Genomic DNA, 56,414 nt, shown 5'->3' on the forward strand with positions numbered 1-56,414 from the left:
CGACCCCGACCCCCTCCGCGCCGAGTTGAATGCCCACTACGAGCTGCGGCTGGATGCGGTGCTCGCTTTCACCGCCGCCCGTGACCTGATCGCCCGGCCGGAGTTCCGCTTCGTGCCGCTGGTGCCCGGACTCTCCGAGTTGCCCGCCGACCTGCCCCTCCGCGCCCGCCGTATGGGCCGTGACGAGGTGCACGTGCTGGTGCAGCGGGCGTGTGGGCTGGCGTAGGGGGTTCCGCCTACCCGTCGCTGTCGGTCCGCTTTTTCGGCTTGCTCGCCGCGAACTTCGCCAGCCGCGCCGTGACTGCTGGGGGCGTGTTCGTCAGCAGGTGGCGGGAGGCGGGATTGCGACCTGCGAAGACCCCGACCCGGCCCAGCATGGTGAAAAAGAGGTCTTCGGGCATGTCCAGCGCCGGGGTCAGCCGCACCGTGCGCTTGGAGCTGAGGCTAAGGTTCGCCATGACCTCCGCCGCGTGCAGCTCGCGCAGGGCCAGGATGGCGGTCGCCTCGAAGACGATCTCCCGGAGGGGGCCGGGTAGGGGAACCCCCACCATCGGCCGGAACTGCATCGCCAGCAGCAGGCCCTGGCCGCGCACACTCTCGAACAGGCGGGGGTACTCCTCCTGCAAGGCCCGCAGCCGCGCCAGCCCCATCTCGCCGAGGCGGGCGCTGCGGGCGGGCAGGTCCTGCTCGACGAGGTACTCCAGCGACTTCAGACCCACCGCCATCGCCAGCGCGTTCCCGCCGAAGGTATTGGAGTGCCGCTTGCTGCTCAAGCCGCCCAGCATCTTCTTGTAGATGGTGTGGCGTACGATGGTCGCGCCCACCGCCGTCATGCCGCCGCCCAGCGGTTTGGCGAGGGTCACGATGTCGGGGTCGAGGCCCTGCGCCGCCGACTCGAACCAGTGCCCGGTGCGGCCCAGCCCGGTCTGAATCTCGTCCGCGATGCAGACGATGCCGTACCGCTGGCACAGCTCGCCCACCCCTCGCAGGAAGCCGGGCGGGGGGATGTTGACGCCGCCCTCGCCCTGGATCGGCTCGACCACCACTGCGACCACGTTGTCCGGCCCCAGCCGCCGCACCAGTTGTGCCAGCGCGTCGAGGTCGCCGTAGGGACTCGTGACTGCCCCCGGTACCAGCGGCCGGAAGATGTCCTGATACTCCGGGTTGGGCGTCAGCGACAGGCTTCCCAGCGTCTTGCCGTGGTAGCCGCTGGAAAAGGAGATGTAATGCTTGGCCTTGGGTCGCCACGCCTTGGCGAACTTCAGCGCCCCCTCGATGGCCTCGGTGCCGCTGGAGCAGAAGAAGACCTGCGAGTCGGCGTGCGAGGGCAACTCGCGCGAGAGCAGCCGCACGAGGTTGGTCTGGAGCGCCGCCCGCCACGGCGAACTGGACTGCTGCGGCAGGCTCATCGCCCGGTTCTTGTCCAGAAACTCGTGCAGGAAGCTGGTAATGACGGGTGGCATGTCCCCGAACGGCACCGCCGCGTAGCCGGACGCATTGATACGCCGCGTGCCGTGCTCGTCCTCCAGCTCCCAGGGCGAGAAACGGTAAAACGGCCCGGAGAGGTCCAGCAGCCCGAGGCCGTACAGGAGTTCCTCGTTGCCGTACCGCATGTCCAGCGTCCGCACTTGCGCGGGGCTCAGGCGTTCATCGAGCACGTCCCCGGCGCGGATGAAGCCCGGTGGGAGTGGGGCGGGGGGAAGGGAGGTCACGCGGGGCAGTCTAGCGCCGCTGCCCCAGGCTTCCGAGGCGGGCGGTGAGGTCCCGCGCCAGCCCCGGACTCGCCCCCCGCACTCCCGGCACCTGCTCGGCGAGTTCCTGCGTCCATTCCCACGCCTCGGCGTACAGCGTTGCCAGCTCGTCCAGCCGCCCGGTCAGGTGGGCATAGCGGTCCAGCGTGGCTGCGCTCAACTCCCACTCCGCCCGGCGCGAGGCCGTGAGCCAATGGTCTGTGTTCCCCTCGGCCAGCCGTGCCAACCGCAGCAGCCCGCCACGCACCCACCCCAGCAACTCCAGCGCCCGCACCCGCTCGCCGCGCTTTAGCACGTTCACACCGAAGACCAGCCAGTTCAGCAGGCGGTCATGGAGGAGTTGTGCCTCCGCTCGCGGTTGCAGCCTCTCCTTCGCCACCAGCGCCGTGAGGTGGGCAGCGAGGCGCCCATCCCGGTCCTTGAGCAGCATGACGGCGGGGTTAATGTTCTCGTTGGGCCAACCTTCCACCTGCGAGAGCGCGGTGTCCGGCTCGGCGTGCAGCTCCACCCGGATCAGGCCGTCCATCACGGCATTCGGCGTCCCGAAGTCGTTGAGCACGAAATGCCGCACCGGGGCCACCCCCTCCAGCCAGGCCCGCACGTCGAAGCTGGGTAGATCGGCGGGTGAGAGAAATACGTAGTACTCCAGGTCGCTGAAGGCGTCAGCGGTGCCCTGGGTGAAGCTGCCGTAGGCGAGGGCGTGCCCGATGCGCCCGTCCGCCCGGATCGCGGCGCGGATGGCCCGGTCCAGCTCGCGCTGCGTGGGGGTCACCGGACGGTGGGGAGGCATGGCGCGAGTGTAGCCGCCCCTCAATCCACATCCACCCCCAGCCCCGGCTCCTGCCACAGCACCACCATCCGCCGCACCTGCTGGGGCAGGTTGCGCCCGAGGCTGAGGGGTGGCAGGTCGTCCGGCGAGAACCAGCCGCTCTCCAGCGTCTCAGTGTTGTCGGGGTGCGCGGCCACGTCCTCCAGCAACTCGCAGGCGATGAAGACCTTGTAGACGGCCCACAGGTCGGGCGGGTGAGGATGCTTTTGCTTGTCGAGCAGCGCAAGGAGCCGCACCGCCTGCACCTCACGTCCCGTCTCCTCCCGAACTTCGCGCACGGCGACCTCGCGGGGGCTGTCACCGGGGTCAGCCCAGCCGCCGGGCAGGCTCCACAGCCCGTCGGCCCGCTCACGCGTGAGCAGCACCTCGCCTGCCCCGTTCAGCACGACGGCCCGCACGTCCACCTTGGGCGTGAGGTAGCCGCGCTCGACGCTCAGCAGACCGTGAACCTCCCCCGGCGTCTGCCCGGTGCCTTCGGCCAGCAATCCAGCAGTGAGGGCGAGCAGGCGCTCGAAGCGCTCTCGGTCGTAGGGGTCGCGGGTGTAGGTCAGCCCGGCCTGGGCGATGGACTGGAGTTCGCGGAGCTGGGCGAGGGAAGGCATGGCCGAGCGTATATCCTCGCCCCATGCGTCTGGTCCGAATCGAATATGGGGGCGCCCCGCAGTGGGGTCAGGTTGCAGGAGACACGGTCCATCTCACACGCGGCATGGGCGGCGAGCGGACGGGGGAGACCGCGCCGCTGTCCGGTACCCGCCTGCTTGCCCCCGCCGAGCCGAGCAAGATCGTCTGCGTGGGCCGCAACTACGTCAACCACATCAAGGAACTCGGTAACGACACGGGCGAGCTGCCGAAGGAGCCCGGCATCTTCCTCAAGGGGCCGAACGCCCTGGCCGCCGAGGGCGAGACGGTGGCCTATCCGGAGTGGACCGAGAACTTCCACTTCGAGGGCGAACTCGCGCTGGTGATCGGGCAGCAGGCCCGCGACCTGACCCCGGAGAACGCGCTGGAACACGTCGCGGGCTACACCTGCGGCCTGGATCTCACTGCCCGCGACCGCCAGAAGACCGACCTGCAATGGTTCCGCGCCAAGGCCGCCGACCGATTCTGCCCACTGGGACCGTGGCTGGAAACCGCGTTGGACCCGTCCGACGTGCGCGTCGTGACCCGCGTGAACGGCGAGACGCGGCAGGACGGGCGCACGAGCCACATGATCTTCGACGTGCCCACCATCCTGACCTACCTCACCCGCTACGTGACTCTGGAACCCGGCGACGTGGTGCTCACCGGCACCCCCGAGGGCGTCGGGCCCCTCTCGCGGGGGGACGCGGTGGAGGTCGAGGTGGAGGGCGTCGGGGTGCTGACCACGCGGATCGGCTGAGGCGTGGGGCACAGCATGCTGACTCCCCTCAAGGAGGGCTGCCCGCGAGGCTGCTGGAGAGGCCCGCACGCAGCGTGACCGCTCCCCCCACCCGCCCCCCAGCATCGGAGGGCCAGCCACGATTTCCCCTCCCGCCCCCGCGCTAGCCTGAGCCCGTGCCCCACAACCTGCCCCTTTCCCGCGCGGCGGCGCTGCTGGCCCTGTCCCTGGGGCTGGCGGGCGCGAGTCCGGCGACCGACCTGTACGACTCCGCGACCCAGGCCCTGGAGACGCGCTATTTCGGCTGGGCGACCGCCGACCGCTCCGAACTCGCCCGGCGTTATGCCGATGTGCTCGCCGAGCGCTGCGCCCCCCAGGGTGACGCCTGCGACTACGCCACCGCCCGCACGGTGCTGGGCGAACTCCTGACCGAACTCGGCGACCCCCACACCAACGTCCGCGACCCGGAAGGCGCCGAGCGGCTGCGCGAGGTCAGCGAGAACCTCGCCGTGCCCCGAACGGGCGTGCGGACCGCGCGGGTGGTAGGGGGCCTCCTCGTCGTCTCGGTGACTCCCGGCAGCCCCGCCGACCTCGCGGGCGTGCGGAAGTTTGACCTGCTCACCCGCGTCAACGGCGAGGTGCCCGGCAAGGACGCTGCGGGCAAGAACCTCCCGCTGGGGCCGAACGAGTTCGTCACGCTGGAGCGCCGCGCCGCCCCCCTCTCCGTGACCGTGCGCCGCGCCGGGGTGCCCGACCGCGACCTCACCCTGACGACCGCCCCGCTGCAAGCCCGCGACGAGCCGACCCTCGGCTGGGTGGAGTCAGAGGGTAGCGGACGGGTCGCCGTCATCGACTTTCCCAGCTTTCTGCCGCAGGACAGCTCCGAACTCTTCCTGAAGCGGCTGACCGAGGCGCAGGCGGGCGGGGCCTCGGCCCTCGTCGTGGACCTGCGCTACAACGGCGGCGGCTCGCTGGGGGAGTGCGTGGCGGCGGCGAGTGTGTTCGCGCCCGTGGTCTACCAGTCGCGCTGGCAGGGGGGCACCTCCAGCTACGGCGGCGTGCGTGGGGAGGAGGTTCGGGCGGCGGTAGCGAGGACAGCGGCCCCGACCCTGAACGTGTGGCGCGGCCCGGCGGCGGTGCTGGTCGGGCCAGGCACGGCGTCCTGTGCGGAGGTCTTCTCGCACTTCGCGCGGGGAGCGGGGGCGGTCGTCGTCGGGGAGGCCACGCGCGGCGTTGGCAACAGCGGGGTGCAGTTCCTGCCACTGCCGGGCGGGAATCTCCTCTCGCTGACGGTGCTGCGGGCCTTTGACGCGGCGGGAGAGCCCCTGCCCGCGGCCCTCACGCCCGATGTGGCGGCCCCGACCGACCTCACCGCGCTAACCACCCGGGGCGAGGACACTACGCTCGCGGCAGCGCTGCGGCGGCTCGCGGCGGTGGACGGCGGGCCATGAGGAAGCGTGTCCGGCCCAGCGAGATGGTGACCCTTCGCCGCGTTTCCCGCCTTCGGCGGCCCATAGACTAGACTTCAGGCAGGAAGTCCCACCTCACGCCGCCCTGCCCGGCCCTCCTTCTCTGCATCCCGGACCCCGCACGACTTCGCCCCGTCCCACTCTCGGACACCGACACAGGGGGGAGCCTCCATGAACCGATACGACGACCGCGCCCGCCTCGTGTTTCACTACGCCCGCGAAGAGGGCAACCGCCTCGGGCACGCGATGGTGGGTCCCGAACACCTGCTGCTCGGCCTGATGCGCGAGGGCGGCACCGCCGCGACCATCCTGACTGAGTTCGGCGCTTCCCTGGACGGCCTGCGCCGCCGCGTCGAGGAGATCATCGGCCGGGGCGAGGGCAACCGCCTCAACGACGCCCCCTCCATCACGCCCCGCGCCCGTCGGGTGATGGAACTCGCCTCCTCGGAGGCCCGCAACCTCGGCGCCCAGGTAACCTCCACCGAACACATCCTCCTCGGCATCATTCGCGAGGGGGACGGGGTGGCCTTCCGTATCCTCCAGGAACTCACCAAGGACGTGGACACCATCCGCTGGCGGGTGCTCGCGCAGGGCGAGGGTGGCGCGTCCGGCAAGGCGGCCAAGCCTGTCGCCACCCCGTTCCTCGACGAGTACGGCCGCGACCTCACGCAGCAGGCCCGCGAGGGCAAGCTCGACCCCGTGATCGGCCGCTCGGAGGAAATCCGGCGCGTTACCCAGATTCTCACCCGGCGCACCAAGAACAACCCGGTGTTGATCGGGGACCCCGGCGTGGGCAAGACCGCCATCGTGGAGGGGCTCGCGCTCGCCATCCATGAGAAGCGCACGCCGCCCAACCTGCACGGCGTCCGGCTGGTCAGCCTCGACCTTTCGGGCGTCGTCGCCGGGACCAAGTACCGCGGCGAGTTCGAGGAGCGGCTGCGCCAGATTATCGAGGAACTTCGCAACGCCAAGGTGATGGCCTTTATCGACGAGCTGCACACCCTGGTTGGGGCGGGCGGCGCGGAGGGCACGCTGGACGCGGCCAACATCCTCAAGCCCGCGCTCAGCCGGGGCGAGATTCAGGTCATCGGCGCGACCACGACGGGCGAGTACCACCGCTACATCGAGAAGGACGCCGCGCTCGAACGCCGCTTCCAGCCCGTCATCGTGCTGGAGCCCAGCCCCGCCGAAACCCTCCAGATTCTGCGCGGCCTGCGCCCCCGCTATGAGGAGCACCACGGGGTCCAGATTCCCGAGCAGGCGCTTGAACTCGCCGTCCGCATCGGCGAACGCTCGCTGCCGGGCCGCAACTTCCCCGACAAGGCGATCGACCTGATCGACGAGGCCGCCAGCCGCGTCCGCCTGAACATGAGCGTGGGCCTCCCGGTCGCGGAAACCGAGGACGGCGAGCCCTACGTCACCCGCGAAGACATCGAGAGCGTCATCAACTCGATGGGCGGCGTGTACTCCGAGGAGTCGGCGGCGCAGCTCACCGACCTCGAAACCCAGCTGACCGATCAGGTGTACGGCCAGCCCGACGCGATCAAGGCGCTTTCCAGCGCCCTGCGCCGCGCCCGCGTGGGCCTGGGCGGGCGCACCCGTGTGGCGGCCAGCTTCCTGTTCGTCGGTCCCAGCGGTGTGGGCAAGACCCACCTCGCTAAGGCGCTCGCGCGGACGCTGTTCGGCTCCGAACGGTCGCTGATCCGGGTCGACATGAGCGAGTTTCAGGAGTCGCATTCCATCTCCAAGCTGATCGGCTCGCCTCCCGGCTACGTGGGCTTCGAGCAGGGCGGGCGCCTCACCGAGGCCGTGCGCCGCCAGCCCTTCTCGGTGATCCTGCTCGACGAGATCGAGAAGGCGCACCCCGACGTGTACAACACCTTCCTTCAGGTGCTGGACGACGGCCGCCTCACCGACGGGTTGGGCCGCACGGTGGATTTCCGCCGCACCATCATCATCATGACCAGCAACACGGGCTTCAACGTCAACCCGACGGTAGGCTTCAGCCCGGTCACGCAGGATTCCAACACCCCGCTGCGGCATATCTTCACGCCGGAATTTCTGGACCGCCTCGACGACGTGATCCGTTTCCGGCCGCTGGGCGAGGAGGAACTGGTGCGGGTCGCGCAGCAACTCCTCGGCGAGATGCGCGAGGAACTCGCCAGCCGTGAGCTGAACGTGACCTTCGACCCCGCCATTGCCGCGTGGCTGGTGGGCAAGCTCAAGGCCCGCAGTCCCAAGCACGCGGTCGGCAGCAGCCGCCAGCTCCGCACCCTGGTCCGTGAGGAACTCGAAGACCCGCTCGCGCTGGAGCTGCTGGGGCACGCGGGCGAGGAACTGCGCGTCGTGCTGGGCGAGGACGGCATCCAGTTCGAGCGCGGGATGACGGCGCCGCCGCAGATTCTGGCCTGAGGGTCATTCTCACGGGGCGGGGGCTTGGGCCTCCGCCTCTTTCCTGTGGCCTCACTCTGGGCACGGTGCTGTCCGGGCTGAACCGCTAGCATGCCCCTCTATGACCAAGAGCATCGCCGCTTTTCAAGACGAACACGGCCGCATCACCGGCTGGCCCTCCGACCGCCGCCGGGCGCACCAGCTCGCCATCCTCGACCACCTCACCGGGCTGTTCGAGCCGGGCCGCCGCTACTCGGCCGAGGAAGTCTCGGCGCTGCTGCACGACCACAGCACCCTGGAGGACCCCTCCGTGCTGCTGACCGAACTGGTGGACGGCGACTACCTCGCCGCTGGGGACGGGAGCTACTGGCGGGCGGACGCCAGGCCCAACGGGTAAGCCCGGTGGCGAGAGTCACGACCAAGTACGTCTGCACGTCCTGCGGCTACCAGTCGGCCAAACCGCTGGGCCGCTGCCCGAACTGTCAGGCCTGGAACTCCTTCGAGGAGGAGGTGCCCACCGTCGCTGCCGGGAAAGCCCGCACGGGCGGCGCAGGGGGCTACGGCGGCGTCACCGGCGGCAAGCTGACGGCCCTCTCGACCGTCGGGCGGCGCGAGGAACCCCGCACGCCCACCGGCATTCCCGAACTCGACCGGGTGCTGGGGGGCGGCCTCGTCGCGGGCGGCGTCACCCTGATCGGCGGCGAACCCGGCATCGGCAAAAGCACGCTGCTCTTGCAAGTGGCCGACCGGCTGGCGCGAACCGGCCAGACCGTGCTGTACGTCGCGGGCGAGGAATCGCTGGAGCAGATTCGCCTGCGGGCCGACCGCCTGGGCGTCACCGCCGAGATTCAGCTCACCCGCGACACCCGCGCCGAGCACGTGGCCGCGCTGATGGCCGAGCACAGGCCCGCCCTGTGCATCGTGGATTCGATCCAGACCGTCACCGTGGAGGGCGACGGCACCCCCGGCGGCGTGGCGCAGGTCCGCGAGGGCACCGCCCTGCTCACCCGCGCCGCCAAGGAGACGGGCACCGCCACCGTCCTCGTGGGGCACGTCACCAAGGAGGGCACCGTCGCCGGGCCGAAAGTGATGGAGCACATCGTGGACACGACCGTCTTTCTGGAGACGGTGGGCGCCTTCCGGCTGCTGCGCTCGGTGAAAAACCGCTTCGGGCAGGCCGGAGAACTCGGCGTCTTCGAGATGCGGGGGGAGGGGCTGGTCGCGGTGGAGAACCCCAGCGCCGCCTTTCTCGCTGAGCGGCCCGTCGGCGTGCCCGGCAGCGTCGTCGCGGCGACCATCGACGGTCAGCGGCCCATGCTGCTGGAGGTGCAGGCTCTCGCCAGCAAAACGCCCTATCCCAATGCCCGCCGGGTGGTCGTGGGCCTCGACCCCCGCCGGGTGGATGTGGTCCTCGCAGTGCTGGAGCGGCGGCTGGAACTGACCCTGGGCGGTCTGGACGTGTACGTCAACCTCGCGGGCGGCCTCAAGGTGCCCGACCCCGGCCTGGACCTCGCGGTCGCACTCGCCGTGTACTCGGCGGTCGTGGGGCGGGCACTGCCAGGCAACGTGGCGGTCTTCGGCGAGGTCGGGCTGGCGGGCGAGGTCCGCTCGACCCAGGGCGCCCTGCGCCGCGCCGAGGAAGCGACCCGCGCGGGCTACCGCCAGCTCATTGTGCCGCCGGGCCTGGACGGGCGCGAGGGGGTCCGCAGCGTGGAGGAGGCGGTAGGCGTGGTCTGGAAAGCGGGCACCTGAACGCCCCTGCCCCGCGCACATACAGGTTTGCTCAAGGGCGGGTCATCTCTCCCTTCTGGGCGATGCGTCACACTGCTCCTCATGAAGAAGAACGTGCTCAAGACCCTGACCCTGGCGGCCGTGCTGGCCTTTCCCGTGAGTGCTTATGCCCAGACCGACGGCAGCGAGGGCGAGACGGTCGGCACCGAGGCGCCTGCCGAGGCCACCGATTCCGCCACCGACTGGGGCTGGCTGGGCCTCGCGGGGCTGCTCGGCCTCGCTGGCCTGACCGGCAAGCGCTACACCCAGACTGTGGTGAACAGCACCAACACCACCCGCCGCTAAGACGCGCCAACAGAGCCGCCGCCCCACATGGGGCGGCGGCTTTGTCATGCGTTCAGTCGTTCAGTTCAGCACACCCGTCTCGAACCGGAATCCCTGCCCGTCGTAGTCCACCGTCAGCGTGCTGCCGTCGGTGACGTGGCCGGAGAGAATCTCGCGGGCGAGCGGCGTCTCGATCTCGCGGGCGATGGCCCGCTTGAGGGGCCGGGCGCCGAAGGCGGGGTCGTACCCGATCTGCGCGAGGCGGTCCTTGGCGGCGTCGGTGAGGTGCAGGGCCACCCGGCGTTCGGCCAGCCGCCTCCGCAGGCCCTGGGTCTGGATGTCCACGATGCGGTGCAGGTCGGCCGGGGTCAGCGCGTCGAACACGATGATGTCGTCCACCCGGTTGAGGAACTCGGGCCGGAACTCGCCACGCAACTCCTCCATCACGGCCTCGCGGATCGCCTCGGCGCTCTCGCCCCGGTGCTGCATCTCCAGAATCAGCGGCGAGCCGATGTTGCTGGTCAGGATGATCAGCGTGTTGCGGAAGTCCACCGTGCGGCCCTGACCGTCGGTGAGGCGGCCGTCGTCGAGCACCTGAAGCAGCACGTTGAACACGTCGGGATGCGCCTTTTCAATCTCGTCGAGCAGGATCACCGCGTAGGGTCGGCGGCGCACGGCCTCCGTAAGCTGGCCGCCTTCCTCGTAGCCGACGTAGCCGGGAGGCGCCCCGATCAACCGGGCCACCGTGTGCTTTTCCATGTACTCGGACATGTCGAGGCGGACCATCGCGTCCTGCGAGTCGAACAGGAACTCGGCCAGCGCCTTGGCCAGCTCGGTCTTGCCCACCCCGGTCGGCCCCAGGAACATGAAACTGCCCAGCGGCCGGTTGGGGTCGTTCAGGCCCGCGCGGGCGCGGCGAATCGCGTCGGACACGCTCACGATGGCGCGGTCCTGGCCGATCACGCGGGTGTGCAGTTGCTCTTCGAGGCGCAGCAGCTTCTCGCGCTCGCCCTCCATCAGCTTGCTGACCGGGATACCCGTCCAGCGGCTCACGACGGCGGCGATGTCCTCCTCGGTGACTTCCATGTGCGCGAACTCGGCGTCCTTGAGCTTCCGTTCGAGCTCCTGCACCTCGCGTTCGAGTTGCGGCAGGGTGCCGTATTCCAGCTCGGCGGCCTTCTGGAGGTCGTACTCGCGCCGCGCCTTCTCGATCTCGGTGCGGACCCCGTCGAGCGCCTCGCGCTTCTCGCGCAGGGCCTGAACCTCACCGCGCTCGGCCTCCCAGCGGCTGCGGACCTCGCTCAGCTCGTCGGTGACGGCCTTAAGGGACTCCTCGATGTCCAGCAGGCGGTTTTGCGAGTCCTGATCCTTTTCCCGCCGCAGCGCCTCGCGCTCGATCTCCAGTTGCAGCTTGCGGCGCTGAAGCTGGTCGATGCGCTCGGGGCTGGATTCCAGCGCCATCCGCAACCGGGCGGCCGACTCGTCGATCAGGTCGATGGCCTTGTCGGGCAGTTGGCGGTCGGTGATGTAGCGGTGCGAGAGCTGCGCCGCGGCGACCAGCGCGGGGTCGGTGATCTCCACGTTATGGTGAACCTGATAGCGCTCCTTGATTCCACGCAGGATCGAGATGGTGTCCTCCACGCTGGGCTCGTCCACGAAGACGGGCTGGAAACGGCGCTCCAGCGCGGCGTCCTTTTCGATCTCGCGGTACTCGTCGAGGGTGGTCGCGCCGATCAGGTGCAGCTCGCCCCTCGCCAGCGCGGGCTTGAGCATGTTGCCCGCGTCGGGGCTGCCCTCGGTCTTGCCCGCCCCCACGATGGTGTGAATCTCGTCGACAAAGAGGATGACCTCGCCCGCCGACTGCACGACCTCGTCGATGACGGCCTTGAGGCGTTCTTCGAACTCGCCCCGGAACTTGGCCCCGGCGAGCAGGCTGCCCATCTCCAGCGAGACGATGCGCTTGTCCTTGAGGCCCTCGGGCACGTCGCCCTTCACGACCCGGATGGCGAGCCCCTCGGCAATGGCAGTCTTGCCCACGCCGGGCTCGCCGATCAGCACGGGGTTGTTCTTGGTGCGGCGCAGCAGAATCTGCATCACGCGGCGAATCTCCTCGTCGCGGCCGATCACGGGGTCGAATTTGCCGTCGCGGGCACGCTGGGTCAGGTCGGTCCCGTACTTTTCCAGCGCATCGAATTGCTGTTCAGCGGTCTTGGTCGTCACGGTCTTTCCTTTCCGGGCCTCGGTCACGGCCTGACGCAGCGCGGCCTCGGCGGGCAGGCCCGCAGTGCGGCTTTCTCCCCGCAACGCGAGCAGCAGCGTGTCAGCGGCGACAAAGGCGTCGCCCAGCGTCTGCGCTTCCTTTTCAGCGGCTTGCAGGGCGCGGTTCAGCGCGGGATCGAGGTACAGGTTCTCGCCGCCACCCTGCACGCGGGGAAGTTTGGCGAGTTCGGCGTCCAGCGCGGAGCGAATGGCCGAGAGGTCACCCCCCGCCGAGGTCACGGCGCGGGCGGCGGTGTCGTTGTCGAGCAGCGTCCGCAGCACGTGCGCGACGGTCAGGGTCTGTTGATGGTTGGATTGTGCGAGTTGTTGGGCGGCGGCCACGGCTTGCAGCGCCGCTTCGGTGAAGCGTTCGGGATTCAAGAGAACCTCCTCAAGTACCCCTATTTTGCAACTTGAGTGTGGTCATGTCAAGTTTCCAGAGTCGAGGATGGGGTGACGGGTGTCCCGTCTAGCGCCCGGAAGGAACGAAGCGCCCTCCCTCGGCCCGTGTGAGCAATCCGCCCACGAGTTCCCCCATGCCCTCGGCGGTGACCGGCTGCCCGGCGAGCGTCCCCGTGCCGCGCACCGGCCCCTCCCAGTACGCGACCGAGGTATTGCGCGAGAGGAGTTCCTGTTCGTCGCGCAGGGGTTCCAGCGTCAGCGCCAGATCGGGTGCCGTGACCTGCCAGGTCAGCACGTAGTCGCGCCTGCTGGGACTGCGCCAGGTGCGGCCCGGCGTCATCGTGACGCCCGGCACCTCCCGCGCCACCCCGGCCGCGTCCACCCGCGAGGCGGCGACCTGCACGACCTGGCCCGCCGCATTCCGCACCCGGTAGAGCATCAGGTCCGAGCCGTCCGAGAGGTGCAGCCCGAACCAGTCCCATCGAGCCTGGGCGCCGGGTTGCTGGTCGCCCCACTGGTGGTCGAGCCAGGCCTGCCCGGTCGCCGTCCTCGCCCCGGCCCCCGACACCAGCACCGTCCCCGCCACGTCCATCCGGGTGATGCTCTGGTAGTACAGCCGCCCGACCTCCGGCGTGCCCGAGTACCCCGGCGGATGGACCACCGGCCCCTTGCGCGGCGTGAGCGTGAGGTTCAGCGGCCCGGCCCGCAGCGTATAGACCTCGCCCTCCTGGCGCAGCCGCCACTCGCCCTGCTCGACCCTCAGCGGCGGAAAACCGAAGCGGGCCTGCTGCACCTCGTTCTCGTAGAAGTTGAGCTGCCCGGTTCGCAGGTCCGTCACCGCCACGTGCCCCGCGTGATACGGAATTCCCCGGTAGTTCACCTTGAACTGCGCCCAGTGGAAGGCCAGCCCCGACTCCGGCAGGTAGCCCGAGACGTACCACCACTCCATCGGGAAATTCTTCGCGCCCAGGTCAGCGGGAGCCGGGAGCCGCGCCGGGTCGAACGCCTGCGGCGCGGGCAGGCACGCTGAGAGCAGAGCTGGAAGGAGGACCGCCGCGCCGACGTGGAGGAGTCGCATGGTTGACCTTACCCGGTCTGGACAAGGCAGAGACGTGGCAAGGGCCATGAACCGGGTGCAAAGAAGGAGGGCCGCCTTCCCATCTGGGGGCGACCCTTTCCGTCTTGACTTCCCGACGTGCAGAAAACGCCGGGGGATGGTTCCCAAGCACGTCACTCCTTTGAAGGAGTGACCTCACCCCCAGGAGTACCGAGCTGTCAGGACGGACTGCTGCGGTGTTGACGACGCGACCCAGTCTGTCCGGGTGAAGAGCTCACGCCCTGTACCCGACCCATCCTCGGAAGGTGAAGCCCGCATAGAAGAGGGCTACATCGCTAAAGCCTGCCTCACGCAAGATGGCCTCGTCCTGCTCTGGTGAAAGGAGGGGGAGACGGTCGCTGATGGCCGTCACCGCGTTCTGCGCCTTCGGTGCGGGGACCCCGGCCGCGACCGCGAAGGCGGCGTAACGGGCAAGCCATTTCGCCTTTTCCCCGTCCTGCTGCGGAAAGCTGTGGTGGGCGATGACAAAGGGGGCGCCGGGCTTCAACCGCTGATGGACCTCGGCCACTGTTCGCCGCCGCTCTTCCTCCGGGAGGAAATGCAGGGTGAGCAGGCATGTGGCGCCATCAAAAGGACCCGCCGGGGCGCTGCCGATATACCCCTGGTGGAAGTCGACGCGGGGAGCCAGAGGCCCCAGCGTGCGCTCGGCCAGCCCAAGCATCTCGGCCGAGGGGTCCACACCGCACAAGCGCCAGCCGGGATGGGCCTCAGCAAAGACCTTGAGTTCCAACCCGCCGCCCGCGCCGAGGACGAGCACATGCCCCTCGTCGGGCACGCGCTCGGCAAGCAGGAGCCCAGTCATCTGTTGCAGGCTCTGGAAGCCCGGCACCTGCCGCGCAGGTCCTTCGGCATACCGGGCGACCGTTTCAGAATCGGAAAATGGGAACAAGGGCGACTCCCTCCTGCGGCGAAAGGGCTTCAAGCACGGCCGGACCTCTCCGCCCCCTTGCCCTCACTCGTCGCCCAGATACGCCTTGCGGACCGTCTCATCGCGGGCGAGTTCGGCCGCCGCGCGGCTGAGGCGAATCTCACCGGTCTGGAGGACGTAGCCGTGGTGGGCGATGCCCAATGCCATGCTCGCGTTTTGCTCAACGAGCAGGATGGTGGTGCCGCGCTCGCGGTTGAGCATCTGCACGATGTCGAAGATCGCTTCGACAAAGAGGGGCGACAGACCCATGCTGGGCTCGTCCAGCAGCAGCAACCTGGGGTTGACCATCAGGGCGCGGGCAATCGCCAGCATCTGCTGCTCACCGCCCGACATGGTGCCGCCGAGCTGGTTCTCACGCTCCTTCAAGCGGGGGAACAGCGCGAAGCCTTCCTGAATCCGCTGCTCGATCAACCCCCGGTCGGTCACCGAGTAGGCCCCTACCTCCAGGTTCTCGCGCACGCTGAGCTGCGGAAAGATGCGGCGGCCTTCCGGCACGTGGCTCATGCCCCGGCCCAGCAGGGTGTGGGCGGGCACGCCGGTCACGTCCTGCCCCGCGTAGAGTACCTGCCCGGCCCGCGGCTTCATCATCCCGCTGACCGTGCGTAGGGTGGTCGTCTTGCCCGCCCCGTTGCCGCCGATCAGGGCGACGATCTCGCCTTCCTTTACGGTCATGTCCAGCCCCTTGAGGGCGTGAATCTGGCCGTAGTAGGTGTGGACTCCGCGCAGCTCCAGCAGCGGCGCCGTGCCCGTGCCCGTCTCCTGCGCGGTCATCTGGCCTCCTTGCCGTAGTCCCCGGCTGCCGCGCCGCGCCCCAGGTAGGCTTCCATCACGGCGGGGTCGTTGCGAACCTGATGGGGCAGGCCCTCGCTGATCTTGGTGCCGTAGTCCAGCACCGTGATGTTCTCGGACAGTGTCATCACCAGCCGCATGTCGTGTTCGATCAAGACCACCGTCACGCCCAGGTCGTCGCGGATGCAGCGGATCAATGCCTTGAGGTCCTCGGTCTCGCGGGGGTTCATGCCCGCCGCCGGTTCGTCCAGCAGGATCAGCTTGGGCGTGGTCGCCAGCGCCCGGGCGATTTCCAGCTTGCGCTGGTCGCCGTAGGGCAGGTTGGTCGCCAGTTCGCCCCGCCACTTGCTCAACCCCACGAAGTCCAGCATGATCCGCGCGGTCTCGCGGGCCTCGCGCTCGGAGTCGTGGAAGCCGCGGGTGTGCAGCACGGCGTCGAGGAAGGTGGCCTTCAGGCGGCTGTGGCGCCCCACCATGATGTTTTCCTCGGCGGTCATGGAGGAGAAGAGCCGGATGTTCTGGAAGGTGCGGGCGATCCCGGCCGCCGCCACCTGGTCGGGCCGCAGGCCGATCAGCTCGCGCCCCGCCAGCCGGACGCTGCCCCGGTCGGGCGCGTAGATGCCCGTGATCAGGTTAAAAAAGGTCGTCTTACCCGCTCCGTTCGGCCCGATCACCGAGATGATTCCGCCCTGAGGAACCCCGAAGGTCACGTCGTTGACGGCGGTGAGCCCCCCGAAGGTCTTGGTGAGGTGCTGCACGTCCAGAATGAGGGGCGTGCTTCCCTGGTAGGCCGTCACTTGGCTCCTCCCGCCGGTTCGTCTTCCTTGCGCGTCTCCAGGCCAGGGCTGAACACGTCGCCCCCGCCGCCCGTGAGCGCGGGGCCGGTGCCCTTGGCGCTGTCGTCTTCTTGGTTGTCCTCGTGGTGCAGCTCCAGCGTGCGGCGGCGGCTGGGCAGAAGTCCCTCGGGGCGCAGCAGCATCATGGCAACCAGAATCGCCCCGAAGATCAGGCGCTGGAGTTGTCCCGGATTGGCCTGCTGCGGGATCCAGCTCAGGCCCGCCGTCGCCTCGCCCAGCCCCGGCAGGATGCGCAGGTTGAGCAGCGTCACCACCGTCGCCCCCAGAATGACGCCGGGGAACGAGCCCATGCCGCCCAGAATCACCATCGCCAGCACACCGATGGACTGAAACAGGTTGAAGCTCTCGGGGCTGACGAAGGTCTGCTTGGCCGCGAAGATCATGCCCATCACGCCCGCGAAACTCGCGCCCGTGGCAAAGGCGATCAGCTTGGTCTGCACCAGCGGCACGCCCATCGCCTGCGCCGCGACCTCGTCGTCGCGGATGGCGATCCAGGCCCGCCCGATGCGCGAGCGGTCGAGCCGCACGTTCACCAGCAGGATCAGCGCCACCATCAGCAGGCACAGCACGTACAGGAACAGCAGGCCGTACTGGTCTTCCGCGAAGCCCAGCCGCGCCGCCAGCGTGTCGAACCAGCCCACCGACGCGCTCTTGATGGGCGTGATGCCCTGCGACCCCGCCGAGTACAGGTCGAGGTTGTTCGCCAGCACCCGGATGACTTCCCCCAGCCCCAGCGTGATGATGGCGAGGTAATCGCCCTTGAGCCGCAGTACGGGCAGGCCGATCAGGACACCCACGACCGCCGCTGCAAAGACGCTCAGCGCGAGAAACAGCCAGAAGAAGCTGGGATCGATGCCGGTGGTCAGCCCCGTGATGCCGTCGGCCGTGAGCAGCAGGATGCTCCGCGCCACCAGCACCATCCCGACCACGCCCGCCAGCGCGAGCAGCACCCGGCTCAGGCTCAGCAGGGCGCCCCGTGCGTCCCGGCCCCGGCTCTCGCTGTAGGCCAGATACAGCAGCCCCAGTCCGGTTGGAACCAGCCCGATCCACAGCGCGGCGGTGCTCCAGGGACGGTCCCCCAGCGTGAACAGGCCCCGTCCCGCGAAGAACCAGGCCACCCACCCGGCGACGAGCAGCAGCACCAGTCCCCAGGCCCCCGCTCCCGACAGGTCATCGGCCCGGCGGCGTTGCAGTGCCAGATAGCCGCCCAGCCCGGCGAGCAGGGTCACGGCCCCCAGCACGGCGGTCGCCGCCGCACTCGCTCCCGGATTCTCGGCGAAGTAGCGCCCGATCTCCGCGAAGCGCGGGCTGGCGAAGATGCCCCAGGTATACGCGCCCACTGCAAAGAACGCCACGTACCCCAGGTCCAGCAGCCCCGCGAGGCCCACCACGATGTTCAGTCCCAGCGCCAGCGCCGCAAAAATCATGATCTGGATGCTCAGGTCGAGCAGCGAGGTGTCTTCCTGCCCGGCCCACGGCAGGATCAGGAGCAGGCTGCCCAGCCCGACGAGCGCCTTGGCCCAGGGGGCAGCCCGCCACAGGTACGCGAACAGCACGTTCGCCAGGAAGAGCGAAACGACAATCGCTTCCACGATGGGATTGCGCAGCACCGCTCCCAGCCCGCCCAGGGTATCCAGCAGGTCGCGGTTGTGCGAGACGAGCAGCAGCGCACTCGTCACCACGAAGATCAAGAGCAGCAGCCCGGTGCGGTCGGGAGCCGGAGCCGCGCGCCGGGGGGCCATCGGATTCGCTGCCGTCATACCTTCTCCACATTGCTCTTGCCGAGCAGCCCGGTCGGTTTGAAAATCAGGATCAGCACCAGGACGATAAAGGCCCCGATGCGCTGGTAGGAGGCGTCAATCGACTCCAGGTTGGCGATCCCCAGCAGCCCGCCGAAGATATTTGTCACCCCGATCAGGTTTTGAATCACGCCCAGGGTCAGGCCGCCCAGCACCGCGCCGGGAATCGAGCCGATTCCCCCCAGCACGGCCGCCGTAAAGGCAATGATGCCGGGATCGAAGCCCGAGTACGCGTTGACCGTGCCGAACTTCAAGCCGAACAGCACGCCACTGATGCCGCCCAGTGCCCCGCCGATCAGGAAGGTCGCGCTGATCATGCGGTTCGAGTCGATGCCCATCAGTCCGGCGGTCACCCGGTCCTGCGCCACGGCGCGAATGGCCTTGCCCAGCCGGGTGCGGTTGACAAGGTAATTCAGCACCGCCAGGCTCAGCAGCGACACCACGATCAGGATCACGTCCTTGAGCTGCAGGTCCAGGCCGATCGTCCGCAGGGCGTTGCCCAGAGCCACGCAACTGCTGCCCTCGCCGCAGAACTTCCCGGAAAAGCCCTCGGGCAGCGTGTAGGTCAGGTCGAAGCGGCCCTGGAAACCCTCGATCAGCCGCAGCACGTCCTGCAAGACCAGGGACACGCCGATGGCCGTGATCAGCGGCACCAGCTTGGGCGCGTTTCTCAGCGGGCGGTAGGCCAGGCGCTCGATCAGCACGTTGAGCAGCCCCGAGATCACCATCGCCGCCAGCAGGGCGATCAGCAGCTTGAGGTAGCCGTTCATGGGGCTGGGGGTCAGCACCCGGAACACCTCGAAGCCCACGACCGCGCCCGTCACGAACACCTCCGAGTGGGCGAAATTGATCAGTTGCAGCACGCCGTACACCATGGTGTAGCCCAGCGCAATGATCGCGTACACGAAGCCCAGCACGAGGCCGCCCGCGATCACGTTCACGAGAAACGGCAGCAGTGTGGCGAGATCCAAGGTCCTTGCTCCTTTCGGGGAGGGGGGTGCCCCATCGGGGCGAGAGAAAACGGAAAACCGGACCCCGCGGAGGGAGCCGTCCGAACATTAGCGCGTCAGGTCACATTCTGTTCTGGGCCACAGAGAGGGGGCCGGGCATCTGCGGCCCAGCCCCCGGTGCAGCGATTCCCTGCGTCCGCCCGGTCTTACTGGCGGGCGGGACGAACGGGCAGGCGGGCCGAGAGCTGGTACTTGCCGCCCTGCACGTTCATCACGTAGAGGGTGGCACTCCTGCGGTCACCCACGCTGTTAAAGCTGACGTTGCCCGAGAGCAGCCCGGTAAAGGTGCCCTTGCGGATGGCGGACTCGACCTGCGTGCGGCTGGGCACCTTGTTGCCATTGGCCTTGTGCGCGGCCAGGATGCCCTGCAGCACGACCTTGGCGGCGTCGTAGCCAAAGGCTGCGAAGCCCTGGGCCTGATCCTTGAAGGTCTTCTGGAAGTTGGCGGCAAAGGTCTTGGCTGCCGGAAGCGCGTCGATGGGCGCGGCCACGGTCGTGAAGTAGATGTTGGTCGCGCCCCTGCCCGCGATGGTCGCGAGTTCGGAGCTGTCCATGCCGTCGCCGCCCATCACCGGGGTGGTGATCCCGGCTTCCCGGAGTTGCTTGATAAAGACGCCGATCTGGTTGTAGATGCCGCCGAAGTAGATCGCGTCGGGGCGCTGCAGGCGGATCTTGGCGATGATGGAGGAAAAGTCGCTCTTCTCCTCGGTGCCCTCGTTGCCCACGACCTGCACGCTCTTGGCCTTCAGCGCCTTTTCCACTTCCTTGGTCAGGCCCTCGCCGTAGGCGGTCTTGTCGTTGAGCAGGTAGACCCGCTTGGCCTTGAGGTTGTCGGTCAGGAAGTTCGCGCCCGCCGGACCCTGCGCGTCGTCACGGGCCACGATGCGGTTCATGTTGCTCAGGGCGCGGTCGGTCACGTTGTTCGCAGTGTTCGCGGGGCTGACCATCGCCACGCGGCTGGAGACGAGCGCCTGGCTGCTGGGAATCGCCACGCCCGAGTTCAGGGTGCCGACGACTGCGAGGATGGAGCGGTCCGCAGCGATCTTGCGGGCCTGCGCGGTCCCGGTCGCGGGATCGGCCTGATCGTCATAGGCGACGAGTTGCAGGTTCATCCCCAGTTTCTGGAACTGCGCCTTGTACTCGTTCACGGCAAGCTGGGCGCCGTTGCGAATCTGGGTCCCAAGGTCGCTCTGCCCGCCGGAGAGCGGCGAGAGGGTGGCGATCTTGACGGTGGTCTGGGCGCTGGCGCTTCCCAGGGCGAGGGCGGCCAACACGGACAGGCTCAGGGCGGTGCTCTTCATGGTTCCTCCAAGGGTATTTGCGCTTTGGGCGCTGTTGTCGGGTGGCCTGATTGTAGGGACACCTAAAGGGGAAGTCAACGCGCCGCTCATCATCGGCTGAGCAAGAAAGGAAGTCATTTGGAGAGGGCTGACCACCACAATTGCGCTTCCTGGCCCCTGGGGATGTCCAGATTGCCCGTCTGTGCCCCAAGACCCGCCCGGAACCTATGCGGGGGGGCTCCTGACCTGTCTGGATGAGCGCCGCAGCTGCCCTAGATCAGCTCCAAGTAGCGCTCCAGTTCCCAGGCATGTACCGCCGCGTTGTACTCGGCCCACTCCGCGCGCTTGGCGGTGACATAGCGGTCCATGACGTGCTCGCCCAGCGCGGCGGCCAGCACCTCGTCGCGCTCCAGTTCGTCCACGGCCTCGCGCAGGTCGCCCGGCAGGTCGCGCACCCGGTGGTGCCGTTTTTCGCGCACGGTCATCCGGAAAATGTTCCGCGCGATGGCAGGCGGGGGTTCCAGCCCGCGCTCGATGCCGTCCAGCCCCGCCGCGAGCATCACCGCCAGCGCAAGGTAAGGGTTGCAGCTGGGGTCCGGCATCCGCACCTCGGCGCGGGTGGAGGCGCCGCGCTTGGCCGGAATGCGAATCAGCGCCGAACGGTTCCCGGTGCTCCAGGCCACGTTGACCGGGGCCTCGAAGCCGGGGACCAGCCGCTTGTAGCTGTTTACCAGCGGGTTGGTGATCGCCGCCATGCCCCCGGCGTGTTCCAGCAGCCCCGCGATGAACTGCCGCGCCGTCGGCGAGAGGCCGTCTTCGGCCCCTGCGTCGGCGAAGGCGTTCTCGCCGCCGCGCGTCAGGCTGAGGTGGCAGTGCATCCCCGAGCCGCTGACCCCCGCGATGGGCTTGGGCAAGAAGCTCGCCAGCAACCCGTGTTCCAGCGCCACCCGCTTGACCACGAACTTGAAGGTGGCGAGGCGGTCGGCGGCTTCCAGCGCGGGCGCGTAGCGAAAGTCGATCTCGTGCTGCCCCGGCGCGACCTCGTGGTGGGCGGCCTCGATCTCGAAGCCCATCCCGACGAGGTGCTGGGTGATCTCCCGCCGGATGCGCTCGCCCCGGTCCACGGGCGCGAGGTCGAAATACCCGGCCCGGTCGTGCGTGACCGTTCCCTGCCGCCCGCCGCTGCCGGGCACCGGGCGCTCAAACAGGAAGAACTCCGGCTCGGTGCCCACCAGCATCTCGAACCCCAGGGCGGCGGCCCGCTCGACCTGCTGCCGCAGCACCCGCCGGGGATCGCCCCCGAAGGGCGTGCCGTCCGGCAGCGTTACGTCGCAGATCAGCCGCGCCACCCGGCCCCCCTCGTGGTCCTCGGCGGAAAAGGGCGGGTAGATCAGGAAGGTGGAGAGGTCCGGCGCGAGCAGCATGTCGCTCTCCTCGACGCGGGTAAAGCCCTCGACCGCGCTGCCGTCGAAGGTCACGTCGCCGCGCAGGGCCTTTTCGAACTGCGAGCGCGGCACCTCCACATTCTTCGTCGCCCCCAGGATGTCGGTGAATTGCAGCCGCAGAAACTCGACCCCCTCGTCAGTCAGGCGGTCGAGCAGGTGGCGGGCAGCGGCGGACAGGACAGGGGTCATCAGCAGGGGGCCTCCGGGCGTCACGATAAGGGGTGCGGGGCAATTGCGCCATCTCTGATCGAACTTTACGAGTCATTTTGCATGAGGCGTGCCATCTCGCGGAGGCAGAGGAGCTGGTCCGTGCACCCCGTTCGACAAAAGTTGACCAATCTGCATTCCCGCCCCCATACTCCGGTCATTCACAGGCGGCGCCGGTCCCCAGCCCACCTGACTCCCCAGGAGGAATCCATGAACCACGACTTTGACGTGCTCACCGCCGCCCGCAGCTGGCGGGTCGAACGGGGCGAGGTGCCCACACCCGCTGAGGTCGTCAGCGAACTGTTCGCCCGCGACGTGCTGACGCTCGAGCAGCTCAAGGCCCGGCTCTCCAAGCCCGCCTACAAGAGCCTGCGGGCGACCGTGGAACGCGGCGAGCGGCTCGACCCCGGCATCGCGGACACGGTCGCGCTCGCCATGAAGACGTGGGCGATGGAGCGCGGCGCGACCCACTACACCCACTGGTTCCAGCCGCTGACCGGCTCGACCGCCGAGAAGCACGACGCGTTCGTCTCGCCCAACGGGGACGGCCTGGCGATCGCGGCCTTCAGCGGCAAGGAACTCATCCAGGCCGAGCCCGACGCCTCCTCCTTTCCGTCGGGCGGGCTGCGGGCCACCTTCGAGGCGCGGGGGTACACGGCCTGGGACCCCTCCAGCCCGGCCTTTATCATCCGGCACAGCAATGGGGCGACCCTGTGCATCCCGACGGCCTTCGCCTCGTGGACGGGCGAGGCGCTCGACCTCAAGACGCCGCTGCTCAGATCGGCCGAGGCGCTGAACAAGGCCGTCGCGCCCGCGCTGCACCTCTTCGGCGCATCCGAGGGCACGCGGGTGGGGAGCACGGTGGGGGCCGAGCAGGAATACTTCCTGGTGGCCGAGGAGTACTACTTCCGCCGCCCCGACCTCGTGATGACCGGGCGGACCCTGTTCGGGGCGCGGCCCCCACGCGGGCAGGAACTCGAAGACCACTACTTCGGCGCGATTCCCGACCGGGTGCTGAGCTTCATGACGGACGCCGAGCTGCAGCTTTACGCGCTGGGCATCCCGGTCAAGACCCGCCACAACGAGGTCGCGCCGGGGCAGTTCGAGATCGCGCCCATCTTCGAGCAGAGCAACGTGGCCGCCGACCACCAGCAGCTGCTGATGCAGGTGCTCAGCAACACCGCCCGCAAGTACGGCCTGGTCTGTCTGATGCACGAGAAGCCCTTCGCGGGCGTGAACGGCTCCGGCAAGCACTGCAACTGGAGCATGGGCACCGACGCAGGCGAGAACCTGCTCGAACCCGGCGACACCCCGCACGAGAACCTCCAGTTCCTGTTCTTCTGCACGGCGGTGCTCAAGGCCGTGGACGAGCATCAGGACCTGCTGCGCATCTCGGTCGCGGGCGCCAGCAACGACCACCGCCTCGGCGCGAACGAGGCCCCGCCCGCGATCCTCTCGATCTTCCTGGGCAGCGAACTCACCGACATCCTTGACCGTATCGAATCCGGCGAGGGCGGGCGCGGGCCGGAAGCCGGGCTGCTGGGCCTGGGCTCCAGCGTCCTGCCGCGCATTCCTCGCCACGCCGGGGACCGCAACCGCACCAGCCCCTTCGCCTTTACCGGCAACAAGTTCGAGTTCCGGGCAGTGGGGTCCTCCCAGAGCATCTCCTTTCCGGTGACGGTGCTGAACACCATCGTCGCCGACGCGGTGCAGACCCTGACCGCCGAGTTGCAGGCCCGCCTGACGCGCGGCCTGGAACTTGACGAGGCGGTGGGTGAACTCGTGCGCGAGACGTATGCGGCCCACAAGCGCATCGTCTTCAACGGGGACGGCTACTCCGAGGAGTGGCACCGCGAGGCCGAGGAGGAGCGCGGGCTGCTCAACCTGCGGACCAGCGTGGACGCCATCGAGCACCTGGGAGACGAGAAGAACGTGCGGCTGTTCGGGGGCTTCGGCGTCCTCACCGAGCGCGAACTCGCAGCGCGGCAGGAGATCCTCTTCGACATCTATTTCAAGACGGTGAACATCGAGGGCGAGACGACCGAATCGGTCGCCCAGACGATGATCCTGCCCGCCGCCGTGGCGTACCTCGGCGACCTCGCCCGCGCCGGGGGCAGCCGGGCGGTGCGCGAGACGACCGCCGAGGTGGAAGCCGCCGCCGACGAGCTGTACGACGCCCTGGGGACCTTGCGCGAGCAGAACCGTGCGCTGGGCGGCGACACTGTGCATGAGAAGGCCTACCACATGCGCGACCAGATTCTCCCCGCGATGGCCGGGGTGCGGCAGGCCGCCGACCGCCTGGAAAAGCTGGTGGCCGACGCGCACTGGCCGCTGCCGACCTACCGGCAGATGCTGTTCGTGAAGTAACCGTCGTCTCCCAGCGCAGAGCAGCAAAGCCCCGGCTCCGGCTGGGGCTTTTGGCTGTTCTGACTGCTGACCGCTGAGGGCTGAAAGCTCTACACTTCCCCCGTGTTGAACCTGCGCCGCAAGCCCGTCGTCACGCCCTCCGATCTCGATGAGGGGCTGGCGGCCCTGGGGCTGTCCGGCTCGCAGCATGTGATTGTCCACGCCAGCCTGCGCTCGTTCGGGCAACTGGAGGGCGGGGCGAAGGCGGTGGTGGACGCGCTGGTGGAACGGACCGCGACGGTGGTGGCCCCGGCTTTTACCTACGGCACGCTGCTGCGGCAGGCCTCCTCGCCCGTACATCAGCGCTTTCACCGCGACCTGCGGGTCAGCCGCGACATCGGCCGGGTGCCGCAGGAACTCGTGGACCGCGCCGACGCCGTGCGCTCCTTTCACCCCACCCTGTCCTTTATCGCGCTGGGGCAGGCGGCGGAGCAGGTCACGGCGGCCCAGACGCTGGACAGTCCCTATCAACCTATCGGGGCGCTGTACGACCTGAACGGCTTCGCGCTGATGATGGGCGTGGACTTCGGCAGCAACACCAGCGTCCACTACGGTGAGCACGTGGCGGGGATGCCGCTGCTCACCCGGTATGTGCCCATCGGGACCGAGGTGCGCCCCACTGCCTTTCCCAACTGCTCGGCGGCGTTCGGGCGGGTCAAGCCCCACGTCACGGGCCAGAGCGTGACGGTGGGAAGCGCGGTGCTGGAGCTGTACCGGGTGCGCGACCTGGTGGACGCCACTGTCCGCCTCGTCACGGCGAACCCCGAGGCCCTGCTATGCGACTACTCCTCGTGCCGCTGCCAGGAGGTGCGCCGCCTGGTTCGCCAAAATGGCCTGACGCCGCGCCCGCACGGGGCCGCATGACCCGTCTGCTGTATTACGACGAACCCACGCAGCTCAGCTTCGCGGCCACGGTGACGGCGGTGGAGGCGGGCCGCGTCGCCCTCGACGCCACCGCCTTTCACCCTGAGGGCGGCGGCCAGAATGCCGACACGGGGGTGCTGCGCTGGGACGGCGGCGAGGCCCGCGTCACCGACACGCAGAAGGACCGGGCGACGGGGAGCATCTGGCACACGCTGGAGGGCAGCCCGCCCCCCATGGGCACGCCCGTCACGGGCGAGGTGGACGCGGCCCGCCGCTGGCGGCAGATGGCCCGCCACAGCGGGGAACACCTGCTCGCGCAGGCGTTTTTCCGGATCAACCCGGCCTTCCGCGTCGCGGCGGTTGGGATGCGCGGCCCCGACTGCACCCTGGACCTGGAGGGCTTTCCGACCGAGGCCGACGCGCAGGCCGCCGAGGGGCTGCTGCGAGAAACTCTGGCCCGCCACGACCTCACCCTGGAAACGCGGGTAGTCCCCGAGGCCGAGCTGCCGAGTTACCCACTGCGTCGCCCCCCCCAGGTGCGCGGACAGGTTCGCCTCGTGATCTTCCGGGATGAGGCGGGCGTGCCCTTCGACGTGAGCGCCTGCGGCGGCGTCCACGTTCCCCGCGCTGGGATGGCCGCACCTGTGGCCGTCCTGCGTACCGAGCGCATCCGCTCCGGCCTGACGCGGGTGGTGTTCCGGGCGGGGGAGGAGGCGGCCGAGTTCCTGACCGCCACCTACCGGGACGCGCGAGCACTGGCCCAGGGCTTCAGCGTGGGCGTGCCCGACCTGCCCGCGCGGGTGGCGGCGCTGGTCACCGAGCGGGACGCGCTGAAGGTGGAAGCGGCGGCCCTGCGAACCCGGCTCGCGGCGGCCCTGGTCGCGGCCGCCCCGGTGGGGGAGGTCGCGGGCGTGCCGCTGCGAACCCTGAACCTGGACGACCCCACCCTCCTCCCCGATGTGCTGGCGGCTACTCCCCCCAGCGAGGTCTGCGCCGCCGTCACTCCGGGCGGGCGCTGCGGGGTGGGCAGCGGGCGGGCCGAGGTTCCCGCCGGGGCGCTGCTAGGCGAGGTCCTGAAGGGGACGGGTGGCCGGGGCGGCGGGCGGGCCGACCTCGCTCAGGGGCAGACGGCCGACCCCGCCGCGTTTCTGGACGCGGTGCGGGCGGCCCTGAACGTGCAGACCCTTTCAGCCCCCTGATCCCTCCACTGCCCGGCGGCCCGTCTTCACCATTGGCTGACCACTGGCGCTTATTCTGAGGGACGCATGAAACATAACTTCATGTTGGTCGGTGCCGCCCTCGCTCTGAGCGCGTGCACCACGGCTCCCAAGCCCTCCCCGGCGACTGACCCGGTCAATGTCACTGTTGTCGGCGTGAACGACTTCCACGGCAACCTGCTGCCCAGCACCAACTTCCGCATTCCCGATCCCGCCGACCGCACCAAGACGATCACGATTCCCGAGGTAGGCGGCATCGAGGCCATCGGCGGCCTGCTGGGGCAGATTCGCGCCGAGAACCCCAACACCGTCTTCGTGGGCGTGGGCGACATGACGGGCGCGAGTCCCCTGATCAGCGCCCTGCTGCGCGACGAGCCCACCATCAAGGCGCTGTCGCAGCTCGGGATGCAGGTCAACGTGCTGGGCAACCACGAGTTCGACTATGGGCTGACCGAACTCCAGCGCTTCCAGAAGGGCGGCTGCGCGAGCAACGACCTCACCCGCGCGTGCAAGTTCGAGAACACCTTCGCGGGGGCGGGGTTTTCCTACATCGCCGCCAACGTGGTGGACGAGAAGACCGGCGCCCGCGTCTTCCCGGCCTACAAGATGGTCAAGGTCGGCGGGGCGAACGTCGCCTTCGTGGGGGCCGTGCTGAGGGACACCCCCACCGTCGTGACGCCCTCGGGCGTGGCGGGCCTGCGCTTCGAGGACGAGGTGACGGCGATCAACCGCGTGGTGCCGCTGCTCAAGGTGGCGGGAGCCGACGCCATTGTGGCGCTGGTTCACCAGGGGGGCGCGGCGAGCGACGCCTTTGACATCGTGGACTGCAAGACCCTGACCGGCCCCATCGTGGACATCGCCAAGACCCTGGACCCCGCGATCAGCGCGGTCATGACCGGGCATACCCACAACGGCTACAACTGCCGCGTCGAAGGTCCGGACGGGCAGCCGCGCACCGTGATTCAGGGCAGCTCCAACGGCCGGTTGCTCCAGCGCCTCGACCTCAAGATCGATACCGTAGGGAACCGCGTGCTGGACATCAAGGCGCAGAACGTCCTCGTGAACGTGGCGACCGCCCCCAAGGACCCGGCCATGACCGCCATCGTGCAGAAGGCCAAGGCCCTGACCGACCCGGCCGCCGCGCAGGTCGTCGCCACCCTGGGCGTCGAGCAGATCACCCGCACCGCCAACGCGGCGGGCGAGAGTGCGCTGGGCGACGTGATCGCCGACTCGCAGCTCGCCGCCACCCGCGCTCCGGAAAAGGGCGGCGCCGTGATCGCTTTCATGAACCCCGGCGGCATCCGCGCCGACCTGCCCGTCAGGCCGAACCCCACACGCACCGTGACCTACGGCGACGTGTTCACAGTGCAGCCCTTCGGCAACACCCTGACCGTGGTGACCCTCACGGGCGCCCAGATCAAGGCCGTGCTCGAGCAGCAGTTCGACAACCCCAGCCCCGGTGGCAACCGCATCCTGCAAGTCAGCCAGGGCTTCGCCTACACCTGGGACAACAGCAAGCCCAAGGGCAGCAAGGTCGTGAGCATGACCCTGAACGGCGCGGCCATCGACCCCGCCGCGAACTACCGCGTCACCATCAACAACTTCCTCGCCGACGGCGGCGACAACTTCACCGTCTTCACCCAGGGCACCAACCGCACGGGCGGCGACGTGGACCTCGACGCCTTCCAGAACTACCTCAAGGCGAACACGGTCACGCCGGGACCGCTGAACCGCATCACCCGCCTGAACTGAGGCGCGGGAACCCAGGGAGGAGGGGCCGCCCGCGCCCCTCCTTCCCTATTTTTTCAGCAGCGCCGTGAGCTGCCGCCGCAGAGCGTCCAACACCGGCGCACTTTTCAGGCAGGCGGCCAGCGCCCGCGCCGCGTGGTGCTCGCTGCCCGTCATCCCGCCCGCGAGGTGGGCCAGCACGGTGGGATGCAGCCGCCCACGCACGAACAGGGCGTCGTCCAGCAGGTCGTCCACCGGCAGCCGGGCGCGGAGTTCGCCGTCCGGAGTCACCGTTTCCACGGTGGCCCGCCCCCGGTCATCCGCGACGAGGTGCGCGTGCAGGGGCCGCCCGGCGTGGCGCGAGACCTGCTCGATGGTGGGGATCAGGGCGCCCACCAGATTCGTCACCAGGCTCAGCCCCAGCAGGTGTGCCCGCCGCACGTCGGCCTCGCCACCGCCGAGGACCTGCGCCAGCCGCCGCGCGAGGCGCTCGCCCTCGGCGTGCAGCAGGGCCTGCTCCCCGTTCCCAGTCATGGCCGCACCCTAGCGCGGTAGGCTGCCCCCATGTCAGCCGAGGCGGTCAGTTTCCTGGGGAACTTCGAGGAACTCGTGCGGCAGGTCACCCTGACCCTCGCCACCGGGGTCGAGGCGGTGAGCGCCGTGATCGTGGGGTACGCGGTGCTGGAGTCGCTGTGGCGCCTCGCCGTGCGGCGGGTGGGCGGGCGCCAGAACATGGAGCTGCTGCGCCTGCGCCTCGGACACTGGCTCGCGCTGGTGCTGGAACTGCTGCTCGCCGCCGATATCCTCAAGACGGCGGTCGCCCCCACCTGGGACGACATCGGCAAGCTGGCCGCCATTGCGGGCATCCGCACCGCCCTGAACTACTTCCTCGACCGCGAGGTCCGCGAGGAACAGCGCATCCAGGCCGAGCACGCCGCCGCGCCTGCACATCCGCTGCCGCAAAACTCTGGCTGAGCCTGCCCCTCCCCCCGGCCCGCTTCGGATAAGCTCGGCAGGATATGAACGTTCTCGGTCAGGTCACCGTTCTCCCGGAGCTGCCGCCCGCCCTCGCCCGGCTCTCCGACCTCGCCTATAACCTCTACTGGTCGTGGACCCCGCACGCGCAGGCCCTCTACCGCGACCTCGACGCGTCGTTATGGGAGCGCTTCCAGCACAACCCGGTGCGGCTGCTGCTGGAAGTGCCCCAGGCCCGGCTGGACGAGGCCGCCGCCGACCTCGCCTACCTGGAGCGTTACCGGGCCGTGATCGCGGACTTCGACGCGTACCTGAACAAGACCGACACCTGGGCCAGCCGCCACGCCTCCGGCCTCGCGCCCGTCGCCTACTTCTCGATGGAGTACGGCTTCCACGAGTCGCTGCCCATCTACTCCGGCGGCCTCGGGGTGCTGGCGGGCGACCACTGCAAGAGTGCGTCCGACCTGGGGCTGCCCTTCACGGCGGTGGGGATGCTCTTCCACCAGGGGTACTTCCGGCAGATGCTCAACCGCGACGGCTGGCAGGAGGAAGCCTACGACGAACTGGACCTGACCACCCTGCCCCTGCGCCCGGCCCACACCCCGGCAGGCGAGGAGGCCCGCGTGTCGGTGCAGATCGCCGGGCGTGAGGTCCACGTGCGCGTCTGGGAACTTCTGATCGGGCGCATCCGCGTGCTGCTGCTGGACACCAACGTGCCCGAGAACTCGCCCGAGGACCGCAAGCTCACGGCGCGGCTGTACGGCGGCAACCAGGAACTGCGCTTCCAGCAGTACGTGCTGCTGGGCGTGGCGGGCATCCGGGCGCTGCGGGCGCTGGAAGTCCCGGCGCAGGTCTACCACATGAACGAGGGCCACGCCGCCCTGCTGGGGCTGGAGCGCGTGCGTGAACTCGTCGGCGGTGGGCTGGACTTCCGCACCGCGACCGAGGCGGTCGCCGCCTCCACCCTCTTCACCACCCACACGCCGGTTCCGGCGGGCAACGACGCCTTCGCCTACGACCTCGTAGACCGCTATCTGGGCGGGTGGCCCGAGGCGCTGGGCACCACGCGCGACGACCTCTACGCGCTGGCCCGTCACGACCAGCAGTGGGACGGCCACTGGGTGCCCACCTTCTCCATGACGGTGTTCGCGCTCGCCATGAGCCGCGCGGCGAACGGCGTCTCCGAGCTGCACGGCGAGGTCAGCCGTGACATGTGGAAGTTCCTCTACCCCGGCGCGGAAGCCGCCGAGGTGCCCATCGGCCACGTCACCAACGGGGCGCACAACCTCACCTTCACCTCGCAGGCGATGCGCGACCTGCTCTCGACCGTGCTGCCGGGCGACTGGACCGAGCACTTGGAAGACGAGGCGATGTGGGAGGCGATCGAGCGCCTCACTGACACGCAGCTCAGCGAGGTGCAGCGCGACATGAAGCGCGAGATGGTCGCTTTCGTGCGCTCGCGGGTGCGCGAGCAGGGCCTGCGGAACGGAGCGTCGGCCTCCGACCTCGCTGCCACCGACGGGCTGCTCTCGGAGGACGCCCTGACCATCGGCTTTGCCCGCCGCTTCGCCACCTACAAGCGGGCCACCTTGCTGTTCCGCGACCGTGAGCGCCTCGCGCGGATCGTGAATGACCCTGAGCGCCCGGTGCAGTTCGTCTTCGCGGGCAAGGCGCACCCTGCCGACAACCCCGGCAAGGCCTTTATCCAGGAGATCTACCGGATGTCGCAGCAGCCCGAGTTCCGGGGCAAGATCGTCATTCTGGAAAACTACGACATGAACGTCGCCCGTCACCTGGTGCAGGGGGTGGACATCTGGCTGAACAACCCCCGCCGCCCGCTGGAGGCGTCGGGCACCAGCGGCATGAAGGCCAGCTTCAACGGGGCGCCCAACTTCTCCATCCTCGACGGGTGGTGGCGCGAGGGCTACGACGGCACCAACGGCTGGCCTATCGGCGAGGAGCGCGAGTACGCCGACCTCAACGTGCAGGATGAGGCCGACGCCCACAGCCTCTACACCACGCTGGAAGATCAGATCGTCCCGAGCTATTACGGCGACCGGGCGGGCTGGGCGAGGACGGTGCGCCGGGCTATTCGCACCGTCTCGCCGCGCTTTTCCATGCAGCGGCAGGTCATCGACTACGTGCGCCAGTACTACGTGCCCCTGAGCGAGCGCGGCGCGGCCCTCTCCGCCGGAAACGCCGCCCGCGCCCGCCAGATCGCGGAGTGGAAGGCCTGGGTGCGCGGGCAGTGGCCCCACACCCGCCTGAGCGCGAGTGCCGACCTGCCCGCCACCGCCCGCCCCGGCCAGACGGTGGAGGTCCGGGCACAGGTGCAGTCTGCGGGCATCCGCCCCGAGGACCTGCGCGTGGAGGCGGTCCTCAAGCGCGGCGACGACGTGACCCGTTTCCCGCTGGAGCGCCAGGGCGACGGCAGCTACCGCGCCGCCGTGCCCCTGCCCGGCAGCGGCCTGTACACCGTGGGCGTGCGGATGGTCCCGGTGATCGAGGGCCTGAGCAACGGGCTGGAGGCTGGGCTGATCCGCTGGGCGTAACCCGTCTGGACAGGGGGGGGCGGGGCGTCGTGCTCCGGCCTCCTTTCCATTCGTCCGCCCCCTACAATGCCCCCCGTGCGCCTGCCTGCCCTGCCGCCCATTCCCTCGCTGCTCGTCGCCATGCTGAGCATTCAGGGGGGGGCGGCCTTTGCCAAGTCGCTGTTTCCCACCCTGGGGGCGGCGGGCACAACCGGGCTGCGCGTGACGCTGGCGGCGGCGATCCTGGGCCTGGTCTTCCGGCCCCGCCTGCGCGAACTGCCCTGGGCCGCGTGGCGGGCGATCCTGCCCTACGGGGCGGCGCTGGGCCTGATGAACCTGACCTTCTACCTCTCGCTGACGCGGCTGCCGCTGGGCCTGGCCGTCACGCTGGAGTTCGTGGGGCCGCTGGTGCTGTCGCTGGTCCTCTCGCGCCGGGTGCAGGATCTGGGCTGGGTGGCGCTGGCCGCGCTGGGCATCCTCCTGATCGCACCGCGTGGCGGGGTGGGGGAGGGGCTGGACCCCATCGGCGTGGCGCTGGCATTGACGGCCGGGGCTTTCTGGGCGCTGTACATCCTGGCCGGGGGCGCGGTGGGGCGGCGGGTGCCCGGCGTGACGGGGGTGGTCGCGGGCATGACGGTGGCCGCTGCCGTGACCCTGCCCTTCGGCATCGTGCAGGCGGGGACGGGTTTGCTGGCTCCCAGCGCCCTCCTCGCGGGGCTGGCGGTCGCCGTCCTCTCCAGCGCCCTGCCCTACAGCCTGGAGATGGCCGCCCTCCGAGCCATTCCCGCCCGCGTCTTCGGCGTGCTGATGAGTCTGGAGCCTGCCATCGCCGCGCTGAGCGGCCTCCTCTTTCTGGGGGAGCGCCTCACGCTGGGGCAGTGGCTGGCGATGGGCTGCGTGATTGCGGCGAGTGTAGGCATCACCCTGAGCGGGGCGCAGAAGGTGGCCGTGCCCGAGCCGGTGAACTGAAAGCGCCGCCAAGAAGAAGCCCCAGCCAAAGCCGGGGCTTTTCTCGTAGGGCAACGTTTACCCGTGGTCCGGCATGCTCGCCGTCACCGCCGGGTCCACGCCGTCCTCGAACCGCTTGAAGTTCTCGCGGAACATTCCGGCCAGCTTGCGGGCGGTGCGGTCGTAGGCGCCCTTGTCGGCCCACGCCTGACGGGGGTTGAGCACCTCGGCAGGCACGCCGGGGACCTCGGTGGGAATCTCCAGGTCGAAGAAGGGCTCGCGCTCGAAGGCCACGCTGTCCAGCTCACCGTTCAGCGCCGCGTTAATCAGGGCGCGGGTGTGCCGGATGCTCATGCGCTGGCCCACGCCGTACTGCCCGCCGCTCCAGCCGGTGTTCACCAGCCACACGCGCACGCCGTGCTCCTGCACCTTGTCGGCCAGCAGCTTGGCGTACTCGCCGGGGTGACGGGGCATGAAGGGCGCCCCGAAGCAGGTCGAGAAGGTGGGCTGCGGCTCGGTTACGCCCTGCTCGGTGCCGGGGATCTTGGCGGTAAAGCCGCTGATGAACTGGTACATCGTCTGCTCGGGGCTCAGGCGGCTGATGGGCGGCAGTACCCCGTAGGCGTCGGCGGTCAGGAACACCACGTTGCGCGGATGCCCGGCCATGCCCTCTTCCACGATGTTTGCGATCTCGGTGATGGGGTACGCCGAACGGGTGTTCTCGGTGAGGCTGCCGTCGTCGAGGTTCGGGGTGCCGTCGTCATTGAGGACCACGTTCTCCAGCACCGTGCCGTAGGTCCGGGTGGTCTGGTAGATGGCGGGCTCGGCCTCCGCGTTCAGATTGATGACCTTCGCGTAGCAGCCGCCCTCGAAGTTGAAGATTCCCCGGTCGCTCCAGCCGTGCTCGTCGTCCCCGATCAGCTTGCGGCTGGGGTCGGCCGAGAGGGTCGTCTTGCCCGTCCCGCTCAGGCCGAAGAAGAGGGCCACGTCGCCGCCCTCGCCCACGTTGGCCGAGCAGTGCATCGGCATCACGCCCCGCTCCGGCAGCAGGAAGTTCATCACGCCGAAGATGCCCTTCTTGTTCTCGCCCGCGTACTGGGTGCCGCCCACCAGAATCATCTGGCGGGTGAAGTTCACCAGAATGAAGGTGTCGCTGCGGACGCCGTCTGTCGCGGGGTCGGCCTTGAACGACGGCAGGTTCAGAATGGTCCACTGCGCCTCGAACCCCTCGCGCTCCTGCGGGGTGGGCCGCACGAACATGTTGCGCACGAACAGCGAGTGGTACGCCATCTCGGTCACGGCCCGCACGGGCAGGCGGTACTCGGGATCGGTGCCCGCGAAGACGTCCTGCACGAACAGCTCGCGGCCCTCGGCGTAGGCGGTCATCTTCTCCAGCAGCCGGTCGAAGACCTCGGGCGTGGTCGGCGTGTTGAACCCGCCCCACCACACGGCGTCCCGCGTGAGGTCGTCTTCGACGATAAAGCGGTCCTTGGGGCTGCGGCCGGTCTTGTTGGTGCGGACAGTCAGCGGGCCGGTGGCGGCCTGCACACCCTCACCGAGGCGGATGGCGGCGGCATACAGCTCGTCCACGCCGGGATTGTGGTGCACGGTGGCATTGCGAATGCCGAGGGCTTGCAGCAGGGGGGGCTGGGTCAGGCTCATGGGGTCCTCCGGGAATTCGAATGGCAGGAATGTGACCTTGTAACGAGGTTATCCTGCCGCATGAAGCGGTTCCACACCAAACCCGCCCCTGTCACATCCCCGGAAACAGCAGCTTTTCTCGCTTTCAGTCCAGCGAAGGGGGACGGCCGGAAAGGTAGACGCGACGACCCCACCCGCCGAGCGAATGGGGTCGGGGGGCAGGAGATCAGCGCGTCTGGCCGCCCGCGCCGCCGCCGAGCTGAACGGGTCGCCCGGAGCCGTCCACAAGCTGCACGCTCTGAAACACACCCGGCACCCGGACCAGCGTCCACGGACTGGTGAGGGCCTGGGTGGTGATCGCCCCCGCCCCCGGTGACCGAATCTCGACTGTGAGGGTCAGGGTGCCGCCCTGCACGCTGGCCCCGGTGACCCGGACGCCGTAGCCCCCGGTGGGCCGCTGCCCTAGGAACACGCCGACCACCGTTTCCCCGGTCCGGAGCGCCGGAACCCCGGGGGCGCCGGTCTGGTTGCCGTAGGCCACCCGATACAGGGCGTTCAGAGCGCTCTGCGAGGTGGCGAGCTGGACGGCCGGGTTGTTCTGGGCAGCGTTGGTGCCGCTGGCAAGTTCGGTGACGGTCACGCGGCCTCCGGCGGTGGGGGGCGCCGCCGGGGTGCCAGGTTGGGCGGCCAGGGTCGGCACCCCGGACTGGATGTAGAGCGCCGTGTGGCGGTACTCGGCGGGGGTCGGCTCCACCGTCAGGCGGGGGTCGGGCACTTCAGCTTCTGGCAGCACTGTCACCGCGAGCGGTCCCTGCCCGGTGAGCGCCCGTGAGAGCACGTCGGCCTCGGCGTCGGTCAGCTCGCCCGCGCCGCGCAACCCGCTCACCGGGAGGGCGGTGAGGTTGGCACCGGAGGCCCCGTTCAGCCGCAGCCACGTGCGCCCGTCGGTGAAATAGACGGTGCCCCGCGCCTCGTTGACCGGAACCGAGAAGCGCCCCAGCGTGTCCCGCGTCACGGCCAGCTTGGGCGTCACGGTCGAGGTGGGCAGGCGGTAGGTGGCCGCCCCATTCACGCTGAGGGTGCCCGGCAGCGCGAGCGGATCGCTGATCTGGGGGCGCAGGTCGAGGGGCGTGCCGTTCACCTTGACACTGCCCCGGCCGCCTTCCAGTGCTCCGTACACCCACACGATCCTCTCCTGGGTGCCGCCATACAGCGCGACCTCATGCACCCGCAGCGAGCCAGGACCGGTCATGGTGCAGCCCGCCAGCAGGCCCGTCCCCAGCAGGGCGGCGCCCATCATCGTCTTCTTCATGACGCTCAGCTTATGGGCCGCGTCTGACCGAGGACTGAAGGCCACCTTGACCAAGTCCCCACCTGCCCTTCAACCGTGCGAGAGCAGCTCGTGGGCGTGCGAAAGAGCGACTTCCGAGGTGTTTCCACTGAGCATCCGGGCGATCTCCTCCAGCCGCTCGTCTTTGGTGAGGAGGCGGACGTGGCTCACCGTGCGCCCGTTCTCCACCCGTTTCTCCACCTTGTAGTGGTGGTCGGCGCGGGCCGCGATCTGCGCGAGGTGGGTGACCACCAGCACCTGCCGCCCCCCCGCCAGCCCCGCGAGTTGCCCCGCCACCGCTAGCGCCGCCGCCCCGCCGATCCCGGCGTCCACCTCGTCGAAGACCACAGTGGGCGTGTCGGCCCCCAGCACGGTGGAGATGGCGAGCATCACCCGCGACAGCTCGCCGCCCGAGGCCACGTCCGCCAGCGGGCCGAGGTCCTCGCCGGGGTTGGCGGTGAAAGCGAGGGCCACGTCGCTTAGCCCGGACGGACCGGGCGCGGCCAGGGGCGAGAGCCGGAACTCCAGCCGGGCGTGCGGCATCCCCAGTTCTCGGATGACCGCGACCAGCCGGGCAGCAAGCGGCCCCGCCACCTCCCGCCGCGCCCGGTCCAGCGCCTCGCCCTCGCGGACGGCCTGGGCGTGGAGGCGTTCCACCTCCGCCTCCAGGCTGCCCGCATCTTGCTCGTCGCGGGTCAGGCGGTTCAGGTCAGTTTCTGCCTCGGCGTGGAAGGCCAGCACGTCCTCCAGGGTGGGGCCGTATTTGGCCCGCAGCTTGCCCAGCGCGGAGAGGCGGCCCTCCACCCGCGCGAGTTCCTCGGGGTCGGGGGCACTGTCCTCGGCCACCCCACGCAGCTCGCCCACGACCGCCTGCACGGCGTCCAGGGCTTCCCGCAGGTCGTGCTGAAGCTGCCCGCTCGCCTCGTCGTATTTCGCCCCCGCATTCAGCGCCTTGACCGCCTCCGCGATCAGTCCAGCGGCGGTCGTCTCGCCCTCTGAGAGCAGCTCCAGCGCTCCCGCCGCCCCCTGGGCGATGGTTTCCAGATTCGACAACCGGGTGAGTTCCGCCGTCAGCGGCTCCTCCTCACCGGGCTGGGGAGAGACTTCCGTGATCTCGCGCACCTGAAAGGCCAGTAGGTCGAGCTGACGCGCCCGCTCGCGCTCGCCTGCCCGCAGGGCTTCGAGTCGGGCGCGGGCCTCGGTCCAGGCCCGGTACGCCCCCGCGTAGGCCGCCGCCTCGCCGGGCACCTGGCGGTCGAGCAGCGCCCGCTGCCGCGCCGGACTGAGCAGCGTCACCGCGCTGTGCTGCCAGTGGATTGTCAGGCGCTGTCCTGACCACTCCCCCAGCTCGCGCACGCTCACGGGCTCGCCGTCCAGCCGCGCGGTGCCGCGTCCCCCGGCGGTGACCCGGCGGCTGGCGCTGAACTCGTCCCCGCCTTCTTCCCAGAAGCCCGACACCAGCAGGCTCTCCTCTCCGGTGCGAATCAGGTCCGCATTCGCCCGGGTGCCCAGCAGCAGCCCCAGCGCGTCCACGATGATGCTCTTGCCCGCGCCCGTCTCGCCGGTAAAGGCGGAAAAGCCGGGGCGCAGCTCCAGCGAGAGGTCACGGATGGTGGCAAGGTGCCGCACTTCCAGGCGGCTGAGCAGTGGCAGGGTGGGGTGGGAGGAAACAGTCGAGGCCTCCCGCGCGGCGGGCACGGGGGCAACCTGGGGGGTGCGGGCCTTGCGGGTCACGCCCCCGAGTCTAGAGCGTGGGGCCGGGGGCAGAGTGCGACCCGGTTGCCCAAGCGGGGGGCCGAACATGAAACCCGCGTTACGTTCGCCCCACACTCCCTCCCGGCGCGGCGCCGACAATGGGGCCGCAAGGTTTTCCTGCGCGGCCTTCCCGCCGCCGCCCCCGGAAGACGAAAGGAGTCCCCGATGAACAACCACACTTCGCGCCAGGACCGTGAGGCGCCCTCCTCCAAGGACCAGGGCACCCTGGGCATCCTGAATCTGCTGCTGCTAGGCGGCCTCGCCGCAGCGGCGCTGAACACGAGCGCCCGCCAGCGCGTCATGGGCGGCACCAAGGGCCTCGTCACTGCCGCTGGGCACACGCTGGAGGAGACGGTCAAGCCCGCGCTCGCCACCGCCGCCGAGCAGGTTTCGCAGGTTGCCCAGACCGCCGTCCAGAAGGGCGCGGGGGCCGTGCAGACCCTGCGCGAGGAGGCACCAGGCCGCGCCCACAGCCTGCTCGAAACCGTGCAGGAGGTCGCCGGGGCCGCTGCGAGCACCGTCGCCCACAAGGCCGCCGACCTGACCCACGCCGCCGCCGAACTCGCCGAGGAGGGCCGCGAGGGCGCCGCCCACCTGGCCCAGGGTGCCCGGCACCAGATCGCCCGCGAGGTCCATGAGGCTCAACGGAGTGGGGAGCGCGTGGTCGCCAAGGTCAGCCGTGACGCGCAGGGTGCCCGCCAGGACGCCGAACGCCGCCTCACCCGCGCCCGCCGTGAGGCCGAGCGCGAACTCAAGGCTGCCCGCCGCAACTGGGACCAGGGCCGCCTGGAACGAGAGGTGGAAAGGCGCATCGCTCCCCTGAACAAGCAGGTCAGCCGTGAACTCGCCCGCCTGGAGAAGGAAGCCAAGAAGGCCAAGGGCCGCGCCCGTCAGGACCGCCGCAAGGAAGCCGAGGCCGGGGGCGGCCTGGGGGGGACCACCCTGCTGATCGCCCTCGTCGGGGGCGCGATTGTCCTGGCCCGCGTGCCCGCCGCCCGTCAGGGAATCTTGAAGGCCGTCGAGGGCGTCAGCCCCGAGGCCGCCGAGCGCCTGCACAAGTTCAGCCGCGACGCCCGCAATGTGGTGGGCTCCATGTGGCTCGAAAGCCTCGACGAGTCCCAGCCCGCCCCGGCTCCTGCCAAGCCTGCCTCGGCACCGCCGGCCAGCGCTTCGGCGACCGACCCGGTGACCACCCAGGCTGCTGCCGGTACAGCGACCGCTCCTGCCGACGCGGGCACCAGCGGCGCGACCTGGGGCGGCTCGCCCGCGCCGGACTCGCCCGCAGCGAGCGGCGCCACCCAGGGCGACGGCTCCAAGCAGGGCGACCAGAAGCGCCAGAACTGAGCCCTTCACCTGCTGCGGCGCTGCCCCCAACTGGAGGCGGCGCCCTTGCCATACCGGGCGCTAGACTGCCCCCCGATGCGCTCTCCCAGCGACGCTCCCCTGGCCCTGATCGGGTACTCCACCGACGCCGCCCGCGCCCTGCGGGAGGCCGGACTGCTCGCCGTGCCTGTTCCCGACGACGAACCCGCCGCTGTGCTGGAGGCCTGCCGCACCCTGCGCTTCGTGGGGGCACTCGTCCACCCCTCGCGTGAGGTGGCCCTCGCCGGGCATGTGGACCCCGACCCCGACGCCCGCCGGGTGGGGCGGGTGGACGCGGTGGCTTTCGGAAGGGAAGCGCACGGCACCTATGCCCTCGCAGACGCGCTGATGGACGCGGTGGAGGGGAGCGGGTACGCCGCACGCGGCGCGGACGCCCTGCTGCTGGGCTCCGGGACCGACCTCGCCCGAGCCCTCCCGCTGCTGCGGCTGGGCTTCGGCAACGTGGGCATCGTGGCCGACTCCTACCCGGAGGCCGAGCGCTTTGCCCGCGACGTGCCTGCCGGGGTCCGCGCCTTTCCGGTGGGGCGGCGCGACTCGGCCCTCGCCTCGCTCGCCGAACGGGCGGACCTGATTGTGCTGACGGGCGGCTCCGTCCCCCCCGGCCTCCTCCAGCCGTACCACACTCTGGTGGACCTCACCGGACAGGCGAGCACCGGGAGCAGCGGCGCAGCGCGGCTCGACCTCACCCGGCTGCCCGAACTGCGGCTGGTGCGTCAACTGCTGCACGCCACCGGGCAGCGTTACCGCCCCGAGGACCTGAGCGACCTCGCGGCGGCGCTGGTCTGAACACGGAGAGGGACAGAGGGCCGGGACGCTTCCCACCCTCTGCCCCTCTCCATCGCCACTACTGGGTACTTCTGGGGTCCAGCACGTCCCGCAGGCCATCTCCGAGCAGATTGAAGCCCAGCACGGTCAGGAAGATGGCGAGGCCCGGAAAGACCATCGTCCACGGCGCGTCCACGTAGTACTGGCGCGAGTCGCTGATCATGGTGCCCCACTCGGGCAGCGGCGGCTGCGCCCCGATGCCCAGGAAGCCCAGCGCGGCAACCTCGATGGTGGCGGTGGCGATGCTCAGGGCGCCTTGCACGATCAGCGGCGAGAGGCTGTTGGGCAGCACGTGCCGGAAGACCATCCGCCCCTGCGAGGCTCCCAGCGCCCCCGCCGCCTGCACGAACTCGCGCTCGCGCACGCTCAGGACCACCGACCGGGCCAGGCGCATGTAGACGGGCACCTGCACCAGCGACACCGCCAGCATCGCCGTGACCAGCTGTGGGCTGTTCAGCGCAAAGAGGCGGTCGAGTGCCGCGATCAACACGGGCGGGTTGTCGCTGGAAAAGATGCTGGCGAACCCGATGGCAAGCAGGATGGACGGAAAGGCCAGCATCACGTCGCTGAGGTAGCCCGTCACGGAGTCCAGCCAACCGCCGAAATAGCCCGACAGCACCCCCAGCAACGTGCCCACGATCAGGGCGAGGAACGTGCTGACCACACCCACCTTGAGGCTGAGCTGCGCCCCGTGCAGCACGCGGGTGGCAACCGAGCGCCCCAGGTTGTCGGTGCCGAAGGGCGCTTTCCACACGTCCACCTGCCCGGTGACCGGGTCGCGGTACTCTTCGGCCACCTCCGGATTCCACAGCGCGGCGACCGAGGGCGGCTTGAGGTTGAGGCGGTAATCGCGGTCGGTGGTGGGATCGTAGGGCACCAGCACCGGGGCGAGCAGCGCCAGCAGCACGAAGACGGCCACGATCACCGCGCCCACCTTGCCGGGCGTGGAGCGGCGGAAGCGCCGCCAGAAGATGCTGGGGGGCCGCTTGACGGCGGCGCGGGGAGGGGAGAGGGTGGTCATAGGTACCTCATGGGGGCCGTCACCGGTATTGAATGCGGGGGTCCAGCGCCGCGTAGCTGAGGTCCACCACCAGGTTGACCACACTGACGACGAGCGCGGCAAAAATCACCCCGCCCTGAATGATGGGGTAGTCGCGCAGGCTGATCGCGTCGTAGACCCACGACCCCAGCCCAGGCCACGAGAAGATCGTCTCGGTGAGCACCGCGCCGCCCAGCAGCGCCCCCGCCTGCAACCCGATCACGGTGACCACCGGCAGCAGGGCGTTGCGCAGCGCGTGCTTGACGGTCACGTGACGGGGAGCGAGCCCCTTGGCCCGCGCGGTCCGCACGTAGTCCTGCCCCAGCACCTCCAGCAGACTCGACCGGGTGATGCGGGCGATGATCGCCAGCGGAATGGACCCCAGCGCGACCGCAGGCAGAATCAGGTGCCGGATGGCGTCCCAGGCGGCGGCGGGCTGCCCCCGCAACAGGGCGTCCAGCACGTAGAAGCCCGTGATCGGCTCCAGCACCGTCTCGTTGCCCAGCCGCGCCGAGGGCGGCAGCCAGCCCAGCTTCACCGCGAAGAAGTACGACAGCAGCAGCCCCAGCCAGAACACCGGCATGCTGACGCCCACCAGACTGACCGTGGTCGCCACGTTGTCCCACGCACTGTTGCGCCGCAGCGCCGCCACGATCCCGGCAGGCAGCCCGATCAGGAGGGCGAACAGCAGCGCCGCGACGCTCAGCTCGGCGGTCGCCGGAAAGCGCGAGGCAAGTTCGTCGCGCACCGGGATATTGCTTTTCAGGCCGCTGCCCAGGTCCCCTTGCAGCAGCCCGGCCACGTAGCGCGGGTACTGCGCGTCCAGCGGGTTGCTGGGGTTCCCGAAGTTGATAAACCAGGGCTTGTTCAGCCCCAGTTGCTCGCGCAGGGCCGCCGCCGCTTCCGGCGTGGCCCGCTCGCCCAGCAGCGCGGTGGCCGGGTCGCCGGGAATGGACCGCACGAACGCAAAGACCACCACGCTGATTCCGATCATGACCAGCAGGGTCCGCAGCAGGCGGCGAATCACGTAACTGCCCAAGATTTCGGCTCCTCTCTCGTGAGCAAGGAGGAGGGCGCGGGGCTCCGGGCTTTCCGACTCTGCCCGCGGCCCCGCGCCCCCTTCCCCCTAAAAATTCCGGCTCAGCGCTTGCCCACCAGCGAGATGTTGTTGAAGGCCTCGCTGCCCAGCGGGCTGGGCACCCAGCCCCTCACGTAGGTGCGGGCGGCCGCGAGCGGCTGGCTGTGCACCATCGGGAGGCGGTAGTTGGCCTTGTAGGTGATCTCGTGCAGCTGGCCGTACACCCGCGCCTTGGCGGTGCGGCCCACGGCGGCGCGGCCCTGTTCCAGCAGGCGCTGGAGTTCCGCCGGGTTCCAGTTGATGTCGTCACTGGCGGTCGGGCCGTAGTACGCCCCGTAGAAGTTGTCGGGGTCGCCGTAGTCCCCGGTCCAGCCGATCATGTACATGTCGAAGCCGGGTTCCTTGTTGCGGTCTTCGAGGTACTTGGCCCAATCCTCGGTCTTGAGGTTGACCTTGATGCCGATGGCGCTGAGGTCGGCGGCAATGGCCTCTGCGATAGGCTTGGGCGTGGGGAAGTACGGGCGGCTCACCGGCATGTACCACAGGTCGATGGAAAAGCCGTTGGGGTAGCCCGCGTCGGCCAGCATCTTCTTGGCGGCGGCCGGGTCGAACTTGTAGGTGGCGGGCACGTCCTTGGAGTTGGCCCAGGCCAGCACGGGCGGCAGGAAGCTGGCGTTGCTGACGCCCAGCCCGTTCCAGAAGGCGTCCACGATGGCCTTGCGGTTGATCGCCATGGAGATGGCCTCGCGCACCTTGTCGTTCTTGAGGTACTGGTTGCGGTTGTTCAGGCTCAGGAAGCCCACGTTGAAAGAAGGCTTCTTGACCGCCACGAGGTTGCGGTCGGCCTGGACGTTCCGCAGCGCGTCAGGCGTGAGGTCCGACGTGAAGTCGATGGTGCCCGCCTTCAGCTCGTTGAGGCGCTGCGAGGCGTCCTTGATCGAGCGGATAATCAGGCCGTCCACCTTGGCCTTGCTGCCCCAGTAGCTCTGGTTGGGCGCCAGGGTCACGCGGTCGCCGGTGCGCCAGCTCTGGAAGATGAAGGGGCCGGTGCCGATAGGCTTGCTCGCGGGAGTGCCGTACTTGGCCCCGTCCTTTTTGATCGCAGTGGGGCTGGCGATGCCGAAGTACCCGGCGCCGATCACCTCGGGAAAGACGCTCGACGACTTGTTGAGGTCAAAGCGCACGGTGGTGTTGTTCACCTTGACGATGTTCTTCACGACCGAGGTGGCGTCACCCTTGTAGCCGCCCAGAAGCTGACCCCAGATTTCGAAGGTGCGGCCCTGGTTGCGGAAGCCCTGGGGATGCTTGGGATCCCACCAGCGGCTGAAGTTGTACACCACGGCGTCGGCGTTGAAGGCGGTGCCGTCGTGGAACTTCACGTTCGGGCGCAGGGTGAAGGTCCAGCTCGTCGCGTTCGCGTTGCTGGTCCACTTGGTCGCCAGGCCGGGCTCGGGGTCAGTGGTGCCGTCCTTGAAGGCCACCAGCGTGTCGTAGATCTGGTGCTGCACCAGAATGCTGATGCCGTCGGTGATGTTGCCCGGCTCCAGGCTGACGGGGTCGCCGTTGGCCCCATAGACGAGGGTCGCGGCCCCGGCGGTGGGCAGCGTGGTGAGCAGGGCAGTCAGCAGCAGTTTTTTCATGGACCCTCCGGGACGCCGCCATCCCCCCTCGGCCCACGGCGGGCCGGGCGGGGAAGATGAACGGCAGCTCAAGCTCTGAACGTGCGCTCAGGGTAGGGGGCGGCGCCCAGAGTGTCAAGCAGGTCACAGAGGGGCCGTGCAGACAGGCCCTGAGCCGGGAAGTCCCGCGTTCAGGGCCTTTAGAAAACAGAGCTGAACGTCGTTTCTCTCAGGGCGTCGGTGTCAACTCGCCCAACTCGGTCCGCGTCTGATCCGGCCCCAGCACAGCCTCGCGTTCGGTGCCGGGCTCGTGAGTCTCGCCGTAGATCCCGTTGCCGTCGCGGTCGCGGCCCGCCAGCGCCCGGAAGGTGCCGTCGGGCAGGTAGGCGGTAAAGCGGCCCAGTGCGTCGAGCGCGGGCTGGTACGCCAGGCCCCGCGTGTCCCACAGCCGCAGCCCCAGCGTGTCCGTGACGGCCGGGGCACCCAGCGCCGCGGCCGCGTTGACCATTCCGTACCCGAAGGCGTCGTCCCGGCCCTTGACCCCGAGGTCGGTGGCAGTCGCGGTGAGCCGCGCGAGGGTGTCGTCGCGGCCCTGGGTCACGCCCTTGCTGAGCAGCAGCGCGGCCAGCGCACTCACCTGCGGGGTGGCCTGACTCGTCCCAGCCTGCCCCATGTAGGTGGGCTGGTTCTTGCCGTAGTCCCAGTCGGTCGAGAGAATCACGTCGGCGTAGGCCTTGCCGCCCAGTTGCCCGCCGTTGTGGTAGGTCGCCCCCGTGAGGTCCACCCCCCCCGGCGCGGCGAGCTGCACCGCCGGGTACTGGTTGGAGTAACTCGCCCGCAGCGGAGCGCTCGCGCCCGAGAGGGTCACCGCCCCCACCGCCACCGCGCCCTCGCAGGCGGCGGGGTAGTAGGGGGTGGTGCCGTACCCGTTGCCCGCCGCCGCGAACACCAGCGCCCCGGCCGCCGTGGCCTCCGCGACCGCCTCGCACAGCGGCGCGGCCTGACTCGCGGAGATGGCCCCCCCGAGGCTGAGGTTGATGACCTCGGCTGGACGGTCCAGTCGGTAGGTCTGGCTGCCCAGGGTCACGGGCAAGCCCGCCGCGTAGCGCACCGCGTTCACCACGTCCGCGACCTCGATGTTGCCCTGGGCGTCAATGGCGCGGACCGGCAGCACCTTCACGGGCGCCTTGTAGGACGCTCCCACCACGCCGCTGGTGCTGCACGCCGCGCAGCCCGGAAACTGAGCGATTTCCCCCCAGCGGGCCGCAATGACGCCGCTGACGTGGGTGCCGTGGCTGCCGGTCCGGCGAGCGGGGGTACCGGGGTCGCTGGGGTCACGGTCGGGGCCGTCCCCATCGCCGTTGTCGTAGGCCCCCTGCTGGTCGGCGGCTACGAAGTCCAGCACGTCGAGCGCCCCTTCCTCTGGTCCCAGCAGCGCTCCAGCGAGATCGGGGTGGTCGTAACGCACCCCCGAATCTACAACCGCCACCGTGACGGGCCGGGTATAGCCGCCCGCCTCCATGTCGCGCCAGACGGCCCGGTAGCCCAGCAGGCGGTAGGCCCACTGGAGGCCCGCGTACTCGTCGGTCGGTTCCAGCGGCGCGGCGGTCGCCTGTGCCCGCAGCACGGCGTTGGGGACCGCGTATTCCACGTTGGGATCCCGCCGCAGCGCGGCCAGGGTGCCCGCCACGTCGTCCGTGACGAGTTCGGCCCGCCGCCCGCCGAGGTCGTGCCGGGCCGCCGCGTCAACTTGGTCGAGGGCCGCGCGGGTGCTGGCGAGCGCGGCGTCCTGCGCGGTGACCTTCCGGCCCAGCGCGAGCGCCTGCGCGGCGGGCGAACGGTACTTCACGATCACGCTGCGGGCCTGGGCGGGGGCGGCATCCTGTGCCGGAGCGGTGCCCACGTCCGTTCCCTGCACCCGCGCAGGATCGGTGACCCGGCCGGTCAGCACGTACTGGTCGGCGGTAACGGTCCAGACCGCCGTGCCCTGGCGCTCACCCGCCTTCCAGGAAATCTTGACCTCTCCCGTCAGCCGCGCCTGGTCCGCCCTGATCGGCGTGCCCAGGGCGCGGTTGGCCCGCACCTGCACCCGCAATGCCCCGGTCCCGGACAGGGGCGAGACGCTCAGCCACGCAGGAGTGTCCTCCACCCGCCAGGAGGTGCCCGTGAAGGGGGCCTCGGCGCCCAGGGTCAGGGCGGTCCCCAGCTCCAGCGTGCGGTCGGCCAGGGGCGCGGAGCCGGGAGCGGGCGTGGGCACCGGGGTGGGAGCGGGCGTGGGCACCGGGGTGGGAGCGGGCGGCATGGGCAGTGTGCTGCACGCGGCGAGCAGCAGGGCGGCCGGGAACAGGAGGAGGGGGCGCGTCATGAATACCGCATGATGCCCCGCCCAGCTGACGCCCGAATGAAGACCGGGCGACATTCCCCGAGCCTCCCCGTACCGCAGTACCGTTTTCCCGCGCCAGGCGCCACAATGCCCCCCGTGCCCAGCGGACGTGTCCACAACCTCATCAATATCGCGGCCTACTCGGTCCTCGCGGCGGGCGCCCTGATCGCTACCCGGCAGGACCTCCTCACCGTGACGCCCGTGCAGGCGCTCAACTTCTCCCTCGCCTTCTTCGCCGGGACCTTCCTGCTCTCGCCCGACCTCGACCTCGCGGACGGGGCGGTGGATTCCAAGCGGCGCTGGGGGGTGCTGGGCGTGCTGTGGGTGCCCTACGGCTGGCTGTTCCGGCACCGGGGCCTCTCGCACACCTGGCTGCTGGGGCCGCTGACCCGGTTGGTGTACCTGGGGCTGTGGGGGCTGCTGCTCCTCGGCCTCGTGCGCTTCGTGTGGCCGGAAGCGCCGCTGCCACGGGTACCGCAGCCGGTCAGCCTGAAGGTGGTGCTGCCCTTCGTCCTGGGCTACTACCTCAGCCAGTGGCTGCACCTCGTAGCGGACGGCGTGTGGCCGGGGCACGGCTGGCGGCAGGTGCGGCGGAAAGTGGGCGGGCGCAAGCGGACGGCCCGGTCCCGCTGAGAGCGGCCGTCACCGCACCCGCGTCTGGAACACCATCACCTCGCTCGCCTCTTCCAGCGGACCGCCCTGAAAGGAGCCCGTCACGCGCGGCGCCTCGAAGCCCGCGCAGCGCAGCAGCCACTCGACCTCGTAGCGGGTGTAGTAGCGCTGGGTCAGGGTGAAATGCCGCCGCCGCAGCAGCCCGTCGGGGGCGGTGGTGTCCACGTGGTACTCGGTCGTCACGTGTTGCCGCACCCGGTCATGACGCTGCACCAGAAACACGTCGGTGCGCGAGCCGTCCGGCCCGTGGAAGGTCTCGCCCTCATGCCGCACGGTGTTCATCTCGCCGTAGCGCGGCACGTACAGGTCGAAGGCGAAAGCCCCGCCCGGCGCCAGGTGGGCGCAGAGGTTTTCCAGTGCCGCGAGTTGTTCGGCGGGCGTGTAAAGGTGCATCAGCGCATTGAAGGGCGCCACGATCAGGGCGAAGCGGCGCTCCAGCCGCACCCCCTGCGCGTCTCCCTGCACGAACTCCACCTCCAGCCCCTGTTCCTGCGCCCGTGCGCGTGCCCGCTCCAGCATCCGGGCGCTGGGTTCCAGCCCGGTCACGTCGGCCCCGCGCCGCGCCAGGAAGGTGGTCACCCGCCCGGTCCCCGCCCCCACCTCCAGCACCGGCCCCCCGGCCCGCTCCGCGAGCCCGGCGTAAAAGTGCAGGTCGTCGCGGTAGAGGTCGTACTGGCGGTCGTACAGGTCGGCGAGGTCGTCGTAGTTCACGGGGAAGAGGGTACGCGCTCAGATGCTCGGCGGGGTGCCGTACCGCTCCAGAAACGCCGTCCGCTCCATCACGCTCAGCTTCGGCTCGGGGGCGTCCGGCGGGCTGCCGTAGGCGCGGCGCAGCACGTTGGCCCACAGATGCAGGCGGCGGGCGGTGGCGGGGGGGAGGTCGTGGGTCTCGAACCCCAGGGTCGCCAGCAGCGGCGAGAGCGCACTCAGGCAGAAGACGACCTCCGCGCCTTGCAACTCTGGCCGGGCCACGAGCTCGCGGGCCACGTCCCGGAAGTCCTCACGGGCGAGGCGGACGCTGCGGCGCAGGCCGAGGTCCACCATCAACGGGTTGTTGACGTGGAACTCGGCGACGGGGGTGCCGCGCGGGACCGGGGTGCCGTCCGCCAGCGTGATGCCTGCCAGCGGAAAGCGCACCCGGCCCACCCGGAAGAGGTTGTCAGCCCGCCCGCCCGCATACCGCACTCCGCCTAGGCGGTCGAGCAGCGCGTCCAGCCCGCCCATCACCCGCCGGGGAAGGTCGGCCGGAGTCAGAGGAGACGCCCCCTCCAGCTCGCCCAGCGGCACCAGCCGGTAGCCCCGCGCCCGCAGGTCGGCCAGCAGGCCCGGTAGCCCCGGCACAGTCACCCGCGCCCCCGGCCCCGCGTCGTGCAGCACGACCACCGCGCCGGGCCGCACGAGCGCCCTCAGCCGTGAGCGCAATCCCTCCGGGGTGGCGCTTGCGTGCCAGTCGCGCCCCTCCACGCTCCAGTGCGCCCCGGTCAGGCCCGCCGCCCGCTGGCCCAGCACGGTCGCCAGCGTGTAACCGCCGTGCGGGGGACGGTGCAGCGGCACCGGGCGGCCCACCACCGCCGACACCCGCCGCGCCGCCGCGCCGGGATCGCGGAAGGCCCCCCGCGGCGAGCGCCCCCAGGCGTGGCGGTGCCGTGCCCCGTGCGCCCCCACCTCGTGCCCCTCCGCGAGCATCCGGGCGACCAGCCCTGGGTGCGCCTCCGCCCGCCCCGCCACCACGAAGAAGGTCGCTCGCGCCCCCGCCTCCCGCAGCGCGTCCAGCACAGCGGGCGTCGTGCGTGGATCGGGGCCGTCGTCGAAGGTGAGGGCCACCGCCCGTTCCCCTTGCCGCCCCTCCCTAATCAGGCCCAGCCCCAGCCGCTGCACCAGCAGGTAGGGGAGACCCAGGTAGGCGAGCAGCCCCAGTGCCACCCAGCCGCGCCGCTTCATGCCCACCCCCTCATCGCCGCCCCAGTGCCCGCAGCAGCGCCGCCGCCACCCGGTCAGCCGCGTCGGGCACACTGACGGCGCGGGCATTCGCGCTCAGGCGGGCGTGTTCTTCACTGTCCAGCGCCCGCAGCACCGCTCCCCGCACCTCCGCCCGCGTGCGCGGCCACAGCGCCGCCCCGTGCCGCACGAGGTAATCGGCGTTGTGTTCCTCCTGCCCCGGAATGGGGTCATGGACCACCAGCGGCACACCCAGCGCGGTCGCCTCGGCCACCGTCAGGCCGCCCGCCTTGCCCACCACGAGGTCAGAGGCCGCGAGCAACTCGGGAAAGTCCTCGCGGAACCCCAGCCCGTGAACGGTCGCCCCGCCGAAGCGCCGCACGCCCCGCTCCCGCGCCCCGGCCAGCACGAGCACCTGCACCGGGCGCCCCAGCCCCGCGAGTTCGCCCAGCAGCGGCCCCAGCGCCCGGTAACTCCCCGTACCCCCGCCCGACACCAGCAGGACGGGTTGGTCGGGCCTCAGCCCGTGCTTCTCCCGCAGCGCCCCCCGGTCGGCCCCCACCAGTGCCCGGAAGGCCGGGGCGATGGGGATGCCCGTGACCGTCACCCGCTCCGGCGGAATACGCCAGCGCCCCATCTGCTCCCGCGCCTCCTCGGTCGCCACCATCAGCAACTCGGCTTCGGGCCGCGCCCAGTGGTGGTGGACGCGGTAGTCGGTGACCACCAGCGCGTTCAGGAAGTCGGCCCCCAGCCGCCGCCGAGCCGTGTGCGCCAGCGCGACGGGCGTGGGGTACGAACTCACGACGAGTTCGGGCCGCACTTCCCGCACGTCCCGCAGCATTCCCCGCAGGCCCAGCCAGCCGAAGGTCCCCGTCAGCGCCCTGGGCTCGCTCTCCCGGTCCGTCCAGTCGTAAAACGCCCGGTACATCCCCGGCGCGTACCGCAGCCACGCCGCGTAGGTCCCCGCCGTGACCGCCCGCTCGACCGGATTCACGTAGGTCAGAAAGTCCGCGTGCCGCGCCCATAGCGGGACGCCCGCCGCCCGCAGCGCCGCGTCCAGCGCCCCGTTCGCCTGATGGTGCCCGCTCCCGAAGGAGGCCGAGAGAATCAGGGCACGCAGTTCGGGAGAAGGGGGCGGGGCTTCCTCGGTCACGTCCGCCTCAGCATCCATAGTCCAACGACCGCGAACAGCACGTTGGCGAGCCACACGCCGGGCTCCGGGAGGTTGGGCATCCTCCCCGCCACCGTCAACCCCACGAAAAAGACGAGGTAGTACGCCACCGCCACCAGCAGCGCCACGCCCAGCGACACCCCCAGCGTGCGCCCGTAGCGCAGGGCGAAGGGCAGGGCGGCCAGCGCCAGCACCAGATTCCCGAACGGCAGCGCCAGCTTGCGGTTGAGGTCGATGCGGGCGTCCTGCCGCTGGGTGGGCGTGGCCTCGGGGTCGCGCAGGGTGGCGGTCAGCTCGTTCCAGCCCCCGGCATCCGCCCCGATCGCGTCGGCATATTCCGCGAACGTCTCCTGCCGTGAGCGCCCGGTGTCGAGGTTCAGGACCGCGCCCGCTTCCTCCGGCAGAATCACCCCCGGAAAGACCTCCTGCACGGCGGCCCGGAAGGCGACCGGGTCATCCTCCGGCACCCGGCTGAGCTCCGCCGCCGCCGCGTAATTTACCGTGAACACCTGATACCCCGTCAGGCTGAGCTGGTTGCCCTCGAAGGTACCCCCCTCCGCGAAGATCACGGTGCCCCGGCGAAGATCGTCGGGCTGCCAGCGTTCCACCCGGACCCCCTGCATCTGCCGGGTGGCGTGGTCGTATCCGGCCAGGTAGAGGGTCAGCCCGCCGCGCAGGTCGAGCGTCTGCCCGGCCAGCCGCGCCAGCCCCGTGCCCGTCAGCACGTCCCAGTACAGTCCCCGCGTCTCCACGTTCGCGCGGGGGGCCACCCACAGGCTCAGCCACACCGCGAGCGCCGTCACCAGCGCCCCCACCACCAGCACCGGCCGCGCCACCCGCCCCAGGCTGATGCCCCCGGCCTGCACCGCCACGAGTTCGCGCTCGGTATTCATGCGCCCGAAGGCCACCACCGTCATCAGCACGGCCGCCATCGGCAGCACCTTGACCAGCGTGTCAGGCACCTGGTAGGCGATCCACTGCCCCACCAGCCCCAGCGGCACGCCCCGCAGCCACTGGCTGGAGATGAAGAAGTACCCGAAGCTCAGGATGGCCGTGAACAGCAGCGTGCCCACCAGCAGCGGCGGCAGCAGCTCACGGGTGACGAGGCGGGTGAGGCGGGTCATGGGGTGCCTGCGGCGCAGCGGGCGAGAGGTGGCACGTGGCGGGTGGAAGGCACAGGAGCCCTTTCTACACGCCGCCCGCGACGGGCCACAAGTCTCCTCACCCCTTCGCCACCGCGAAGAGAATCGTCGCCTCGGCCGCCACCTGCCCGTCCACCTCCGCGCGGCAGGTCGTCTTGCCCAGGCCCCGGCGCAGGAACTCCAACTTTGCGTGCAGGTGCAACTGGTCGCCCGGAATCACCTTGCGCTTGAAACGGGCGCCTTCCACCCCGGCCAGATACCCGACCGTGCCGGGTTCGAGCTGCCCGTGCAGGCAGAACATGCTCGCCTGCGCCATCGCCTCCACGATCAGCACGCCCGGCATCACGGGTTCCTGCGGGAAGTGCCCCTGGAAAAAGGGCTCGCCGATGCTCACGTTCTTGAGGGCATGGACCTCACCCTCCCCGGCCCGCAGCACCCGGTCGACCAGCACGAAGGGAAAGCGGTGCGGCAGCGTCGCCAGCACCTCCTGAATCAGCAAGGGTTCCATGACAAGTTCCTCCCGGCCCCGAACTCCGTGCCCAGGGGCAAAACGGGGCAATCGTAGCACGCGCCCCAAACGGTGCCCGCTGCCCTTCAGCGCGGCCGGGCAAAAGCGATCAGCGCAGCCATCACGCTGGTGATCACGCTCAGCCCCACCGCCCGCCAGAACCCCGGCACGTCCCCCAACCCCAGTGCCCCCGCTTGTAGCGCCTCCACACTCCCCAGCGTCCGCAGCCACAGCGGAGCGCCCGGAGTGAGGTTGGCGTAGGCCCCCAGCGTCAGTGCCGCGCCCCCCAGCGTGAGCAGGGTCAGGCCCAGCACGGCCAGCCAGCCCAGCACCCGCCTTCCTGTGCTGGGTCGTCCAGAACCGTTCCTCGCCTGCCGCGCCATCATCGCGGCGCATTGTAGGGCAGAGGGGGCGGTACACTCCGCCCCGTGCCCCCGCTGCCCGCCCGCGTCCGCGTCACCCGCCCGCCCCTGCCCCTCGCGCCCGCCCTGCGTGCGGCGGCCGTGCGGCTGTGCCCCGATGCCCCGCAGGAGGCCCTGACCGCCGCTGCCCTCGCTGTGGCGGGCGGTTCCGTGATCGGCGCGGCCCTGGCCTGGGCGGGCGGTGAGGCCCTGGGCGTGGAGAGTGCCTGGCGGGGGCGCGGCATCGAAGACGCGCTTCAAGAAACGCTGGAAGCCGCCCGACAGTCGCCCTGAGCCGCCTTTGCTAGCCTGAGTCCCATGACCGCGACCCTTTCCGCTGCCGACACGGGCATGAGCTTCGCCCTGTCCGGCGACCAGCGCATGATCGTGCAGCACGTCCGCGAGTACGCCCGCGCCGAGCTCGCGCCCAAGGCCGCCGAGTACGACCGCAGCGGCGAGTTCCCCCACGAGCAACTGCGCGGCCTGGCCGAACTCGGGCTGATGGGCGCCACCCTCCCCGAGGCCTGGGACGGCGCGGGCCTCGACTCGGTGACCTACGCCCTGTGCCTGGAGGAGATCGCCGCCGCCGACGCCTCGGTCGCCGTGATCGTCTCGGTGCAAAACGGCCTCCCCGAGCAGATGCTGCTGCGCTACGGCACCGACGCCCAGCGCGAGCGGTACCTGCGCCCCCTCGCCCGTGGCGAGCATATCGGCGCCTTTTGCCTCACCGAACCCGGCGCGGGCAGCGACGCGGCCAGCCTGCGATTGAAGGCCGAGCGCGACGGCGACGCCTGGGTCCTGAACGGCTCCAAGGCCTGGATCACCTCCGGGGGGCAGGCCGAAACTTACCTCGTCATGGCCCGCACGGGGGGGTCCGGCGCCCGCGGCGTGTCCTGCTTCGTGGTGGAAAAGGACACCCCCGGCCTGAGCTTCGGCCGCCCCGAGGAAAAGATGGGCCTGCACGCCGCCCACACCACCACCGTCACCTTTGACGGGGTACGGGTGCCCGCCGAGAACATGGTGGGTGAGGAAGGCCAGGGCCTGATCATCGCCCTCGCCAGCCTGGACGCCGGGCGCATCGGCATTGCGATGCAGGGCCTCGGCATCGCCCGCGCCGCCCTGGAGCACGCCGCGAAGTACGCCGCCGAGCGCGAGCAGTTCGGCAAGAAACTGAAGGAGTTCGAGGGCGTGTCCTTCAAGGTCGCCCGCATGGCCGCCCGCATCGAGGCCGCCCGGATGGTCGCGCTCAAGGCCGCGTGGCTCAAGGACCAGGGCCAGCCCTACGGCAAGGAGGCCAGCATCGCCAAGTTGCTCGCCTCTGAAGCCGCCGTGGAGGTCACCCGCGACGCCATTCAGATTTTCGGTGGCAACGGCTACAGCCGCGAGTACCCCGTCGAGCGCCTCTACCGCGACGCCAAGGTCACCGAGATCTACGAGGGCACGAGCGAGATCCAGCAACTCGTTATCAGCCGCGCGGTCTTCGCCGAATACGCCGACTGAGCCGGGAGGCCAGGGGAAGGGGAGGGGACACGCCGGGCCGGGTGTGCCCCCTTTGCCGTGCCTTCCCCCTGAGCGTCAGATGAGGCTATAGTGAATGCCAGTGATGACCCAGTCGCCTCCTACACCCGAAGTTCTGCGTGTTTCCGGCCAGTCGCGGCCGAACGCGGTGGCGGGGGCAGTTGCGGCCCTGCTGCGGTCACAGGGTCAGGTCGAGGTGCAGGCCATCGGCCCGGCGGCGGTGAATCAAGCGGTCAAGGCACTCGCCATCGCGCGGGGCTACCTCGTCGGCAATGCTCTGGACCTCACCGTGCAGCCCGAGTTCATCAAGCTTGAGGACCAGCACGAGGAGCGCACCGCCCTGCGTTTTCTCGTGTGCGCCGTGCCGCAACCCTGAACGCTGTTGAAGTCCACCTTCATCAAAGCTGAGTGTCGGTGACTCATACTGGAGGCGTATGGACTTCCTCGCCTTTCAGGGGTCGTATTGGCCCCTTATCCTGATCATTTTCGTGGCCTCGCTCTTTATCCAGGGCTACCTCAGCCGCACGTACGGCAAGTGGGGGCAGGTGCGCAACAGCCGCAACCTAACCGGCGCGGAACTCGCCCGGATGATGCTGGACGAGAACGGCCTCTCGCACGTCCCCGTCAACATGGTGCCCGGCCAGCTCTCTGACCATTACGACCCCATCCGCAAGACCGTAAACCTCTCGGAAGCCAACTACCGCCTGCCCAGCGTGTCAGCCCTGGCCGTCGCCGCGCACGAGGTCGGGCACGCCATCCAGGACAAGGTGCGGATGCCCGCGCTGGTGCTACGCGGCCGCCTCGCGGTGCCGCTGAGCCTGGGCATGAACCTCGCGCCGCTGCTGCTCCTCGCGGGTATCTTTCTCCAACTCACCGGCCTGTTGTGGCTGGGCGTGATCCTCTTCGGCGCCGCCCTCCTCTTCCACCTCGTCACCCTGCCCGTGGAGTTTGACGCGAGCCGCCGCGCCCTGGCATACCTGGGCCAGCGCGGGGTCGTGTCGGGTCAGGAGGCGCAGGGTGCCCGGACCGTGCTCACCGCCGCCGCCCTGACCTACGTGGCGGGCTTCGCGATGGCGCTCGCACAACTGCTTAATGTGCTGGGCATCGCCCGCAGCCAGAGCGACTGAGCCTCACCTGAGAAAGACGCCCCAGCTCAAGCCGGGGCGTCTTTCTGTTGCAGGGTGATTACACGTTGAAGCCGAACATCCGCATCTGCCGCTTGCCGTCTTCCGTCATCTTGTCCGGTCCCCACGGCGGCGTCCAGACAAACTCCACATTGACCTCGCTGACGCCGTCCAGCCGCCCGACGGCCATCTCCGCGTCGGCGCGGATCAGGTCCTGCACCGGACAGCCTACGCTGGTCAGCGTCATGGTGATGTCCACCAGGCCGCTCGGGGCGATGTCCACCCCATAGATCAATCCGAGGTCCACCACGTTGACCGGAATCTCGGGGTCCTTGACGACCTTGAGGGCCTCAAGCACCTGCTCCTCGTTGGGGAGGGCGCCCTGGGGAACGGCGGTCTGGGTCTGGTCTTCCATCACTGGCCTCCCTGCTCAGTGGGCAGGCCCGCGTCGGCCCAGGCGAGGGTGCCCCCTGCGAGGTTCACTACGTCGCCGTAGCCCTGCGCCCGAAGGTATTCCCCGGCGCGGGCGCTGCGAGCCCCGCTGCGGCAGATCATCACGAGCGGCCGGTCTTTGGGCAATTCCCCGAACCGGCTCTCCAGCTCGCTGAGGGGCAGAAGCTGCGCTCCCTCGGCATGAATCTCGGCGTACTCGTTCGGCTCGCGCACGTCCACGAGCAGGGCACCCTGCTGCACCCGCTGGTGGCCCTCGGCCGGGGTGATGTCGGGAATGGAGGTCTGAGTCATGTGGGCAGGATACAGGCCCGCCGCCCCATGCGACCGTGCCCCCGACCCCCTACACTCGGCCCATGCCGCTCCCCCAAGGCGTCACCCTGATCGACCTACGGCCCCAGGAACTGCGCTTCCGCGAGCCGCTGGAGCGCCTGACTTCCCTGCCCGTGCGCCCGCTCACCCTGGAAGCCGTGGAGCGCGGCACCCACGGCCTGACCCCAGGGCTCGGCCCCCTCGTCGTCCTGTGCGAGCGCGGTCCCCGTTCCGCCCTGGCCGCCCGCCTGCTGCAAGCCGACGGGCTGGACGCCACGGCCTACCCCGGCGGCCTTCCGGGGCTGCGCCGCGATCTGGGCACGCGGTAACGGCCCGGTAATGGCCGGAGCCGAGGCTGGGGCCATAGGAGGTTGACCATGCCCCGTATCCTCGTCACCACCGATGGCAGCTCCCTCGGCCACCAGGCCCTTGCCCACGCCGACGCGCTCGCCCGCGCTCTGGGCGCCGACCTCTCGGTCCTGTACGTGCAGCCCGACCCCATTCCCACCGTGGCCGAAGCTTACGCCTATGTGCCCGAGAACGCCGTGCAGCAGCAGGAAGAAGCGATGCTGGCCCTGCGGGACGAACTCCAGACCCGGCTGCCCCACGCCGACCTGCGGCTGGAACGCGCTTCGGGTCGCCCGGTGCCCCGCCTGATCCTGGAAGCCGCGAAGACCCTGGGCGCCGACCTGATCGTGATGAGCACCCACGGGCGCTCGGGCCTGAGCCGCGCCCTGCTGGGCAGCGTCGCGGAAGCGGTGACCCACCATGCCCCGGTGCCCGTGCTCCTCGTGCGCGACGGGCAGGCTGTGCCGGGTTGGGCCGCCGTCCAGAGCGGCGGAGCCGTCGCCAGCCGCTAAGTCTCCCCGCACTGGGGGCCAGCGTCCACTCCCGGACCTGGCCCCCGGCCCCGTTCCCCCGCTCACGCTCGCTCCCCGGCCCGTCGGCTAGACTGCCCCGTTATGGCGCGTGCCCGAGTGAAACCGGAAGTGATGAGTCCCGTGGGAGGCTGGCCCCAGTTGCGAGCGGCGGTCGAGGCGGGCGCTGACGCCGTCTTCTTCGGGGTGGAAGCCTTCCACGCCCGCGCCAAGGTGGGCTTTACCAACGAGCAGCTTCCGGAGCTGATGCGGACTCTGCACGCCCGCGGCGTGATGGGCTTTGTGACCTTCAATGTCCTCGTCTTCGACGGCGAGCTGCGCGAGGCCGAGCGGCAGCTCATCCACCTCGCCGAGAGCGGTGTGGACGCGATCATCGTGCAGGACCACGGGGTCGCCCGCCTCGCCCACGAAATCTGCCCCGACCTCCCCATCCACGGCTCCACCCAGATGAGCATCACCTCGGCCGAGGGCGCCGAACTCGCCCGCCGCTTCGGGGCCAGCCGGGTCGTGCTGGGCCGCGAACTCTCGCTACGTGACATCGGCCGCATCGCTGCGCAGACCGACATGGAGCTGGAAACCTTCGTCCACGGGGCGCTGTGCGTGAGCTACTCGGGCCAGTGCTTTTCCTCCGAG

General features: G+C 70.0%; 52 protein-coding genes (2 of these 52 only partly in view). 24 read left to right on the top strand and 28 right to left on the bottom strand.

Annotated features, from left to right (window positions below; all coding sequences use genetic code 11):
- Nucleotides 1-226, top strand: partial view of a hypothetical protein gene (locus tag F8S09_RS03030; RefSeq protein WP_322618474.1) — the 3' end only. It extends 287 nt beyond the left edge of the window; 226 of the gene's 513 nt are visible here — the last part of the coding sequence; its start codon lies off the left edge, out of view; the stop codon is at nt 224-226.
- A 10-nt stretch (nt 227-236) separates the two neighbouring features.
- Here the strand turns inward: F8S09_RS03030 and F8S09_RS03035 are convergent, their stop codons facing one another.
- The 3 genes from F8S09_RS03035 to F8S09_RS03045 are packed head-to-tail and all read right to left on the bottom strand — an operon-like array spanning nt 237 to nt 3,182.
- On the bottom strand, nt 237-1,712 hold the full coding sequence (locus F8S09_RS03035; protein WP_407643650.1) for an aspartate aminotransferase family protein: 1,476 nt from the start codon (nt 1,710-1,712) through the stop codon (nt 237-239).
- Between the two features lie 10 nt (nt 1,713-1,722).
- Nucleotides 1,723-2,541, bottom strand: a complete 819-nt coding sequence (locus tag F8S09_RS03040; protein ID WP_152868799.1) for a hypothetical protein — start codon at nt 2,539-2,541, stop codon at nt 1,723-1,725.
- Between the two features lie 20 nt (nt 2,542-2,561).
- Nucleotides 2,562-3,182: an NUDIX hydrolase gene (locus F8S09_RS03045; RefSeq protein ID WP_152868801.1), complete on the bottom strand. Its 621-nt coding sequence runs from the start codon at nt 3,180-3,182 to the stop codon at nt 2,562-2,564.
- A 23-nt stretch (nt 3,183-3,205) separates the two neighbouring features.
- Between F8S09_RS03045 and F8S09_RS03050 the strand changes: the two genes are divergently transcribed.
- From F8S09_RS03050 to F8S09_RS03075, 6 genes are all read left to right on the top strand, one after another.
- Nucleotides 3,206-3,958 (top strand): fumarylacetoacetate hydrolase family protein, encoded by a 753-nt coding sequence (locus F8S09_RS03050; RefSeq protein ID WP_152868803.1) that lies wholly within the window; start codon nt 3,206-3,208, stop codon nt 3,956-3,958.
- A 155-nt stretch (nt 3,959-4,113) separates the two neighbouring features.
- A complete protein-coding gene (locus tag F8S09_RS03055; RefSeq protein ID WP_322618475.1) occupies nt 4,114-5,388 on the top strand; it encodes a S41 family peptidase in 1,275 nt (424 codons plus the stop codon).
- 189 nt (nt 5,389-5,577) lie between these two features.
- Nucleotides 5,578-7,818, top strand: a complete 2,241-nt coding sequence (locus tag F8S09_RS03060) for an ATP-dependent Clp protease ATP-binding subunit (RefSeq protein ID WP_152868806.1) — start codon at nt 5,578-5,580, stop codon at nt 7,816-7,818.
- A gap of 100 nt (nt 7,819-7,918) precedes the next feature.
- Nucleotides 7,919-8,194, top strand: coding sequence for a DUF2087 domain-containing protein (locus tag F8S09_RS03065; RefSeq protein ID WP_152870008.1), 276 nt, complete (start codon nt 7,919-7,921; stop codon nt 8,192-8,194).
- Between the two features lie 5 nt (nt 8,195-8,199).
- Nucleotides 8,200-9,549 carry a DNA repair protein RadA gene (radA, locus tag F8S09_RS03070; RefSeq protein WP_322618476.1) on the top strand — a complete coding sequence of 450 codons (1,350 nt, stop codon included), beginning with the start codon at nt 8,200-8,202 and terminating at the stop codon, nt 9,547-9,549.
- Between the two features lie 81 nt (nt 9,550-9,630).
- Nucleotides 9,631-9,873: a WGxxGxxG family protein gene (locus F8S09_RS03075; protein WP_152868808.1), complete on the top strand. Its 243-nt coding sequence runs from the start codon at nt 9,631-9,633 to the stop codon at nt 9,871-9,873.
- Between the two features lie 60 nt (nt 9,874-9,933).
- On the opposite strand, the gene clpB is transcribed toward F8S09_RS03075, so the two are convergent.
- The 9 genes from clpB to glnA all read right to left on the bottom strand — a co-directional run bounded on the left by clpB (nt 9,934) and on the right by glnA (nt 21,927).
- Complete coding sequence (gene clpB, locus F8S09_RS03080) at nt 9,934-12,492, bottom strand: ATP-dependent chaperone ClpB (RefSeq protein ID WP_152868812.1); 2,559 nt, start codon at nt 12,490-12,492, stop codon at nt 9,934-9,936.
- An 88-nt stretch (nt 12,493-12,580) separates the two neighbouring features.
- Nucleotides 12,581-13,591 (bottom strand): lipocalin family protein, encoded by a 1,011-nt coding sequence (locus F8S09_RS03085; RefSeq protein WP_152868814.1) that lies wholly within the window; start codon nt 13,589-13,591, stop codon nt 12,581-12,583.
- Between the two features lie 253 nt (nt 13,592-13,844).
- Nucleotides 13,845-14,432, bottom strand: coding sequence for a class I SAM-dependent methyltransferase (locus F8S09_RS03090; RefSeq protein ID WP_227978437.1), 588 nt, complete (start codon nt 14,430-14,432; stop codon nt 13,845-13,847).
- 150 nt (nt 14,433-14,582) lie between these two features.
- Nucleotides 14,583-15,329 carry an ABC transporter ATP-binding protein gene (locus F8S09_RS03095; protein ID WP_152868818.1) on the bottom strand — a complete coding sequence of 249 codons (747 nt, stop codon included), beginning with the start codon at nt 15,327-15,329 and terminating at the stop codon, nt 14,583-14,585.
- Nucleotides 15,326-16,144 (bottom strand): ABC transporter ATP-binding protein, encoded by an 819-nt coding sequence (locus F8S09_RS03100; protein WP_322618477.1) that lies wholly within the window; start codon nt 16,142-16,144, stop codon nt 15,326-15,328. The genes F8S09_RS03095 and F8S09_RS03100 overlap by 4 nt, the downstream gene beginning before the upstream one ends.
- Entirely contained in the window at nt 16,141-17,964 is a 1,824-nt protein-coding gene (locus F8S09_RS03105; protein WP_152868820.1) for a branched-chain amino acid ABC transporter permease, read from the bottom strand. The genes F8S09_RS03100 and F8S09_RS03105 overlap by 4 nt, the downstream gene beginning before the upstream one ends.
- Nucleotides 17,961-18,974, bottom strand: coding sequence for a branched-chain amino acid ABC transporter permease (locus F8S09_RS03110; protein ID WP_152868822.1), 1,014 nt, complete (start codon nt 18,972-18,974; stop codon nt 17,961-17,963). The genes F8S09_RS03105 and F8S09_RS03110 overlap by 4 nt, the downstream gene beginning before the upstream one ends.
- Nucleotides 18,975-19,159: 185 nt before the next feature.
- Nucleotides 19,160-20,314 carry a branched-chain amino acid ABC transporter substrate-binding protein gene (locus tag F8S09_RS03115; RefSeq protein WP_152868824.1) on the bottom strand — a complete coding sequence of 385 codons (1,155 nt, stop codon included), beginning with the start codon at nt 20,312-20,314 and terminating at the stop codon, nt 19,160-19,162.
- A 251-nt stretch (nt 20,315-20,565) separates the two neighbouring features.
- Complete coding sequence (gene glnA / locus F8S09_RS03120) at nt 20,566-21,927, bottom strand: type I glutamate--ammonia ligase (RefSeq protein ID WP_152868826.1); 1,362 nt, start codon at nt 21,925-21,927, stop codon at nt 20,566-20,568.
- 228 nt (nt 21,928-22,155) lie between these two features.
- Between glnA and F8S09_RS03125 the strand changes: the two genes are divergently transcribed.
- The 4 genes from F8S09_RS03125 to F8S09_RS03140 all read left to right on the top strand — a co-directional run bounded on the left by F8S09_RS03125 (nt 22,156) and on the right by F8S09_RS03140 (nt 28,184).
- Nucleotides 22,156-24,312: a glutamine synthetase III family protein gene (locus tag F8S09_RS03125; protein ID WP_152868828.1), complete on the top strand. Its 2,157-nt coding sequence runs from the start codon at nt 22,156-22,158 to the stop codon at nt 24,310-24,312.
- A 102-nt stretch (nt 24,313-24,414) separates the two neighbouring features.
- Complete coding sequence (locus F8S09_RS03130; RefSeq protein ID WP_322618478.1) at nt 24,415-25,215, top strand: AAC(3) family N-acetyltransferase; 801 nt, start codon at nt 24,415-24,417, stop codon at nt 25,213-25,215.
- A complete protein-coding gene (locus F8S09_RS03135) occupies nt 25,212-26,414 on the top strand; it encodes an alanyl-tRNA editing protein (RefSeq protein WP_152868830.1) in 1,203 nt (400 codons plus the stop codon). Before F8S09_RS03130 ends, F8S09_RS03135 begins: the two co-directional genes overlap by 4 nt.
- A gap of 66 nt (nt 26,415-26,480) precedes the next feature.
- On the top strand, nt 26,481-28,184 hold the full coding sequence (locus tag F8S09_RS03140; RefSeq protein WP_152868832.1) for a bifunctional metallophosphatase/5'-nucleotidase: 1,704 nt from the start codon (nt 26,481-26,483) through the stop codon (nt 28,182-28,184).
- 45 nt (nt 28,185-28,229) lie between these two features.
- Here F8S09_RS03140 and F8S09_RS03145 read toward each other — a convergent pair whose 3' ends face one another.
- Nucleotides 28,230-28,694: a hypothetical protein gene (locus tag F8S09_RS03145; protein ID WP_152868833.1), complete on the bottom strand. Its 465-nt coding sequence runs from the start codon at nt 28,692-28,694 to the stop codon at nt 28,230-28,232.
- 30 nt (nt 28,695-28,724) lie between these two features.
- On the opposite strand from F8S09_RS03145, the gene F8S09_RS03150 reads away from it, so the two are divergent.
- The 3 genes from F8S09_RS03150 to F8S09_RS03160 all read left to right on the top strand — a co-directional run bounded on the left by F8S09_RS03150 (nt 28,725) and on the right by F8S09_RS03160 (nt 32,635).
- A complete protein-coding gene (locus F8S09_RS03150) occupies nt 28,725-29,135 on the top strand; it encodes a DUF1622 domain-containing protein (protein ID WP_152868836.1) in 411 nt (136 codons plus the stop codon).
- Nucleotides 29,136-29,179: 44 nt separating this feature from the next.
- Nucleotides 29,180-31,687, top strand: coding sequence for an alpha-glucan family phosphorylase (glgP, locus tag F8S09_RS03155; protein ID WP_152868838.1), 2,508 nt, complete (start codon nt 29,180-29,182; stop codon nt 31,685-31,687).
- A gap of 66 nt (nt 31,688-31,753) precedes the next feature.
- Complete coding sequence (locus F8S09_RS03160; RefSeq protein WP_194165192.1) at nt 31,754-32,635, top strand: EamA family transporter; 882 nt, start codon at nt 31,754-31,756, stop codon at nt 32,633-32,635.
- A gap of 57 nt (nt 32,636-32,692) precedes the next feature.
- Here F8S09_RS03160 and pckA read toward each other — a convergent pair whose 3' ends face one another.
- The 3 genes from pckA to F8S09_RS03175 all read right to left on the bottom strand — a co-directional run bounded on the left by pckA (nt 32,693) and on the right by F8S09_RS03175 (nt 37,319).
- The gene (gene pckA, locus F8S09_RS03165) at nt 32,693-34,276 is read right to left on the bottom strand and encodes a phosphoenolpyruvate carboxykinase (ATP) (protein WP_152868840.1); all 1,584 of its coding nucleotides are present in this window, start codon (nt 34,274-34,276) and stop codon (nt 32,693-32,695) included.
- 205 nt (nt 34,277-34,481) lie between these two features.
- A complete protein-coding gene (locus tag F8S09_RS03170; protein WP_152868842.1) occupies nt 34,482-35,567 on the bottom strand; it encodes a protease complex subunit PrcB family protein in 1,086 nt (361 codons plus the stop codon).
- Nucleotides 35,568-35,636: 69 nt separating this feature from the next.
- Nucleotides 35,637-37,319 carry a DNA repair protein RecN gene (locus F8S09_RS03175; RefSeq protein WP_322618479.1) on the bottom strand — a complete coding sequence of 561 codons (1,683 nt, stop codon included), beginning with the start codon at nt 37,317-37,319 and terminating at the stop codon, nt 35,637-35,639.
- A 186-nt stretch (nt 37,320-37,505) separates the two neighbouring features.
- On the opposite strand from F8S09_RS03175, the gene F8S09_RS03180 reads away from it, so the two are divergent.
- A complete protein-coding gene (locus F8S09_RS03180; protein ID WP_152868846.1) occupies nt 37,506-38,684 on the top strand; it encodes a flotillin family protein in 1,179 nt (392 codons plus the stop codon).
- A gap of 75 nt (nt 38,685-38,759) precedes the next feature.
- Nucleotides 38,760-39,509 (top strand): shikimate dehydrogenase, encoded by a 750-nt coding sequence (locus F8S09_RS03185; protein WP_152868848.1) that lies wholly within the window; start codon nt 38,760-38,762, stop codon nt 39,507-39,509.
- A 58-nt stretch (nt 39,510-39,567) separates the two neighbouring features.
- Here the strand turns inward: F8S09_RS03185 and F8S09_RS03190 are convergent, their stop codons facing one another.
- From F8S09_RS03190 to F8S09_RS03205, 4 genes are all read right to left on the bottom strand, one after another.
- Entirely contained in the window at nt 39,568-40,569 is a 1,002-nt protein-coding gene (locus F8S09_RS03190; protein ID WP_152868850.1) for an ABC transporter permease, read from the bottom strand.
- Nucleotides 40,570-40,588: 19 nt separating this feature from the next.
- A complete protein-coding gene (locus tag F8S09_RS03195; RefSeq protein WP_152868852.1) occupies nt 40,589-41,626 on the bottom strand; it encodes an ABC transporter permease in 1,038 nt (345 codons plus the stop codon).
- A gap of 101 nt (nt 41,627-41,727) precedes the next feature.
- On the bottom strand, nt 41,728-43,305 hold the full coding sequence (locus F8S09_RS03200) for an ABC transporter substrate-binding protein (protein WP_152868854.1): 1,578 nt from the start codon (nt 43,303-43,305) through the stop codon (nt 41,728-41,730).
- Nucleotides 43,306-43,513: 208 nt separating this feature from the next.
- On the bottom strand, nt 43,514-45,649 hold the full coding sequence (locus F8S09_RS03205) for a S8 family serine peptidase (protein WP_152868856.1): 2,136 nt from the start codon (nt 45,647-45,649) through the stop codon (nt 43,514-43,516).
- A gap of 114 nt (nt 45,650-45,763) precedes the next feature.
- On the opposite strand from F8S09_RS03205, the gene F8S09_RS03210 reads away from it, so the two are divergent.
- Nucleotides 45,764-46,300, top strand: coding sequence for a metal-binding protein (locus F8S09_RS03210; RefSeq protein WP_322618480.1), 537 nt, complete (start codon nt 45,764-45,766; stop codon nt 46,298-46,300).
- A 9-nt stretch (nt 46,301-46,309) separates the two neighbouring features.
- Here the strand turns inward: F8S09_RS03210 and F8S09_RS03215 are convergent, their stop codons facing one another.
- The 6 genes from F8S09_RS03215 to F8S09_RS03240 all read right to left on the bottom strand — a co-directional run bounded on the left by F8S09_RS03215 (nt 46,310) and on the right by F8S09_RS03240 (nt 51,484).
- Complete coding sequence (locus F8S09_RS03215; protein ID WP_322618481.1) at nt 46,310-47,050, bottom strand: class I SAM-dependent methyltransferase; 741 nt, start codon at nt 47,048-47,050, stop codon at nt 46,310-46,312.
- Between the two features lie 18 nt (nt 47,051-47,068).
- The gene (locus F8S09_RS03220) at nt 47,069-48,280 is read right to left on the bottom strand and encodes a polysaccharide deacetylase family protein (protein WP_152868860.1); all 1,212 of its coding nucleotides are present in this window, start codon (nt 48,278-48,280) and stop codon (nt 47,069-47,071) included.
- A 10-nt stretch (nt 48,281-48,290) separates the two neighbouring features.
- A complete protein-coding gene (locus F8S09_RS03225; protein WP_152868862.1) occupies nt 48,291-49,448 on the bottom strand; it encodes an MGDG synthase family glycosyltransferase in 1,158 nt (385 codons plus the stop codon).
- Nucleotides 49,427-50,572 carry an LptF/LptG family permease gene (locus F8S09_RS03230; RefSeq protein ID WP_152868864.1) on the bottom strand — a complete coding sequence of 382 codons (1,146 nt, stop codon included), beginning with the start codon at nt 50,570-50,572 and terminating at the stop codon, nt 49,427-49,429. Before F8S09_RS03230 ends, F8S09_RS03225 begins: the two co-directional genes overlap by 22 nt.
- Before the next feature lie 97 nt (nt 50,573-50,669).
- A complete protein-coding gene (fabZ, locus tag F8S09_RS03235) occupies nt 50,670-51,098 on the bottom strand; it encodes a 3-hydroxyacyl-ACP dehydratase FabZ (RefSeq protein WP_152868866.1) in 429 nt (142 codons plus the stop codon).
- 86 nt (nt 51,099-51,184) lie between these two features.
- Nucleotides 51,185-51,484, bottom strand: coding sequence for a hypothetical protein (locus F8S09_RS03240; RefSeq protein WP_152868868.1), 300 nt, complete (start codon nt 51,482-51,484; stop codon nt 51,185-51,187).
- Between the two features lie 42 nt (nt 51,485-51,526).
- On the opposite strand from F8S09_RS03240, the gene F8S09_RS03245 reads away from it, so the two are divergent.
- The 4 genes from F8S09_RS03245 (at nt 51,527) to F8S09_RS03260 (ending at nt 54,144) form a co-directional block, all read left to right on the top strand.
- Nucleotides 51,527-51,793: a hypothetical protein gene (locus F8S09_RS03245; protein WP_322618482.1), complete on the top strand. Its 267-nt coding sequence runs from the start codon at nt 51,527-51,529 to the stop codon at nt 51,791-51,793.
- Between the two features lie 24 nt (nt 51,794-51,817).
- Nucleotides 51,818-52,999, top strand: coding sequence for an acyl-CoA dehydrogenase (locus tag F8S09_RS03250; RefSeq protein WP_152868870.1), 1,182 nt, complete (start codon nt 51,818-51,820; stop codon nt 52,997-52,999).
- 103 nt (nt 53,000-53,102) lie between these two features.
- Nucleotides 53,103-53,393: a stage V sporulation protein S gene (locus tag F8S09_RS03255; RefSeq protein WP_152868872.1), complete on the top strand. Its 291-nt coding sequence runs from the start codon at nt 53,103-53,105 to the stop codon at nt 53,391-53,393.
- A 58-nt stretch (nt 53,394-53,451) separates the two neighbouring features.
- The gene (locus F8S09_RS03260; RefSeq protein WP_152868874.1) at nt 53,452-54,144 is read left to right on the top strand and encodes a zinc metallopeptidase; all 693 of its coding nucleotides are present in this window, start codon (nt 53,452-53,454) and stop codon (nt 54,142-54,144) included.
- A gap of 58 nt (nt 54,145-54,202) precedes the next feature.
- Here F8S09_RS03260 and F8S09_RS03265 read toward each other — a convergent pair whose 3' ends face one another.
- Nucleotides 54,203-54,556 carry a metal-sulfur cluster assembly factor gene (locus tag F8S09_RS03265; RefSeq protein WP_152868876.1) on the bottom strand — a complete coding sequence of 118 codons (354 nt, stop codon included), beginning with the start codon at nt 54,554-54,556 and terminating at the stop codon, nt 54,203-54,205.
- Entirely contained in the window at nt 54,556-54,885 is a 330-nt protein-coding gene (locus F8S09_RS03270; protein ID WP_152868878.1) for a rhodanese-like domain-containing protein, read from the bottom strand. Before F8S09_RS03270 ends, F8S09_RS03265 begins: the two co-directional genes overlap by 1 nt.
- Before the next feature lie 62 nt (nt 54,886-54,947).
- Here F8S09_RS03270 and F8S09_RS03275 point away from each other — a divergent pair, with 62 nt between their 5' ends.
- The 3 genes from F8S09_RS03275 to F8S09_RS03285 all read left to right on the top strand — a co-directional run.
- The gene (locus F8S09_RS03275) at nt 54,948-55,232 is read left to right on the top strand and encodes a rhodanese-like domain-containing protein (RefSeq protein ID WP_152868879.1); all 285 of its coding nucleotides are present in this window, start codon (nt 54,948-54,950) and stop codon (nt 55,230-55,232) included.
- Between the two features lie 48 nt (nt 55,233-55,280).
- Nucleotides 55,281-55,763: a universal stress protein gene (locus F8S09_RS03280; protein ID WP_152868881.1), complete on the top strand. Its 483-nt coding sequence runs from the start codon at nt 55,281-55,283 to the stop codon at nt 55,761-55,763.
- A 102-nt stretch (nt 55,764-55,865) separates the two neighbouring features.
- Nucleotides 55,866-56,414, top strand: partial view of a U32 family peptidase gene (locus F8S09_RS03285; RefSeq protein WP_194165193.1) — the 5' portion only. Its footprint extends 1,980 nt past the window's final position; only the first 549 of its 2,529 coding nucleotides appear in the window; it begins with the start codon at nt 55,866-55,868; the stop codon falls past the right edge of the window.

Origin of the sequence: Deinococcus terrestris, from assembly GCF_009377345.1 — a bacterium.
Lineage (GTDB): Bacteria > Deinococcota > Deinococci > Deinococcales > Deinococcaceae > Deinococcus > Deinococcus terrestris.

Coding starts and splice junctions, on each gene's coding strand:
- F8S09_RS03185 (WP_152868848.1), top strand. CDS start 38,760: ATGCGCTCTCCCAGCGACGCTCCCCTGGCCCTGATCGGGTACTCCACC.
- F8S09_RS03190 (WP_152868850.1), bottom strand. CDS start 40,569: ATGACCACCCTCTCCCCTCCCCGCGCCGCCGTCAAGCGGCCCCCCAGC.
- F8S09_RS03045 (WP_152868801.1), bottom strand. CDS start 3,182: ATGCCTTCCCTCGCCCAGCTCCGCGAACTCCAGTCCATCGCCCAGGCC.
- F8S09_RS03260 (WP_152868874.1), top strand. CDS start 53,452: ATGGACTTCCTCGCCTTTCAGGGGTCGTATTGGCCCCTTATCCTGATC.
- F8S09_RS03220 (WP_152868860.1), bottom strand. CDS start 48,280: ATGAAGCGGCGCGGCTGGGTGGCACTGGGGCTGCTCGCCTACCTGGGT.
- F8S09_RS03085 (WP_152868814.1), bottom strand. CDS start 13,591: ATGCGACTCCTCCACGTCGGCGCGGCGGTCCTCCTTCCAGCTCTGCTC.
- F8S09_RS03125 (WP_152868828.1), top strand. CDS start 22,156: ATGAACCACGACTTTGACGTGCTCACCGCCGCCCGCAGCTGGCGGGTC.
- F8S09_RS03270 (WP_152868878.1), bottom strand. CDS start 54,885: ATGACTCAGACCTCCATTCCCGACATCACCCCGGCCGAGGGCCACCAG.
- pckA (WP_152868840.1), bottom strand. CDS start 34,276: ATGAGCCTGACCCAGCCCCCCCTGCTGCAAGCCCTCGGCATTCGCAAT.
- F8S09_RS03140 (WP_152868832.1), top strand. CDS start 26,481: ATGAAACATAACTTCATGTTGGTCGGTGCCGCCCTCGCTCTGAGCGCG.
- F8S09_RS03225 (WP_152868862.1), bottom strand. CDS start 49,448: ATGGATGCTGAGGCGGACGTGACCGAGGAAGCCCCGCCCCCTTCTCCC.
- glgP (WP_152868838.1), top strand. CDS start 29,180: ATGAACGTTCTCGGTCAGGTCACCGTTCTCCCGGAGCTGCCGCCCGCC.
- glnA (WP_152868826.1), bottom strand. CDS start 21,927: ATGACCCCTGTCCTGTCCGCCGCTGCCCGCCACCTGCTCGACCGCCTG.
- F8S09_RS03145 (WP_152868833.1), bottom strand. CDS start 28,694: ATGACTGGGAACGGGGAGCAGGCCCTGCTGCACGCCGAGGGCGAGCGC.
- F8S09_RS03180 (WP_152868846.1), top strand. CDS start 37,506: ATGAACAACCACACTTCGCGCCAGGACCGTGAGGCGCCCTCCTCCAAG.
- F8S09_RS03280 (WP_152868881.1), top strand. CDS start 55,281: ATGCCCCGTATCCTCGTCACCACCGATGGCAGCTCCCTCGGCCACCAG.
- F8S09_RS03075 (WP_152868808.1), top strand. CDS start 9,631: ATGAAGAAGAACGTGCTCAAGACCCTGACCCTGGCGGCCGTGCTGGCC.
- F8S09_RS03230 (WP_152868864.1), bottom strand. CDS start 50,572: ATGACCCGCCTCACCCGCCTCGTCACCCGTGAGCTGCTGCCGCCGCTG.
- F8S09_RS03060 (WP_152868806.1), top strand. CDS start 5,578: ATGAACCGATACGACGACCGCGCCCGCCTCGTGTTTCACTACGCCCGC.
- F8S09_RS03240 (WP_152868868.1), bottom strand. CDS start 51,484: ATGATGGCGCGGCAGGCGAGGAACGGTTCTGGACGACCCAGCACAGGA.
- F8S09_RS03065 (WP_152870008.1), top strand. CDS start 7,919: ATGACCAAGAGCATCGCCGCTTTTCAAGACGAACACGGCCGCATCACC.
- F8S09_RS03275 (WP_152868879.1), top strand. CDS start 54,948: ATGCCGCTCCCCCAAGGCGTCACCCTGATCGACCTACGGCCCCAGGAA.
- F8S09_RS03265 (WP_152868876.1), bottom strand. CDS start 54,556: ATGGAAGACCAGACCCAGACCGCCGTTCCCCAGGGCGCCCTCCCCAAC.
- F8S09_RS03050 (WP_152868803.1), top strand. CDS start 3,206: ATGCGTCTGGTCCGAATCGAATATGGGGGCGCCCCGCAGTGGGGTCAG.
- F8S09_RS03170 (WP_152868842.1), bottom strand. CDS start 35,567: ATGAAGAAGACGATGATGGGCGCCGCCCTGCTGGGGACGGGCCTGCTG.
- F8S09_RS03255 (WP_152868872.1), top strand. CDS start 53,103: ATGACCCAGTCGCCTCCTACACCCGAAGTTCTGCGTGTTTCCGGCCAG.
- fabZ (WP_152868866.1), bottom strand. CDS start 51,098: ATGGAACCCTTGCTGATTCAGGAGGTGCTGGCGACGCTGCCGCACCGC.
- F8S09_RS03115 (WP_152868824.1), bottom strand. CDS start 20,314: ATGAAGAGCACCGCCCTGAGCCTGTCCGTGTTGGCCGCCCTCGCCCTG.
- F8S09_RS03200 (WP_152868854.1), bottom strand. CDS start 43,305: ATGAAAAAACTGCTGCTGACTGCCCTGCTCACCACGCTGCCCACCGCC.
- F8S09_RS03205 (WP_152868856.1), bottom strand. CDS start 45,649: ATGACGCGCCCCCTCCTCCTGTTCCCGGCCGCCCTGCTGCTCGCCGCG.
- F8S09_RS03150 (WP_152868836.1), top strand. CDS start 28,725: ATGTCAGCCGAGGCGGTCAGTTTCCTGGGGAACTTCGAGGAACTCGTG.
- F8S09_RS03040 (WP_152868799.1), bottom strand. CDS start 2,541: ATGCCTCCCCACCGTCCGGTGACCCCCACGCAGCGCGAGCTGGACCGG.
- F8S09_RS03090 (WP_227978437.1), bottom strand. CDS start 14,432: ATGACTGGGCTCCTGCTTGCCGAGCGCGTGCCCGACGAGGGGCATGTG.
- F8S09_RS03135 (WP_152868830.1), top strand. CDS start 25,212: ATGACCCGTCTGCTGTATTACGACGAACCCACGCAGCTCAGCTTCGCG.
- F8S09_RS03095 (WP_152868818.1), bottom strand. CDS start 15,329: ATGACCGCGCAGGAGACGGGCACGGGCACGGCGCCGCTGCTGGAGCTG.
- F8S09_RS03250 (WP_152868870.1), top strand. CDS start 51,818: ATGACCGCGACCCTTTCCGCTGCCGACACGGGCATGAGCTTCGCCCTG.
- F8S09_RS03160 (WP_194165192.1), top strand. CDS start 31,754: ATGCCCCCCGTGCGCCTGCCTGCCCTGCCGCCCATTCCCTCGCTGCTC.
- F8S09_RS03105 (WP_152868820.1), bottom strand. CDS start 17,964: ATGACGGCAGCGAATCCGATGGCCCCCCGGCGCGCGGCTCCGGCTCCC.